The organism is Vibrio parahaemolyticus, from assembly GCF_900460535.1.
GTDB classification, from domain to species: Bacteria; Pseudomonadota; Gammaproteobacteria; order Enterobacterales; family Vibrionaceae; genus Vibrio; species Vibrio parahaemolyticus.
Genome location: NZ_UHIL01000001.1, coordinates 634,386 through 692,056 on the forward strand (window position 1 = coordinate 634,386; position 57,671 = coordinate 692,056).

Annotated in this window: 45 protein-coding genes and 1 other RNA gene (2 of these 46 cut by a window edge); 30 read left to right on the plus strand and 16 right to left on the minus strand. The window is 45.8% G+C overall.

Features of this window, described 5'->3' with window-relative positions; all coding sequences use genetic code 11:
- The 7 genes from rplM to sspB all read left to right on the plus strand — a co-directional run.
- Positions 1–242 carry the 3' portion of a 50S ribosomal protein L13 gene (gene rplM, locus DYB02_RS03330; RefSeq protein WP_005396465.1) on the plus strand. Its footprint begins 187 nt before the window's first position, so 242 of the gene's 429 nt are visible here — the last part of the coding sequence; its start codon lies off the left edge, out of view; it ends in the stop codon at positions 240–242.
- A 15-nt stretch (positions 243–257) separates the two neighbouring features.
- Positions 258–650 carry a 30S ribosomal protein S9 gene (gene rpsI, locus DYB02_RS03335; protein ID WP_005458217.1) on the plus strand — a complete coding sequence of 131 codons (393 nt, stop codon included), beginning with the start codon at positions 258–260 and terminating at the stop codon, positions 648–650.
- A 546-nt stretch (positions 651–1,196) separates the two neighbouring features.
- Complete coding sequence (gene petA, locus DYB02_RS03340; protein WP_005479718.1) at positions 1,197–1,787, plus strand: ubiquinol-cytochrome c reductase iron-sulfur subunit; 591 nt, start codon at positions 1,197–1,199, stop codon at positions 1,785–1,787.
- Complete coding sequence (locus DYB02_RS03345; protein WP_005479717.1) at positions 1,787–3,052, plus strand: cytochrome b; 1,266 nt, start codon at positions 1,787–1,789, stop codon at positions 3,050–3,052. Before petA ends, DYB02_RS03345 begins: the two co-directional genes overlap by 1 nt.
- A complete protein-coding gene (locus DYB02_RS03350) occupies positions 3,049–3,786 on the plus strand; it encodes a cytochrome c1 (RefSeq protein WP_005479715.1) in 738 nt (245 codons plus the stop codon). Before DYB02_RS03345 ends, DYB02_RS03350 begins: the two co-directional genes overlap by 4 nt.
- A 96-nt stretch (positions 3,787–3,882) precedes the next feature.
- The gene (gene sspA / locus DYB02_RS03355; RefSeq protein ID WP_005458199.1) at positions 3,883–4,518 is read left to right on the plus strand and encodes a stringent starvation protein SspA; all 636 of its coding nucleotides are present in this window, start codon (positions 3,883–3,885) and stop codon (positions 4,516–4,518) included.
- A 16-nt stretch (positions 4,519–4,534) separates the two neighbouring features.
- The gene (gene sspB / locus DYB02_RS03360) at positions 4,535–5,017 is read left to right on the plus strand and encodes a ClpXP protease specificity-enhancing factor (protein WP_005458208.1); all 483 of its coding nucleotides are present in this window, start codon (positions 4,535–4,537) and stop codon (positions 5,015–5,017) included.
- 60 nt (positions 5,018–5,077) lie between these two features.
- Here sspB and DYB02_RS03365 read toward each other — a convergent pair whose 3' ends face one another.
- From DYB02_RS03365 to DYB02_RS03380, 4 genes are read right to left on the minus strand one after another with little or no spacing between them, the layout of a single operon-like run.
- Positions 5,078–5,773, minus strand: a complete 696-nt coding sequence (locus tag DYB02_RS03365; RefSeq protein ID WP_025591765.1) for a BON domain-containing protein — start codon at positions 5,771–5,773, stop codon at positions 5,078–5,080.
- A gap of 20 nt (positions 5,774–5,793) precedes the next feature.
- Entirely contained in the window at positions 5,794–6,384 is a 591-nt protein-coding gene (locus tag DYB02_RS03370; RefSeq protein WP_005458175.1) for a phosphoheptose isomerase, read from the minus strand.
- 3 nt (positions 6,385–6,387) lie between these two features.
- The gene (locus DYB02_RS03375) at positions 6,388–6,753 is read right to left on the minus strand and encodes a YraN family protein (RefSeq protein ID WP_005479720.1); all 366 of its coding nucleotides are present in this window, start codon (positions 6,751–6,753) and stop codon (positions 6,388–6,390) included.
- Entirely contained in the window at positions 6,740–8,551 is a 1,812-nt protein-coding gene (locus DYB02_RS03380; protein ID WP_029803921.1) for a penicillin-binding protein activator, read from the minus strand. The genes DYB02_RS03375 and DYB02_RS03380 overlap by 14 nt, the downstream gene beginning before the upstream one ends.
- 68 nt (positions 8,552–8,619) lie before the next feature.
- On the opposite strand from DYB02_RS03380, the gene rsmI reads away from it, so the two are divergent.
- The 16 genes from rsmI (at position 8,620) to lpxC (ending at position 26,912) form a co-directional block, all read left to right on the plus strand.
- Positions 8,620–9,483 carry a 16S rRNA (cytidine(1402)-2'-O)-methyltransferase gene (rsmI, locus tag DYB02_RS03385; protein ID WP_005497083.1) on the plus strand — a complete coding sequence of 288 codons (864 nt, stop codon included), beginning with the start codon at positions 8,620–8,622 and terminating at the stop codon, positions 9,481–9,483.
- A gap of 166 nt (positions 9,484–9,649) precedes the next feature.
- Positions 9,650–10,079: RNase P RNA component class A (rnpB, locus tag DYB02_RS03390), an RNA gene on the plus strand.
- A 175-nt stretch (positions 10,080–10,254) separates the two neighbouring features.
- Positions 10,255–11,205, plus strand: coding sequence for a 16S rRNA (cytosine(1402)-N(4))-methyltransferase RsmH (gene rsmH / locus DYB02_RS03400; protein WP_005458168.1), 951 nt, complete (start codon positions 10,255–10,257; stop codon positions 11,203–11,205).
- A gap of 5 nt (positions 11,206–11,210) precedes the next feature.
- A complete protein-coding gene (gene ftsL, locus DYB02_RS03405) occupies positions 11,211–11,528 on the plus strand; it encodes a cell division protein FtsL (protein WP_005458197.1) in 318 nt (105 codons plus the stop codon).
- On the plus strand, positions 11,525–13,318 hold the full coding sequence (locus tag DYB02_RS03410) for a penicillin-binding transpeptidase domain-containing protein (protein ID WP_020840082.1): 1,794 nt from the start codon (positions 11,525–11,527) through the stop codon (positions 13,316–13,318). Before ftsL ends, DYB02_RS03410 begins: the two co-directional genes overlap by 4 nt.
- A 60-nt stretch (positions 13,319–13,378) precedes the next feature.
- Positions 13,379–14,860, plus strand: coding sequence for a UDP-N-acetylmuramoyl-L-alanyl-D-glutamate--2,6-diaminopimelate ligase (murE, locus tag DYB02_RS03415; protein ID WP_029803920.1), 1,482 nt, complete (start codon positions 13,379–13,381; stop codon positions 14,858–14,860).
- On the plus strand, positions 14,857–16,221 hold the full coding sequence (locus DYB02_RS03420; RefSeq protein WP_025637259.1) for a UDP-N-acetylmuramoyl-tripeptide--D-alanyl-D-alanine ligase: 1,365 nt from the start codon (positions 14,857–14,859) through the stop codon (positions 16,219–16,221). The genes murE and DYB02_RS03420 overlap by 4 nt, the downstream gene beginning before the upstream one ends.
- On the plus strand, positions 16,221–17,303 hold the full coding sequence (mraY, locus tag DYB02_RS03425) for a phospho-N-acetylmuramoyl-pentapeptide-transferase (RefSeq protein WP_005458164.1): 1,083 nt from the start codon (positions 16,221–16,223) through the stop codon (positions 17,301–17,303). Before DYB02_RS03420 ends, mraY begins: the two co-directional genes overlap by 1 nt.
- A 39-nt stretch (positions 17,304–17,342) precedes the next feature.
- On the plus strand, positions 17,343–18,656 hold the full coding sequence (gene murD / locus DYB02_RS03430) for a UDP-N-acetylmuramoyl-L-alanine--D-glutamate ligase (protein WP_029803919.1): 1,314 nt from the start codon (positions 17,343–17,345) through the stop codon (positions 18,654–18,656).
- An 18-nt stretch (positions 18,657–18,674) separates the two neighbouring features.
- Positions 18,675–19,871, plus strand: coding sequence for a cell division protein FtsW (ftsW, locus tag DYB02_RS03435; protein ID WP_005458190.1), 1,197 nt, complete (start codon positions 18,675–18,677; stop codon positions 19,869–19,871).
- Positions 19,858–20,925: an undecaprenyldiphospho-muramoylpentapeptide beta-N-acetylglucosaminyltransferase gene (murG, locus tag DYB02_RS03440; protein WP_029803916.1), complete on the plus strand. Its 1,068-nt coding sequence runs from the start codon at positions 19,858–19,860 to the stop codon at positions 20,923–20,925. Before ftsW ends, murG begins: the two co-directional genes overlap by 14 nt.
- A 22-nt stretch (positions 20,926–20,947) precedes the next feature.
- Entirely contained in the window at positions 20,948–22,405 is a 1,458-nt protein-coding gene (murC, locus tag DYB02_RS03445) for a UDP-N-acetylmuramate--L-alanine ligase (protein WP_005497094.1), read from the plus strand.
- A 190-nt stretch (positions 22,406–22,595) separates the two neighbouring features.
- The gene (locus tag DYB02_RS03450; RefSeq protein WP_005489880.1) at positions 22,596–23,378 is read left to right on the plus strand and encodes a cell division protein FtsQ/DivIB; all 783 of its coding nucleotides are present in this window, start codon (positions 22,596–22,598) and stop codon (positions 23,376–23,378) included.
- On the plus strand, positions 23,371–24,633 hold the full coding sequence (gene ftsA / locus DYB02_RS03455; RefSeq protein WP_005458184.1) for a cell division protein FtsA: 1,263 nt from the start codon (positions 23,371–23,373) through the stop codon (positions 24,631–24,633). The genes DYB02_RS03450 and ftsA overlap by 8 nt, the downstream gene beginning before the upstream one ends.
- 30 nt (positions 24,634–24,663) lie before the next feature.
- Positions 24,664–25,893, plus strand: coding sequence for a cell division protein FtsZ (ftsZ, locus tag DYB02_RS03460; RefSeq protein WP_021823249.1), 1,230 nt, complete (start codon positions 24,664–24,666; stop codon positions 25,891–25,893).
- A gap of 101 nt (positions 25,894–25,994) precedes the next feature.
- The gene (gene lpxC, locus DYB02_RS03465; protein ID WP_005461213.1) at positions 25,995–26,912 is read left to right on the plus strand and encodes a UDP-3-O-acyl-N-acetylglucosamine deacetylase; all 918 of its coding nucleotides are present in this window, start codon (positions 25,995–25,997) and stop codon (positions 26,910–26,912) included.
- Between the two features lie 82 nt (positions 26,913–26,994).
- Here lpxC and DYB02_RS03470 read toward each other — a convergent pair whose 3' ends face one another.
- Entirely contained in the window at positions 26,995–27,450 is a 456-nt protein-coding gene (locus DYB02_RS03470; protein ID WP_005497100.1) for a DUF721 domain-containing protein, read from the minus strand.
- A 412-nt stretch (positions 27,451–27,862) separates the two neighbouring features.
- Between DYB02_RS03470 and secA the strand changes: the two genes are divergently transcribed.
- The 5 genes from secA (at position 27,863) to carB (ending at position 36,853) form a co-directional block, all read left to right on the plus strand.
- Positions 27,863–30,589, plus strand: coding sequence for a preprotein translocase subunit SecA (secA, locus tag DYB02_RS03475; protein WP_029803915.1), 2,727 nt, complete (start codon positions 27,863–27,865; stop codon positions 30,587–30,589).
- Positions 30,590–30,664: 75 nt separating this feature from the next.
- Positions 30,665–31,063, plus strand: coding sequence for an 8-oxo-dGTP diphosphatase MutT (mutT, locus tag DYB02_RS03480; protein WP_005461225.1), 399 nt, complete (start codon positions 30,665–30,667; stop codon positions 31,061–31,063).
- Between the two features lie 109 nt (positions 31,064–31,172).
- On the plus strand, positions 31,173–31,982 hold the full coding sequence (gene dapB / locus DYB02_RS03485) for a 4-hydroxy-tetrahydrodipicolinate reductase (RefSeq protein ID WP_015296233.1): 810 nt from the start codon (positions 31,173–31,175) through the stop codon (positions 31,980–31,982).
- 481 nt (positions 31,983–32,463) lie between these two features.
- Positions 32,464–33,603 (plus strand): glutamine-hydrolyzing carbamoyl-phosphate synthase small subunit, encoded by a 1,140-nt coding sequence (gene carA / locus DYB02_RS03490; protein ID WP_011105665.1) that lies wholly within the window; start codon positions 32,464–32,466, stop codon positions 33,601–33,603.
- Between the two features lie 16 nt (positions 33,604–33,619).
- Entirely contained in the window at positions 33,620–36,853 is a 3,234-nt protein-coding gene (gene carB / locus DYB02_RS03495) for a carbamoyl-phosphate synthase large subunit (RefSeq protein WP_005461228.1), read from the plus strand.
- Between the two features lie 572 nt (positions 36,854–37,425).
- Here the strand turns inward: carB and DYB02_RS03505 are convergent.
- Positions 37,426–38,265 (minus strand): hypothetical protein, encoded by an 840-nt coding sequence (locus tag DYB02_RS03505; protein ID WP_005497113.1) that lies wholly within the window; start codon positions 38,263–38,265, stop codon positions 37,426–37,428.
- A gap of 636 nt (positions 38,266–38,901) precedes the next feature.
- Here DYB02_RS03505 and DYB02_RS03510 point away from each other — a divergent pair.
- Positions 38,902–39,681 (plus strand): TSUP family transporter, encoded by a 780-nt coding sequence (locus DYB02_RS03510; RefSeq protein WP_029804237.1) that lies wholly within the window; start codon positions 38,902–38,904, stop codon positions 39,679–39,681.
- Here DYB02_RS03510 and DYB02_RS03515 read toward each other — a convergent pair.
- From DYB02_RS03515 to gltB (DYB02_RS03560), 10 genes are all read right to left on the minus strand, one after another.
- The gene (locus DYB02_RS03515) at positions 39,617–40,477 is read right to left on the minus strand and encodes a LysR family transcriptional regulator (RefSeq protein ID WP_025637266.1); all 861 of its coding nucleotides are present in this window, start codon (positions 40,475–40,477) and stop codon (positions 39,617–39,619) included. The two genes, DYB02_RS03510 and DYB02_RS03515, sit on opposite strands and share 65 nt — an antisense overlap.
- A gap of 132 nt (positions 40,478–40,609) precedes the next feature.
- Positions 40,610–41,230, minus strand: a complete 621-nt coding sequence (locus tag DYB02_RS03520) for a TRIC cation channel family protein (RefSeq protein ID WP_029804239.1) — start codon at positions 41,228–41,230, stop codon at positions 40,610–40,612.
- 71 nt (positions 41,231–41,301) lie between these two features.
- Positions 41,302–42,126 (minus strand): vitamin B12 ABC transporter substrate-binding protein BtuF, encoded by an 825-nt coding sequence (gene btuF / locus DYB02_RS03525; protein ID WP_025504582.1) that lies wholly within the window; start codon positions 42,124–42,126, stop codon positions 41,302–41,304.
- Positions 42,126–43,079, minus strand: a complete 954-nt coding sequence (locus tag DYB02_RS03530) for a cobalamin biosynthesis family protein (RefSeq protein WP_029804241.1) — start codon at positions 43,077–43,079, stop codon at positions 42,126–42,128. The genes btuF and DYB02_RS03530 overlap by 1 nt, the downstream gene beginning before the upstream one ends.
- 12 nt (positions 43,080–43,091) lie before the next feature.
- Entirely contained in the window at positions 43,092–43,787 is a 696-nt protein-coding gene (mtnN, locus tag DYB02_RS03535) for a 5'-methylthioadenosine/S-adenosylhomocysteine nucleosidase (RefSeq protein WP_005461186.1), read from the minus strand.
- A gap of 62 nt (positions 43,788–43,849) precedes the next feature.
- Positions 43,850–44,278, minus strand: a complete 429-nt coding sequence (locus DYB02_RS03540) for a DUF1499 domain-containing protein (protein WP_025533283.1) — start codon at positions 44,276–44,278, stop codon at positions 43,850–43,852.
- Positions 44,279–44,369: 91 nt separating this feature from the next.
- Positions 44,370–45,782: an FAD-dependent oxidoreductase gene (locus DYB02_RS03545; protein ID WP_025540237.1), complete on the minus strand. Its 1,413-nt coding sequence runs from the start codon at positions 45,780–45,782 to the stop codon at positions 44,370–44,372.
- A gap of 21 nt (positions 45,783–45,803) precedes the next feature.
- On the minus strand, positions 45,804–50,267 hold the full coding sequence (gene gltB / locus DYB02_RS03550) for a glutamate synthase large subunit (protein WP_029804242.1): 4,464 nt from the start codon (positions 50,265–50,267) through the stop codon (positions 45,804–45,806).
- A 451-nt stretch (positions 50,268–50,718) separates the two neighbouring features.
- A complete protein-coding gene (locus DYB02_RS03555) occupies positions 50,719–52,188 on the minus strand; it encodes a glutamate synthase subunit beta (protein WP_005497129.1) in 1,470 nt (489 codons plus the stop codon).
- Entirely contained in the window at positions 52,188–56,741 is a 4,554-nt protein-coding gene (gene gltB / locus DYB02_RS03560; RefSeq protein ID WP_025503746.1) for a glutamate synthase large subunit, read from the minus strand. The genes DYB02_RS03555 and gltB (DYB02_RS03560) overlap by 1 nt, the downstream gene beginning before the upstream one ends.
- A 551-nt stretch (positions 56,742–57,292) precedes the next feature.
- Here gltB (DYB02_RS03560) and mnmL point away from each other — a divergent pair.
- A protein-coding gene (gene mnmL, locus DYB02_RS03565; protein ID WP_005480839.1) for a tRNA modification radical SAM protein MnmL/YtqA crosses the window boundary here: on the plus strand, positions 57,293–57,671 show its 5' portion. The gene runs 581 nt beyond the window's last position; 379 of the gene's 960 nt are visible here — the first part of the coding sequence; it begins with the start codon at positions 57,293–57,295; its stop codon lies off the right edge, out of view.

Below are 57,671 nucleotides of genomic sequence, written 5' to 3' on the forward strand. Positions count from 1 at the left end.
CTGTAACTGGTAACAAAGCTAAAGACAAAGTGTACTACCGTCACTCTGAGTTCCCAGGTGGTCTAAAATCTATCACTTTTGAAAAGCTGATCGATCGTAAACCTGAGATGGTTCTTGAGCTAGCAGTTAAAGGCATGCTTCCACGTGGTCCTCTAGGCCGTGCTATGTACCGTAAGCTTAAAGTTTACGCAGGCGCTGAGCACAACCATGTTGCTCAACAACCACAAGTACTAGACATCTAATTGGGGATTTCGAAAATGGCAGAGAATCAATACTACGGCACTGGCCGTCGCAAAAGCTCAGCTGCACGTGTTTTTATTAAACCAGGCAGCGGCAACATTGTAGTAAACAAGCGTAGCCTTGATGAATACTTCGGTCGTCCAACTTCTCGCATGGTTGTTAAACAACCTCTAGAGCTAGTTGAACTAACTGAGAAGCTAGACCTTTACGTTACAGTTAAAGGCGGCGGTATTTCTGGTCAAGCTGGTGCTATCCGTCACGGTATCACTCGCGCGCTTATGGAATACGATGAGTCTCTACGTCCTGCTCTACGTGCAGCTGGTTACGTTACTCGTGACGCTCGTTGCGTTGAACGTAAGAAAGTTGGTCTACGTAAAGCACGTCGTCGTCCACAGTTCTCTAAGCGTTAATTTCCTTTTACTGGAAATTATGCTTTCCAGAATTATTCTGGGACTGTGCACCAAAAGCTCGGCTATATGCCGAGCTTTTTGTTTTTTATTGTCAGATAAAACATCCGTTCTTTCTGGTTCCCTCAGAACACTCCCCTTTAATATCCACGCAACATTTTACGAAGGTTTTATCGCGATATTTACGCTTTACCTGTGCTACAAAAGTTTAAATTTACGTGTTAGTGATTTTTGTCACTTATTGAAAACTTATTCGGTGTAATTCTCTGAAAACAACCAAAATAAAAGGCATTTGAGGCTTAATTTTGTTGTTCTTCATTTCGCTTTCTTGTTACAAATCACATCAATTTTTTATAATTCTGCCGCTTTTGTGACGACGCGAGCGATTTGCCTCACAAATGTTACAAAAAGGTAGCTTTATCTTGTCAAAAAGTAGGGTTTTCTTTATCATTTCTCCCCAATAATTAGAACTAAATTCATTATTTGTTAGCCATGCTCTTATAAGCGGAATAATAACGATCCAAAGGGAGCAAATGGGAGAATGTTTGGATGAGCAACGCGCCTTTAAATAACGGTCGCAGGCGTTTTCTAACCGCTACAACGGCAGTTGTTGGTGGGTTAGGGGCAGTCGCCGTCGCCGTGCCTTTTATTAAATCATGGAATCCGAGTGCTAAAGCCAAAGCGGCGGGTGCACCGGTGGAAGTGGATATAAGTAAAATTGAACCAGGTCAGCTGGTACGTGTTGAGTGGCAGGGGAAACCTGTATGGATTGTTCGCCGTACTCAAAGCGTTCTGGATAACCTGAAAACGATCAGTGATAAGCTTCGTGATCCACAATCTGAAATGGAACAGCAGCCAGAGTACGCTCAGAATGAGTTTCGCTCGATTAAAGAAGAGTACTTTGTTGCCGTTGGTTTCTGTACTCACCTTGGTTGTTCACCTACTTACCTACCAGACTCTTTCTCAGAGCAGGTGCAGGGTGTAAGGTCCGGCTTCTTCTGCCCTTGTCATGGTTCTAAGTTCGATATGGCAGGCCGAGTATTCCAAGGGGTACCTGCTCCATTGAACCTTGTCGTTCCTAAACACATGTATTTGAGCGACACCAAGCTCATTGTGGGTGTTGATGAGGGGGATGCATAATGCAAGCACTATTAGACTGGGTAGAAAAGCGTATTCCAGCAATGAATGCTTATAAAAAGCATTTATCTGAATACCCAATGCCGAAGAACTTCAACTTTTGGTATCTTTTTGGTTCTCTGGCGATGCTGGTTCTTGTTAACCAAATCCTAACGGGTATTTGGCTAACGATGAACTACGTTCCTTCTGGTGAAGGTGCGTTTGCATCTATCGAATACATCATGCGTGACGTTGAGTACGGTTGGCTTCTGCGTTACATGCACTCAACTGGCGCATCAGCGTTTTTCGTTGTTGTATACCTGCACATGTTCCGTGGTCTGATCTACGGTTCGTACCAAAAGCCTCGTGAACTACTGTGGATCTTCGGTATGTTGATCTTCCTAGTTCTAATGGCTGAAGCATTCATGGGTTACCTACTACCATGGGGTCAGATGTCATACTGGGGCGCTCAGGTAATCATTTCTCTGTTTGGTGCAATCCCTGTTATCGGTGATGACTTAACGCTTTGGATTCGTGGTGACTACATCATCTCAGGTGCAACGTTGAACCGTTTCTTCGCACTACACGTAATCGCGCTGCCTATCGTACTACTTCTACTTATCGTGCTTCACGTGTTGGCACTGCACGAAGTGGGCTCTAACAACCCTGACGGTATCGAAACTAAGTTACCAAAAGGTTCAATGGGCGATGATTACAAAACGCAGTTCAAGTTCCACGATTACTACACGAAGAAATACGATATTATTGACTCTATTCCTTTCCATCCATATGGCACGGTTAAGGATTTGGTTGGTGTCGCTGGCTTCTTGTTCTTCTTCTGTTATGTGTTGTTCTTTAACCCAGAAATGGGTGGATACTTCCTTGAGCCGCCTAACTTTGAAGCTGCAAACCCATTAAAGACGCCTGAACACATCGCTCCGGTATGGTACTTCACTCCGTTTTACGCAATCTTGCGTGCGGTTCCAGACAAGCTATTGGGTGTAATCCTAATGGGTGCGTCTATCGCTGTACTGTTTGTTCTACCTTGGTTGGATCGCTGTAAAGTACGTTCGTACCGTTACCGTAGCAAAATCCACCTATTGAATATTGTTCAGTTCACTATCGCCTTTATCGCTCTGGGCATTTTAGGTGCGTTGCCTGCAACACCGACGTACACACTACTATCTCAGATCTTTAGCTTGTGTTACTTCATGTTCTTTGTACTGCTGTTCTTCTACAGCAAAAATGAAGCAACCAAACCATTACCAGAGAGGGTGACATTCAAATGAAGAAGTGGATTGTAATTCTATTTGCTATGTTGCCATCTCTTGCGATGGCAGCAGGTGCCAACGTTCCGCTTGATAAAGCAAACGTGGACCTAACGGATAAAGCTTCGCTACAAAATGGCGCGAAGTTGTTCATGAACTATTGTTTTGCTTGTCACTCTACGCAATACCAGCGTTATGAGCGTGTAGCAACAGACTTAGATATTCCAGCTGACCTAATGAAGGAAAATCTGATTTTCAACCCTGAAGCGAAAATCGGTGACCTCATGGTTAATGCTATGCCACCGAAGCAGGCGGCAAACTGGTTTGGTGCTCCACCACCGGATCTAACTTTGGTAGCCCGAGTGCGTGGTGCGGATTGGTTGTACACATACTTACGCTCTTTCTATGTTGATCCATCTCGTCCATTTGGCGTGAACAACATCGTATTCCCAAGTGTTGGTATGCCGCACGTTCTTGAAGAACTGCAAGGTATTCCAACGCCAGTGTACGGTACTAAGATGGTTGATGGTGAAGAAGTCAAAGTGGTTGTTGGTACGGAGACAAACGGTACTGGCGAATTAAGCGAAGGCGAATATGACAAAGCGGTTGGTGACTTGGTGAACTTCTTGGTTTACGCCGGCGACCCAGTTCAACTTGAGCGTCATGCTTTGGGTTGGTGGGTAATGGGTTTCCTAGTTCTACTAACGATTGTTGTCGTGATGCTTAAGAAAGAGTATTGGCGTGATGTGCATTAATTGTGCTATCATACCGTGCTAATTCCCAATTTTAATTGATGGATAATGGAGGCTTAGCCTCCATTATTTTTATTTGTAAGTGTACTGGAGGGCTCCATGGCTGTAGCTGCCAATAAACGTTCTGTGATGACTCTTTTCTCAAGTGCATCAGATTTGTATAGCCATCAGGTTCGCATCGTACTAGCTGAAAAAGGCGTAAGTGTTGAAGTTGAGCTTGTTGATGAAGCTAATCTTCCTGCTGAGCTTGTTGAGCTAAACCCATATAAATCAGTGCCAACTCTTGTTGACCGTGAGCTAGCTCTTTACGATTCAAAAATCATCATGGAGTACTTGGACGAGCGTTTCCCTCATCCACCTCTAATGCCGGTTTACCCAGTTGCTCGTGGTAACAGCCGTTTGATGATGTACCGTATTGAACGTAACTGGTACTCACTAGCTGAAAAAATTGTTAAAGGTAATGCAGAAGAGTCAGAAAAAGCGCGTACGAAACTTCGTAACGATCTGCTGACCCTAGCGCCAATTTTTGCTGAATACGAATACTTCATGAGTGAAGAATTCAGCCTAATCGATTGTTACCTAGCTCCACTATTGTGGCGCCTACCTCAACTTGGTATTGACCTAGTTGGCCCAGGCTCAAAAGAAATCAAGGTATACATGAACCGCGTATTTGAGCGTGATTCATTCCTTGCTTCTTTAACTGAAGCTGAACGTGAAATGCGTCTAGTTCGCTAAGCGATTTAGAGACGTTATGGATATTGCAAAAATGACTGCTCGCCGTCCGTATATGCTTCGCGCATTTTACGATTGGCTAGTAGACAATGACTTAACTCCCCACTTGGTTGTTGATGCAACTATGCCGGGTGTGCGTGTGCCTGTTGAGTTTGTTCAAGATGGTCAGATTATCTTGAATATTGCTCCTCGTGCCGTTGGTAACTTAGAGTTGGGTAATGATGCGATTACCTTCCATGCTCGTTTTAGTGGCCGACCACACTCAGTGATCGTGCCAGTGTATGCAGTTCAAGCTATTTATGCTCGTGAAAACGGTGCTGGAACAATGTTTGAACCAGAAGAAGCGTACACGCACATCGAAGAAGAAACGATTGAAGAAGAAGATTTGTCACCATCTTTTAAGGCGGTGACGGAAGAAACTTCTGAGGAGATTGGTGCAGAATCCCAAGAGGAAGAAGCTCCTCGTCCTAAAGGTCGACCAAGCTTAAGAGTGATTAAGTAAATAAAAAGCAGCGTTAACGCTGCTTTTTTTATACTTCAGTTTCAAGTTTTTCAATATCGTTTAGTCACTGATGGTAAACGTCTCGACATCTGGATCACTATCATCTTGTGTCTGTGTCTGTGTCTGTGTCTGTGTCTGTGTCTGTGTCTGTGTTGTCACACCGTCGCTAGGTAAATCGACTTTAACTGGTTCTGCGTCTCCGTATTGGAACCCTTTGATCACCTGTTTTACGCCAGAGATATTGCGCGAAATCTCCGTCGCGCGTTCACCTTGCTGAGCGGTTACATAGCCAAACAAAAATACGTCACCATCCTCTGTAATGACTTTGACTTTAACGCCATTGAGGTCCGAGTCGGTTAATAGAGCCGATTTTACCTTGGTTGTGATCCAGCTGTCGTTGCTGATTTGCGTCACGCTCAATGGCTCTTTAGCCTTAATTTGATTATGAATGGTTTTGACGCCATCAATAGCTCTAGCTCGTTGCTCAATTTGATTAATCAAATCTTGAGTTGGAGCTTGGCCCATTAAAACAACCGTACCATTGTACGAGCTCGCAACAACTCGAACATGCCCTTTAAACGGTTCTTTATTACCGATCGCTGCGACTTCAAATTCAATATTGTTGTCTTGCCAGATCTGCTTCGTGGTGCGAGTATCTGTCACAATATTTGCCGTGGTGGCAGCTCCAGCAATGAACAGTCCCGCACATCCGCTCAAGCTTAAGATGGTACATAAAATGATAAGGCTACGTATCATAATGCTGATTCTCAAATCTGTTATTCTTCGTGAGCAGGGAAAAGTACTTGGTCAATTAAATCGCATAAGCAGTGAAGAGTGACCATATGCACTTCGTGAATGCGAGCCGTGCGATGGGATGGAATACGAATTTCTACATCGTTTTCGCCCAGTAATCCTGCCATCTCACCACCATCTTTACCTGTTAGGGCGATAATGGTCATGTCGCGAGTTACAGCCGCCTCCATCGCTTTGATGATGTTTTTGCTGTTGCCACTGGTAGAAAGCGCCAGAAGAATATCGCCTGGTTGGCCAAATGCACGAACTTGCTTAGAGAAAATCTCTTGATAGTGGTAGTCGTTTGCAACTGCCGTTAGTGTGGTGTTGTCCGCAGTCAGCGCCATAGCGGGAAGGCTAGGGCGTTCGGTCTCAAAGCGATTTAAAAGACAAGAAACAAACTGTTGTGCATTTGAGGCGCTGCCACCGTTGCCGCAGCAAAGAATTTTGTTGCCATTCAGCAAGCTCGAAACCATGGCTTGAGCGGCGTGCGTGATCGCATCAGGCAGAGCTTCTGCGGCTGCGATTTGAATTTGAATACTTTCTGTAAAGCTATCTTTAATGCTGTCTAGCATCGCTTATCCTTCAGATATTGCATTTTGTATCCAGTTGATGTCGCGACCACTGTCATGAATGGCGATGACATCGAACCGATAATCTATGGTGTTCATTGTGCGTTGTTGGCTGAGCCAAACTTGTGCTGTTTTGATCAGTTTGCGCATTTTAGCGTTTGTGACCATTTCAGCCGCTGAGCCAAAATGATCGTTCTTACGATATTTGACTTCAACAAAGACGATAGTTTCATCTTGTTGGAAGATTAAATCAATTTCGCCGAACTTTGTCAGATAATTTTGATCTAAAAAACGCAAACCCTGACGCTGCAGATACTGCTTCGCCAGGGTCTCGTACTGATTACCTATTTGACGCTTACTAAAGAGCCCCACGCTCAGCCCAGCTCAATTCGCGTTGTACAACACAGTTGTTGTCAATGCTTAACGTACCAGTTTGGCCGCTTACTGAGTAACCTGGTACCACTTTCATTTGCGGCAATTCACCGATCAGTTTGTAGGCATCCATCCCTAGAGCTTTTAAGCGTTTTTCCATGTTGGATTGATCTGCCCATAGCTCGTTCATTTCAGCGGTCACAATTGGGTCTGGGTTTACTAACAGCGGAATGTCACTGTAGATAATGCCTGTTAGGTCTTCGTACGTCGCACCACCGCTGTTGCTACGAGAGTTCGAGAACAGTTTTGGTGGCTTCGCATCTGGGTTAATTGCGACCTCAATGAATGGTTTGATAAGTGTTAGTTCAGAGCTACGAGCGACAATGTAAACTGCGTCCACATCACGACGACTGCGTGGCTGTGTTTCCAACTTAATGCGCATGAGCGATTGCATCTGTGCGATACGCTGTTTGCTCTCTTGTAATCCAAAGACGTCGTTAATGTCTTTTTGTAGCTGGCGCTTATCACCAAAGTAGCTTGTTGCGACTTTGTGTGAGCTGTACTTGCTCCATTCTTCATTGAAAGCTTGCACAACACGCTCACCGTAGCTGCCTTTTGGCGCTAGGATCAGCGGGAAGCTATAGCCTTCGCTAAACAAGTATTTTGCAGCTTGAGCCACTTCTTGCTCTGGTGACAACGCTAGGTAGCAAATGTCGGTACCTGGCTGAACATCTTCAGGAATATTCAACGCCAGTGCGGGAATGGCTGGACTGTTTGCTGAACCATCCATTGTGGTTTGCAATAGTTCGACATTTTCTTTTTGCAGCGGGCCGACAACAAAATCGATGTTTTCGTTGATAAGACGTTGTTTCACTTCATCAGCGCTGTACGCATTCGTATCAATGACGGTAAGCGTTGCGCTTGGATCGCGGTTTCTATCATTCATCATCGCGAATACAAAACCATCGCGGATCAATTGTGCCTGAGGCGCAAACTTACCTGTTAATGGTAACAACAATGCTGTGTTATTTGGTTTTACGATATCAAGTGACAGAATGTTTTGAATTTCTTCTGGTGTATAGATTGCCGCTGGGTGTGACGGGTTCTCGTTCAACCAACGCTCAAGGGTATTTTTTAACTGAGACAGATTGCCGGAGAGCGTTTTTGCGTAAACTGCTAATTGCAACCATCCGTCTAACACGTCTTCGCTGGGTTCAGTTTGTAGCGAAGTCAGTTCATATTCAGAGTAACTGCCAAAGTTCATCCAAATTCGACTTGAGATTTCGCGTTGCTCTGCTGATGACGCGTATTGACTAAACGCTACCAGTTGGCGGTTGGCTTCAAACGGCTGATTTAGGCTTTGGTAAGCATCGGCACGTAGAGAGTAGTAATCTTTCCACTGCTCATTTGGTAGCTTCCACCAAGGCTTAAAGTTGAGAAGTTGCAACAACTGAGAGTAATCGCCTTGCTTTTGCTGTATGGTCGCACGCGCCAGTTGCCACTCCGCCTGTTGAACTTCCGTCAATTGTTGGCGAGCCAGACGTTTTATCAGAAGGTCTGCTTGATCCAATTGGTTCGCTTGGATTGCGGCTTTGGTTGCCATGATCAACCAGTCGTTTTGTAAGCTGCCTTCCGTGCTATCAGCTTGAATCATGTAGTTCTGTACCGACTGGGTAGGCTCAAGTGTGACATCTACGCCATCAGGCTGTCTCGGGCCTGAAGAACAGGCGGCGAGCGTAATTGCTAGTGCAACAGGAGTGAGTATGCGTGGTACACTGAGTCTCTTATGGTTAATCATTGCCGTGAGTTCTCTATAATTTTGTACAAAATTGTCTCTATATTAATCGTTGAAGTGATGGTAAACAAATGACAGATAAAAATAAGTTGCCGAATGAGGGGCCAACTCTCTACATCGTACCGACTCCAATCGGAAATTTAGCGGATATCACACAACGTGCTATCGAAGTTCTGTCGAACGTGGACATCATCGCAGCAGAGGATACCCGACATACGGGTAAATTACTGTCTCACTTCAATATCCAAACCAAAACTTTTGCGTTGCATGATCACAATGAGCAACAAAAAGCACAGGTTTTGGTCGAAAAGCTATTGTCAGGTCAGTCTATCGCCTTAGTGTCTGACGCTGGTACGCCACTAATCAGCGATCCAGGATACCATCTGGTGACAAAATGTCGTCAAGCGGGCGTAAGAGTTGTGCCTCTTCCTGGTGCGTGTGCAGTTATCACTGCGTTAAGCGCGTCGGGATTGCCGTCAGATCGCTTTAGTTTTGAAGGCTTTCTACCGCCCAAAAGTAAAGGTCGTAAAGATAAATTCTTAGAGATTGCATCGGTAGAGCGCACATGCATTTTTTACGAGTCACCACACCGAATTTTAGACTCGTTACAAGATATGTTAGACGTTCTTGGCCCTGAGCGAGAAGTCGTTCTAGCAAGAGAGCTCACTAAAACATTTGAAACCATCCAAGGCATGCCTTTGGGTGAACTCATTGAGTGGGTGAAAAGTGACGATAACCAGCAACGTGGTGAAATGGTGCTTTTGATCCATGGTCATCGTGAAACATCGGATGAGGCATTGCCCGATGAGGCTTTGCGTACTTTGGGTATTCTGACGAAAGAACTGCCTTTGAAGAAAGCGGCAGCGTTGGTGGCAGAAATCCACAATCTGAAGAAGAACGCTCTATACAAATGGGGTTTAGAAAACTTAGATTAAGGGCTGTTTAGATTGAATATTGCAAAGGGTTGATGTGAAAGCATCGACCCTTTTTTATTGTTTACCTTTTGCGTTTTGACTAAAAACTCATCACTCGGTGCATTCATTTCATCATATCTGTGATCTAACTAGACTCTGAAGTGAGAACTCTATACAATCCGCCCTCGGAGCTGACTGGGTAGTCGCTGCTTTGTTGATGTCCTTCGGGAGACTGACGTTGAGGTCCTTCGGGAAACTGACGTTGACGTCCTTCGGGAGACTGACAAAGGGGAGGAAAGTCCGGGCTTCATAGAGCAAGGTGCCAGGTAACGCCTGGGGGGCGCAAGCCTACGACAAGTGCAGCAGAGAGAAGACCGCCGATGGCCCGCAAGGGAACAGGTAAGGGTGAAAGGGTGCGGTAAGAGCGCACCGGACGACTAGTAATAGTTCGTAGCAGGGTAAACTCCACCTGAAGCAAGACCAAATAGGCCTCCACATTGCGTTGCTCGCGTAAGGAGGCGGGTAGGTTGCTCGAGCCAGTGAGTGATTGCTGGCCTAGACGAATGGCTACCGCCGCGCAAGCGGAACAGAACCCGGCTTATGTGTCGGCTCCACCTATTCGAGACCCATCTCTACTTCGGTAGCGATGGGTTTTTTGCATTTAATTGACGCAAACTATGTCATTACCAATAAACTTGGCGTAAATCACGTCTAACTTTAGACTTGTGGTGGCGATGATGTAGGAAATCAGTACACTAAAGAATCGCTTCAAGATCATTCAACGAGAAAGCTATGACCGAAACCTTCCAACATATTTCCGTGTTATTAAATGAATCCATTGATGGCTTGGCTATCAAACCAGATGGTATCTACATTGATGGAACATTTGGCCGAGGCGGTCACAGCCGTACAATTTTATCCAAACTTGGCCCAAATGGCCGACTGTACAGTATTGACCGTGACCCTCAAGCTATTGCGGAAGCAGGCAAAATTGACGACCCTCGTTTTACCATCATTCATGGCCCGTTTTCTGGCATGGCTCAATACGCAGAAGAGTATGACCTAGTTGGTAAAGTAGACGGTGTACTATTGGATCTTGGTGTGTCTTCGCCTCAGCTGGATGACGCAGAGCGTGGCTTCAGCTTTATGAAAGATGGCCCGCTAGATATGCGCATGGATCCAACTTCAGGCATCCCGGTTTCTCAATGGTTGATGGAAGCGGATCTGGATGACATCACTTGGGTGATTCGTGAATTCGGTGAAGACAAACACGCTCGTCGTATCGCTCGTGCGATTGTGGAATACCGTGAAAACGAAGAGAACGAGCCAATGGTTCGTACTGGTCAGTTGGCAAAACTGATCTCTGAAGCAGCACCAAAAAGTTTTAAAGAGAAAAAGCACCCAGCGACGCGTGCTTTCCAAGCGTTCCGTATTTACATCAACAGTGAGCTAGAAGAAATTGATACTGCACTGAAAGGTGCGGCTCGTATTTTAGCTCCTGAAGGTCGTTTATCTGTCATCAGTTTCCATTCGTTGGAAGACCGCATGGTAAAACGCTTTATCCGCAAAGAAAGTAAAGGTCCTGAGGTTCCACATGGGATTCCTTTGACGGAAGCGCAAATCAAAGAGCTTGGCAGCGCAAACATGAAAACTGTTGGCAAAGCGATAAAACCGAGCAAACAAGAAATTGACATGAACCCTCGTTCGCGCAGTTCTGTGCTAAGAATTGCTGAAAAGCTTTAATTATTATGACGAAACCCACTCCCAACCTTGCTAAGTTGATCGCCACGGATTTAATTACCGTTGGTCGCTGGTCATTACTATTGTTGCTATTGATCATGGCATCAGCAATGGGAGTGGTATTTGCTACCCACCATGCGCGTCAAGCGATCACTGAAAAAGATCACACTCTGGTTGAGCGCGAGCGATTAGATAGCGAATGGCGCAACCTGATGTTGGAAGAAACCGCCTTAGCAGAACACAGTCGAGTGCAAGATCTTGCGAAAAAGGATCTTGAAATGAAACGACCTGACGGCGATAAAGAAGTGGTTATCACGCTAAAATGATAAGAAAGAAAACCAACGCTAAACAAGGAAATAAGCGTAAGTCTTCTGCGAAACCCAAAGCCGCAGTAAACGACACCAAAACCGCACCGAAAGCAGCGAAAGTAGAAGTAGAGCCATCATTTTTGATTCGCTGGCGCTTCCATTTATTGCTGTTTTTTGTTTTCTGCGCCTTTGCGCTTCTTGTCGCTCGTGTGGCCTATATTCAAATCATCGAGCCGGATAATCTCATTAAGCAGGGCGATCTACGTTCGATCCGTGTTAAGTCTATCCCGTCTGCACGAGGCATTATTTCTGATCGCAATGGTGAACCTTTAGCGGTGAGTGTGCCTGTTGAAGCGGTTTGGGCCGATCCAGCCACCATTTTTAAAGAAAATGCGCTAAGTCAGAAACAAAACTGGTATGCCTTAGCAGACGTGTTAGGTGTGGATCGCCAAGGCCTGATTGACAAAATCAAGCGCAACGAAAAGCGTCGCTTTATTTACCTGCAGCGCCAGGTGAGCCCAGCAATGGCAAACTACATTCGCGAACTGAAGCTACCAGGTATTGGTCTTAAGTCGGAGTCTCGTCGTTATTACCCGGCTGGCGAAGTCAGTGCGCACCTTGTCGGTGTGACAGGCATTGACGGTCATGGCCTAGAGGGGGTTGAGCGCAGCTATGATGAATGGTTAACCGGTGAAGAAGGTAAAAAGACCATTCGTAAAGACCGCTATGGCCGTGTCGTTGAAAACATCGCTTGGCAAGACAAACAAGAAGGCAAGTCGTTGCAGCTGACCATTGACCAGCGTTTGCAGGCTATCGCTTACCGTGCCATCAAACAGGCGGTTGCCGATCACCGTGCAACCTCTGGCTCCGTGGTGATGCTGGATGTAAAAACGGGTGCCGTTTTGGCGATGGTTAATGCTCCGTCATACAACCCAAATAACCGCACGGATTGGCAAAGTTATAAGATGCGTAACCGTGTGATCACGGACTCAATGGAGCCCGGCTCGACCATTAAGCCTTTCGTTATTTTAGCCGCCTTAGAAAATGGAGTGGCGGATAAAGATACTATCGTTGATACCGGTAATGGCGTGCTTCGATTGGGCGGTAGCCGAGTCAGGGACGTTTCGTGGGTAGGCAAAGCTAGTCTGTCTATGATTCTGAAAAAATCGAGTAACATCGGTGTGACCAAACTTGCGATGCAAATGCCTGTTGAGGCGCTGCTTGGCTTGTACAGTTCGGTGGGTTTTGGGGAACTTTCTGGTTTGAACTTAGTTGGCGAAGTGACTGGTATCTTCCCAACTCGAACGCGTTGGTCTCCCATTGAACGTGCAACCATTGCGTTTGGTTATGGTCTGTCTATCACGCCGATTCAGCTTGCACATGCGTATGCAACGTTAGGGAACCTTGGCAAGTACGAGCCGATTCATATTATCGAGAGTAATGACCGTGATATGTCACGTCAGGTAGTAAGCAAGGAAAATGCGCGTCTTGTGCTTGATATGCTTGAGACCGTAACTCAAAAAGGCGGTTCTGCTCGTCGTGCAGCCGTTCCGGGGTATCGAGTCGGTGCTAAAACGGGTACGTCTCGAAAAGCATCGGCGGGTGGCTATAGTGATGAATACATCACTTATACCGCAGGTCTAGCACCTGTGAGCGACCCACGAATTGCGTTGGTGGTGATTGTGAATGAGCCGCAAGGTGATGATTACTACGGTGGTTCGGTCGCGTCTCCTGTCTTTTCTGAAATTATGAAAGGTGCACTGCAAATCCTGAACGTCGCACCTGATGAAAACAAATTCCAGCAGTAGGCGATGTAGCCTGCTGCAAAGCACTTTAAGAAAACCTGAGCCAAAGCTCGGAGAACAATTATGACTAAAGCCATCAGTATGGACGCGCTGCTTTCCCCTTGGGTGGATTGCCCTAGTTTGGCGTCCGTTCTCGTTTCAGAACTAGAACTTGATAGTCGCAAAGTTCAACCAGGTACAACCTTTGTCGCTATTGTCGGCCATGTGGTAGATGGACGTAAGTTCATTGCCTCTGCGATTGAAAAAGGCGCCAATGCGGTGATTGCCCAGGCTTGTGATGTGAAAGCGCATGGCACAATCGACATCATCGATGATATTCCGGTGGTTTATCTCGATGCGCTTGATAAATGTTTATCTGAAATTGCCGGCCAGTTGTACACCTATCCTGATATGAAGTTGATTGGTGTGACAGGCACAAACGGTAAAACCACCATCACCCAGCTTATCGCGCAGTGGATTGGGTTAGTTGGTTCAAAAGCAGCAGTGATGGGCACCACAGGTAATGGTTTCTTAGATGATTTAAAAGAAGCGGCGAACACCACAGGAAACGCGGTGGAAATCCAGCATACGCTGGCTTCTTTGGCCGAACAACAAGCGCAATATACGGCGTTAGAAGTGTCTTCTCATGGCTTGATCCAAGGCCGCGTTAAATCCCTTTCCTTTGCTGCTGGCGTATTTACCAACTTGAGCCGAGACCATCTTGATTATCACGGTACGATGGAAGAGTACGCCAACGCCAAACTAACGCTGTTTACCCAGCATCAATGTGCTCAAGCAATCATCAATGTTGATGACGAAGTTGGCGCTGCGTGGGCGAAACAACTGAGGAATGCGATTGCCGTTTCTCTTGCTCCTACAACTGAGTTTGAACACGCGCTGTGGGCGAGCCAAGTGGCTTATGCTGAATCCGGTATTACGATTCGTTTTGATGGTCAGTTTGGCGAAGGTACGCTGCATGCGCCGTTGATTGGTGAATTCAACGCAGCCAACTTAATGCTGGCATTTGCGACCTTATTGAGCCTTGGTTTTGATAAGAGCGATTTGCTAGCGACGGCTGCTCAATTGCAGCCGGTGTTAGGCCGAATGGAGCTATTCCAAGCTGAGCATCGCGCCAAAGTTGTGGTCGATTACGCTCACACGCCTGATGCGCTTGAAAAAGCATTACAAGCACTGCGCGTGCATTGTGACGGACAGCTTTGGGCTATTTTCGGTTGTGGTGGCGATCGCGATGCGGGTAAGCGTCCAATGATGGCAGAAATCGCTGAGCGTTTGGGTGACAAAGTCGTCTTGACCGATGATAACCCGCGCAGTGAAGACCCTGTATTAATCGTCAAAGATATGCTTGCTGGCCTATCCAAACCAGCAGAAGCGATTGTTCAGCATGATCGCTTTAAAGCGCTTTCTTACGCGTTGGAAAACGCTGCGTCTCAAGACATTATCTTGCTGGCAGGTAAGGGCCACGAAGACTACCAAATTCGTAACGGCGAAACGATTCATTATTCCGACCGCGAATCCGCAATGCAGCTTTTAGGATTGTCCTCATGATCAAGGTTACTTTATCTCAAATTGCTGAAATCACTGGCGGAGCGTTATTTGGTAACGATCTGACTATCGACGCAGTGTCCACTGACACGCGAACGATCGACAATGGTGCGCTGTTTGTTGCGCTTGTCGGTGAACGATTCGATGCTCATAATTTTTGTCAGCAAGCATTTGAAGCGGGGGCTGGTGCCTTATTGGTTGAAAAGCGTCTTGATGTGAATGCGCCGCAAGTCGTGGTATCGGATACCAAAATCGCACTGGGCGAGTTAGCTTCTTGGGTGCACCATTCTTGCCAAACGCCTACCGTTGCGATAACTGGCAGTTGTGGAAAGACCACGGTGAAAGAGATGGTTGCCAGCATTCTTCAGCAAAAAGGCAACGTGTTGTTCACGGCTGGTAACTTCAATAATGATATTGGTGTTCCGCTGACCTTGCTGCGTTCTCAGCAAGATGACGATTACGCGGTGATTGAGCTAGGCGCAAACCATATTGGTGAAATTGCTTACACTACCCAGCTTGTGAAACCGGATATCGCGCTGGTAAACAATGTTGCGGCGGCGCATTTGGAAGGCTTTGGTTCTATTGAGGGTGTAAAGCAAGCCAAAGGTGAAATCTATCAAGGGTTACAGGCTGGTGGCATTGCCATCGTCAATCTCGATAGTAACGGTGACGCGCTGTGGCAATCGGTTCTTGCAGATAAAAAAGTGATCACTTTCTCGCATAATAATTCGCAAGCGGACTTTTACGCATCGAACGTGACAATGAATGAGGAAGGTAAAGCGAGCTTTACTTTGCATATTTCATCAGATTCGCGAGAAATTGAACTGTCACTTGGTATTATTGGTCAACATAACGTTGCAAATGCTATTGCGGCCTCAATCATTGCGCTACACATGGGGGCAACCGTTGAAGAGATTCAGTTTGGTCTTTTAAACCTTAACAAAGTAAAAGGCCGAGTGGATGTAGAGCAACTTAGCTCGACGATCAAGTTGATCGATGACAGCTACAATGCAAGCGTACCTGCGATGAAAGCGGCGGTTGATTTGCTTGGGGCGTTTCACGGTCAGCGCTGGTTGATTTTAGGCAATATGGCGGAATTGGGTGAGGAAAGTCTTGCACTTCACCGTCAAGTCGGGGAACATGCTGCCCCACAAAAATTTGAACATGTTCTCACATATGGTGCAGACGCAAAGATCATTAGCGAGCTTTGCCATGGCATTCACTTTGAGACACATCAAGAGATGATTGACTACATCAAGCAGCATCTAGACCAAACCGTTTCTGACCAACACACTATTTTGGTTAAAGGCGCGAACGGTGCACGTATGTTTGAAGTCGCTGCTGCTTTGAAGGAGTATTTTTAATGATTATTTGGCTTGCCGAGCTGCTACAGCCATACCTGTCTTTTTTCCGATTGTTTGAATACCTGTCTTTTCGAGCAATTCTCAGTGTACTTACTGCCCTAGGTCTTTCTCTTTGGATGGGACCTATCATGATCAAGCGTTTGCAAATGCTTCAAATTGGTCAGGTCGTACGTAACGAAGGCCCTGAATCTCACTTTAGCAAGCGTGGTACTCCTACTATGGGCGGTATCATGATTTTGGCGGCTATTTCGATCACGATTCTATTGTGGACTGATTTATCCAACCCTTATGTTTGGGCGGTACTGACGGTGTTGCTAGGTTATGGCGCCGTTGGCTTTGTCGATGATTATCGTAAAGTGGTGCGTAAAAACACCGATGGTTTGATCGCGCGTTGGAAGTATTTCTGGCAGTCTTTGATCGCATTTGTTGTGGCATTTGCTCTATACGCTTATGGTAAAGACACAGCAGCGACGCAGCTTGTCGTGCCATTCTTTAAAGACGTGATGCCACAGCTTGGTCTGATGTACATCATTCTGACTTACTTCGTTATTGTTGGCACCAGTAATGCGGTAAACCTCACCGATGGCTTAGATGGTTTGGCTATCATGCCGACGGTACTGGTTGCTGCAGGCTTTGCCGTTATCGCTTGGGCGACTGGTAACGTTAACTTTTCTGAATATCTGCACATCCCATATCTACCACACGCCTCTGAGCTTGTTGTGGTATGTACGGCGATTGTGGGCGCGGGTCTTGGGTTCTTATGGTTCAACACCTATCCAGCACAAGTATTTATGGGTGACGTAGGCTCTCTTGCGCTAGGTGGTGCACTAGGCACTATCGCTGTTTTGGTTCGTCAAGAATTGGTGCTGGTTATCATGGGCGGTGTGTTTGTTATGGAAACACTGTCTGTAATCCTCCAAGTCGGTTCATACAAGCTGCGCGGTCAACGCATTTTCCGCATGGCACCAATTCATCATCACTACGAATTAAAAGGTTGGCCAGAACCTCGTGTAATCGTGCGATTCTGGATAATTTCTATGGTTCTTGTTCTGATTGGTCTTGCGACATTGAAAGTGCGTTAAACGCACTTTCCAAGAACAAGCAATACAGTGTGATCACATATGGAACGTTGGCAAAACATACATAACGTTGTCGTCGTAGGGCTCGGTATTACCGGGCTCTCTGTCGTTAAACACCTCCGAAAAACTCAGCCGCAATTGACGGTTAAAGTTATTGATACGCGTGACAATCCGCCAGGCGCCGAGCGTCTGCCTGAACAGGTTGAACTACACCGTGGTGGTTGGAACACTCAGTGGCTTGCAGAAGCTGACTTGGTGGTGACCAACCCTGGTATTGCGTTAGCTACACCAGAGATACAAACGGTGCTAGCGAAAGGCACGCCTGTCGTGGGGGACATCGAGTTGTTTGCTTGGGCTGTGAATAAGCCAGTGGTGGCCATCACGGGTTCAAACGGCAAGAGCACGGTGACAGATTTAACTGGTGTGATGGCGAAAGCGGCAGGATTGACGGTGGGTGTCGGCGGTAACATTGGCGTGCCTGCACTGGAGCTGCTTGAGCAAGATGCGGATTTGTATGTACTGGAACTTTCAAGTTTTCAGTTGGAAACGACGTCGAGTTTGAAACTCAAAGCGGCGGCATTTCTTAACCTTTCCGAAGATCATATGGATCGCTACGAAGGTATGGCAGATTATCGCGCTGCTAAGTTGCGTATTTTTGATCATGCAGAGTTAGCCGTGGTTAACCGTGATGACCAAGAGACCTACCCAGAGGTTGAGATGCCCGTGGTTACGTTTGGCAGCGATGAGCAAGCTTACGGCCTTGAAGTCGATGGTTCTCGCACATGGTTACTTGATCATGGTCAGCGCGTCATCGCCAGCGATGAATTGAAACTTGTCGGCAAACATAACTTAGCGAACGCTCTCGTCGTGTTGGCTCTGCTCAAAGCTGCAGGTGTTGATTACCACAACGCTTTGAATGCACTTAAAAATTACACTGGACTGACACATCGATGCCAGGTGGTTGCGGATAATCGTGGCGTAAAATGGGTGAATGACTCTAAAGCAACTAATATCGCAAGCACTATGGCTGCGCTATCAGGATTAGAGTCGACCGGTAAACTTTATCTGCTCGTTGGTGGTGTCGGTAAAGGCGCGGACTTCACGCCATTAAAACCGATCTTTGCAACGCTTAACCTACAACTGTGCTGTTTTGGCCTAGATGGCGATGAATTTATGCCACTACATGAGTCAGCAATCCGTTTCAACACCATGGAAGATGTGATTCAACAAATATCTTCGCAGTTAAAATCTGGTGATATGGTGATGCTGTCTCCCGCATGTGCTAGCTTTGATCAATTCGACAATTTTATGGCAAGAGGCGATGCATTTGCTGTTCTTGCTCAGAAATATGCATAACTAAAGGTTACTCGTTTCGTGGGTTTAAGTAACGTTAAACACAACATTGGTAATTGGCTTAAGCATCCTGCGCCAGAAGCGCTGTTTGATCGCCAGTTGGTGTGGATTGCGTTGGGTTTGATGTTGACTGGTTTGATTATGGTGACCTCTGCGTCTTTCCCAATCAGCTCACGATTGACCGATCAGCCGTTCCACTTCATGTTCCGTCATGCCACCTTCTTAGTGTTGGCGATCGGGACCTCTGCGGTGATACTTCAAGTACCTTTAGAGCAATGGTTTAAGAAAAGTCATTACTTGCTTTGGGTCTCATTCGGCTTGCTGATTGTTGTACTTCTTGCAGGTAAGTCAGTAAACGGCGCCTCTCGTTGGATTCCGCTTGGTCTGTTCAACTTACAGCCTGCCGAAGTTGCGAAGCTATCGCTGTTCATCTTCATGTCCGGTTATTTAGTCCGTAAGCAAGATGAAGTGCGCCAGACCTTCTTTGGCGGCTTTATGAAGCCAATCATGGTGTTTGCTTTCTTCGCCGTCTTGTTACTTGGTCAGCCGGATTTGGGTACCGTCGTTGTAATGCTGGTTACTCTGTTTGGCATGTTATTTATCGCGGGCGCGAAGCTAACCCAGTTCCTGGCCCTGATGATTGCAGGTATTGGCGCTGTCGTCGGTTTGATCTTGGTAGAACCGTACCGTATGCGCCGTGTTACTTCGTTTCTTGACCCATGGGAAGATCCGTTCGGTAGCGGCTATCAGTTGACTCAATCTTTGATGGCGTTTGGGCGCGGAGAATGGTTTGGTCAAGGGTTAGGGAACTCAATTCAAAAACTAGAATACCTACCAGAAGCGCACACCGACTTTGTATTTGCGGTATTGGCTGAAGAGCTTGGTTTCGTCGGTGTTGTTTTAGTGCTGATGTTGATTTTTAGCTTGGTACTTAAAGCTGTGTATATCGGCAAACGCGCTTTTGAAGAAGGCGAGATGTTTGGTGGTTACTTAGCGTTTGGTATTGGTATTTGGTTTGCGTTTCAAACCATGGTCAATGTGGGCGCAGCCGCTGGTATTGTTCCAACCAAAGGTTTGACGCTTCCACTAATCAGTTATGGTGGTTCCAGTCTGATTATTATGTCCGTTGCAGTGTCCATATTGCTGCGTATCGATCACGAATGCCGCTTGAAACGCGCGCAACAACAATCAGAACAACAGACGAATGAAACAGAATAAACGTTTGATGGTGATGGCTGGTGGTACCGGCGGTCACGTATTCCCAGGTTTGGCGGTGGCAAAGCAGCTTCAAGAACAGGGTTGGGAGATCCGTTGGTTAGGCACAGCGGATCGAATGGAAGCCGATTTGGTGCCAAAGCATGGTATTGAGATCGACTTTATCAAAGTAAAAGGTCTGCGAGGCCAAGGCGTTAAACGTCTTTTAGCTGCCCCTTTTCAAATTATTAATGCCATCATGCAAGCGCGAGCGCACCTGAAGCGCTGGCAGCCGGATGCCGTTTTAGGTATGGGCGGCTATGTGAGTGGTCCGGGTGGTATCGCGGCTTGGTTAAGCGGTATCCCGGTTGTTCTACACGAACAAAACGCGGTTGCAGGTTTAACAAATCAATGGCTATCAAAGATCGCTAAGAAAGTCTTTCAAGCGTTTCCCGGCGCATTTCCTTCTGCGGCGGTTGTCGGTAACCCAGTACGTGAAGATGTGACTCAACTTGAAGAGCCGTCAGTACGTATGCAAGATCGCCAGGATCCTATTCGAATCTTGGTGATGGGCGGAAGCCAGGGTGCGCGTATTCTTAATCAGACTCTTCCCGCGGTAATGGCAAATCTTGGTGAAACGTACTGCATTCGTCATCAGGCAGGTAAGGGCGCAGCTCAAGAAGTACAGGCGGCTTATCAGGAGCACAAGGTGAGCAATGCTGAAGTAACCGAATTTATCGATGATGTGGCCGAAGCCTATGCATGGGCTGATTTACTGGTGTGCCGTTCAGGCGCACTGACGGTATCCGAAGTGTCTGCTGCTGGTGTCGGCGCTATTTTTGTTCCGTTTATGCATAAAGACCGTCAACAGGCACTGAATGCCGACCACTTAGTGGAATGCGGTGCTGCGAAGATGATTGAACAACCTGATTTAACCGTGGAGTCTTTGACTCAACAGATCCAACAATTGGATCGCCAAGCTTTACTTTCAATGGCTCAAAAGGCACGCAGTGCCGCAAAATTAGATGCTGACAAAGTTGTCGCACAAGCCATTGTCGCTTTGACCGAAAAGCGTTAACGAATTATTGAGAATCGAATTAATGACTATCCAACATACACAAGACTTAGCTCAGATTCGCGCGATGGTACCAGAAATGCGTCGCGTGAAATGCATCCACTTCATCGGTATCGGTGGTGCGGGCATGAGCGGCATTGCTGAAGTTCTTCTAAACGAAGGTTATGAAATCACGGGTTCAGACTTGTCTGAAAACCCAGTAACCGAGCGCTTAGTGTCGAAAGGGGCAACCGTATTTATTGGTCACCAAGCAAGTAATGTCGAAAAGGCTAGTGTGGTAGTCGTTTCCACCGCGATTAACGAAGAAAACCCTGAAGTCATGGCGGCTCGTGAATTGCGTATTCCTATTGTTCGCCGAGCAGAAATGCTGGCTGAACTGATGCGATTCCGTCATGGTATCGCTGTTGCGGGTACACATGGTAAAACCACCACCACAGCACTAGTCACACAAATCTATTCCGAAGCAGGCCTTGATCCTACGTTTGTAAACGGCGGTCTAGTAAAGAGCGCGGGCACCAATGCGCGCTTGGGCTCTAGCCGTATTCTGATTGCAGAAGCGGATGAGAGCGACGCCTCTTTCTTGCACCTGCAACCTATGGTGAGCATCGTTACCAACATCGAAGCTGACCACATGGATACCTACGGTGGTGACTTCGAAACATTGAAACAAACCTTCATTGATTTTCTTCACAACCTGCCGTTTTATGGCCAAGCCATTGTCTGTATCGATGATCCAGTGATTCGTGAGCTGATTCCGCGTATTAGCCGTCAAGTGATCACCTACGGCTTTTCTGACGATGCGGACGTACGTATCGAAAATTATCATCAAGAAGGTCAGCAAGGTAAATTTACAGTAGTACGTAAAGGTCGAGCTAACCTCGATATCACGCTAAACATTCCAGGCCGTCACAATGCGTTGAACGCATCAGCAGCAATAGCGGTCGCAACGGAAGACGACATTGAAGATGACGCGATTCTAAAAGCGATGGCGGGTACTCAAGGTACTGGTCGCCGTTTTGATCACCTTGGTGAGTTTGATACAGGTAACGGTCATGCGATGTTAGTCGATGATTACGGTCATCACCCAACGGAAGTTGACGTCACCATTAATGCAGCTCGCAGTGGTTGGCAAGATAAGCGATTGGTTATGATTTTCCAACCACATCGTTACAGTCGCACTCGTGACCTTTACGATGATTTTGCAAACGTGCTTGAGCAGGTTGATGTATTGATCATGCTTGACGTGTATGCCGCGGGTGAAAAACCGATTGCCGGCGCGGATGGACGCTCTTTGTGCCGTACGATTCGCAGCCGAGGTAAAGTAGATCCGATTTTTGTTCCAGAAATCGAGCAATTACCATCAGTTTTGGCTAACGTTATACAAGACGGCGACCTAATTTTAACGCAAGGTGCTGGTGATGTTGGTAAAGTTGCCAAACAGCTGGCTAATCTTGAGTTAAATATAAACAAGATGCTTGGATAAGTCAGAGTGATGACGCAAAGAACAGATAAGACTCAGATCTCGATTTTGCGTCAAGATCGTTGTGATTTATTGTTATCAGTGTTTGATAGTTTACAAGAGCTCAGTATAATCCCAAGGTTAAAGTCAATACTTTTGCCGATACGATATTATGCGGTGAAAAGTACACGACAAAAGTCAGGAAACGAAGACGTTGTTGAATATTGCACTTAATGAAGAGCGACTAAACACGGACAATAACCGTGGTCGCCAAGATAAAATCTTGGGTGCGCTATTTTTCGTTGTGGTTGTGACCTTAATTAGTTCTGTTTTGTACTCGGCGATTAGTTGGATGTGGGATGACCAAAGGTTACCTCTCTCCAAAATAGTGCTTCAAGGTAAATTGGAGTACGTCAAAGCTGACGATGTTCAGGCTGCATTTAGTCGAATAGATCACATCGGTACATTCATGTCTCAGGATATTGATGTATTACAGCAAAGTGTTGAAGCATTGCCGTGGGTTGCTCATGCAGCGATTCGCAAGCAGTGGCCCGATACAGTAAAAGTTTTCTTAACAGAGCATCAACCCGAAGCCATTTGGAATGGCAACGAACTATTAGATAAAAACGGTTTGGTTTTCGATGGTGATGTTGCTTTGTTAAAGGACGAGAAAGTTAAGTTGTATGGACCCAAAGACACTGGCCCGGAAGTGTTACAAACTTACCGCGAACTGAGTCCTAAGTTTCAACAATTGGGTTTAGCGATATCGTCTCTGGTGTTAAACGAGCGACGAGCTTGGCAAATCATCCTAGATAACGGTATTCGATTAGAGCTTGGTAAAGAGTCTCTTCTTGAGCGTATAGAGCGCTTTTTTTCGCTCTATAACAAGCTTGGCAGTGACACGCAACGAATCAGTTATATCGATCTCAGGTACGATACAGGAGCCGCAGTCGGTTGGTTTCCTGAAGAAGAGTTAGAAGAGAGTACAGATGACTAAGGCCGCAGATGACAACATTATTGTTGGTCTTGATATAGGCACTGCAACCGTATCAGCTCTAGTGGGTGAGATTCTACCTGATGGCCAAATTAATATTATTGGTGCGGGTAGTAGCCCTTCGCGTGGCATGGATAAAGGTGGCGTGAATGACTTGGAGTCGGTTGTAAAATCAGTACAACGTGCAATTGATCAAGCTGAGCTAATGGCCGAGTGCCAAATCAGCCGAGTCTTCATTTCGTTGTCTGGTAAGCATATCGCAAGCCGAATTGAAAAAGGCATGGGCACCATATCAGACGAGGAAGTTTCTCAAGAAGATATGGACAGAGCGATCCATACCGCGAAATCAATTAAAATCGGTGATGAACAGCGAATCCTTCACGTGATTCCTCAAGAGTTCACCATCGACTATCAAGAAGGGATCAAAAACCCTCTTGGTTTATCAGGGGTAAGAATGGAAGTCAGTGTCCATCTTATCTCGTGTCATAATGACATGGCACGCAATATTATTAAGGCAGTAGAGCGCTGCGGCCTTAAAGTAGAGCAACTTGTGTTTTCAGGGCTTGCTGCAAGTAATGCGGTAATCACCGAGGATGAAAGAGAGCTCGGAGTTTGTGTGGTAGATATTGGCGCCGGCACGATGGATGTGGCTATCTGGACTGGTGGTGCGTTACGTCACACAGAAGTATTTTCGTACGCAGGAAATGCTGTAACGAGCGATATTGCTTTTGCTTTTGGTACGCCAGTGAGCGATGCTGAAGAAATAAAAGTCAAATATGGCTGTGCTTTGAGTGAACTGGTCAGTAAGGATGACACGGTTAATGTCCCAAGCGTAGGAGGACGTCCTTCACGTAGTCTACAGCGTCAGACTTTATCTGAAGTGATTGAGCCACGATACTCTGAGCTTATGGGATTAGTTAACCAAACTATCGACTCTGTACAAGCGAAACTGCGCGAAGAGGGCATTAAGCACCATCTTGCTGCGGGTGTAGTTCTAACCGGCGGTGCTGCGCAAATTGACGGAGTAGTAGAATGTGCGGAGCGCGTATTCCGCAATCAAGTAAGGGTCGGCAAACCGCTCGAAGTCAGCGGGCTAACTGACTATGTAAAAGAGCCGTACCATTCTACGGCAGTTGGATTACTTCATTACGCAAGAGACATGCAGTCTAGCGACGATAGCGATTACAATGAACCTAAACGCTCATCTGTTACTGGCTTTTTCGATAAATTGCGTAATTGGATACAAAAAGAGTTTTAACCTGAGTTGCAGGATAAACGGAGACAACACATGTTTGAACCGATGATGGAAATGTCTGACGATGCAGTAATCAAGGTCGTTGGAGTTGGTGGCGGCGGTGGTAACGCCGTTGAACACATGGTGCGTGAATCCATCGAAGGTGTGGAATTCATCAGCGTCAACACTGATGCGCAAGCACTTCGTAAGACAAGCGTTGGCAATGTCATTCAGATTGGTGGTGATATCACTAAAGGTCTGGGTGCAGGTGCGAATCCACAAGTTGGCCGTGAGGCAGCTCTCGAAGACAGAGATAGAATTAAAGATTCCCTAACTGGTGCCGATATGGTGTTTATCGCAGCTGGTATGGGCGGTGGTACAGGTACTGGTGCAGCACCTGTTATTGCTGAAGTGGCGAAAGAGCTAGGTATTCTGACGGTAGCGGTTGTAACAAAACCGTTCAGCTTTGAAGGCAAAAAGCGTTTAGCGTTTGCTGAGCAAGGCATCGATGAGTTATCTAAGCACGTTGACTCGTTAATTACGATTCCAAACGAGAAGCTACTTAAAGTTCTTGGTCGTGGCGTAACATTGCTTGAAGCATTTGCGAGTGCGAATGACGTTCTTAAGAATGCAGTTCAAGGTATCGCCGAGCTAATCACTCGCCCTGGTATGATCAACGTCGACTTTGCAGACGTACGTACAGTGATGTCTGAAATGGGTCACGCGATGATGGGTAGTGGTATTGCGAAAGGTGAAGACCGAGCTGAAGAAGCGGCTGAGATGGCAATTTCTAGCCCACTTCTAGAAGATATCGATCTTGCTGGTGCTCGCGGTGTTCTTGTTAACATCACTGCTGGTCTGGACATGCGTCTTGATGAGTTTGAGACAGTTGGTAACACAGTGAAGGCATTTGCATCTGACAATGCAACCGTGGTTATCGGTACTTCTCTAGACCCAGATATGACAGATGAAATCCGTGTGACTGTAGTTGCGACAGGTATTGGCAATGAAAGAAAGCCAGATATCACGCTAGTCGCTGGTGGTAAAGCAAAAGTAGCTTCGGCTCCTCAAGCTCAGCCACAACAAGTTGCGGCAACGCAAGCTGAAGAAAAGCCGGCACAAACTTTGCAAAATCAAGTGCAAGATAAGCCACAGGTAACTCCTCAGCCGACAAACACAGTTTCTTCTTCTCCTGCCGCGGGCCAAAGCTCAGCAGCACCAAAGCAAGAGAAAGAAAGCGGTTACTTAGATATCCCGGCATTTTTACGTCGTCAGGCTGATTAATCTTTAACCCATAAATTTGACATGGCTCAAAATTATGGTAGCATTCACGGTCGACGTTACAGACGACCGTGTTTTGTAGCATATTTTAGAGAGGCAAGCAGATGATCAGACAACGTACTCTGAAAGAAATAGTGAAAACTACTGGTGTGGGTCTCCACTCTGGTCGTAAAGTCACGCTTACTCTGCGCCCGGCTGCTGCAAACACAGGTATTATTTACCGTCGTACAGATGTAAATCCACCTGTAGATTTTCCAGCTGATCCAGCTTCTGTTCGTGACACTATGCTTTGTACTGCATTAGTGAACGACGAAGGTGTGCGTATTTCAACGGTTGAACACTTGAACGCTGCACTTGCAGGTATGGGCATCGACAACATTATTGTTGAAGTTGACGCTCCTGAAATCCCAATTATGGATGGTAGCGCAAGTCCGTTCGTTTACCTGCTTCAGCAAGCGGGTATCGAAATGCAAAACGTTCCTAAGCGTTTTATCCGCATTAAAAAGCCAGTTCGTTTTGAAGATGGCGATAAGTGGGCAGAATTTGTTCCATTTAACGGCTTCCGTATGGACTTCGAAATTGACTTTAACCACCCTGCGATTGAATCAGACGAGCAGCGCCTGCTGTTTGATTTCTCATCTCAAGGTTTCGTTCGCGAAATTTCTCGTGCACGTACGTTTGGCTTTATGCGTGATATCGAGTACCTACAATCTCAAAACCTAGTTTTGGGTGGTAGTTTCGACAATGCTATCGTATTGGACGATTACCGAATTCTGAACGAAGAAGGTCTGCGCTTTGAGAACGAGTTTGTTACTCACAAGGTGTTAGATGCAATTGGTGACCTTTACATGTGTGGTCATCCAATTATTGGTGAATTCCGTGCTTATAAATCAGGTCACGGTTTAAACAACCAACTTCTACGCGCAGTTTTGGCGGATCAAGAAGCATGGGAATGGACAACTTTCGAAGAAGAAGTCGGTTCTCCAGTCGCTTTTGCAGAACCAAACATGGTGCTAGCATAAGTTAGTCAAAGAATATTAAAAACCAGGTTTCGACCTGGTTTTTTTCTATCTAAATTTTACCGCACTTGATGATGGTTGATGGTTATTGGCCAGATTTTTCTGCCATATCTGCGAGCCTTTTTAGTCGCTCTTGGATTTTTGGTGGGGCCATATCAGCGATGGTCATCAGTGATTGAGCTGCTGACTCAGTGAGTGGCGGGCGTTTTGGCCTATCGTCTTTCTCGTATCGATTACGATAAAGTGAAGGGTTGATCCGAACGTCGACACTTATCAATTTTGCATAACCTTGTGTGCGCAGTTTGTTTAAGATCATTAGACGATCGTAGTCGATCTTCATTTTGATGGCCGCGCTAGATACGTCTATCAGAAGATGGCCATTGCGAATATTTGCAACTCGGCAATGATCTGCCGTCCCTTTTGGTAAAATTGTTTGTAGAGCTTGGTTAAGCTGCAAGATTTCTCCGGCATGTTCTTGAATTTGCTTAAATTGAGACTCAGCAATTACATCCTCTGTCGAGGTTGGTCGATGATCACGCATAGGTAAAATCTAATTTTGTTGAGATATGACTATTCTAGAGCAGCTTTCTCACTAGGTATAGTTTACATTAACGTCTTTAGCCTCAGTTTTACAATGGAGATGGATTGAACGTGGTAAAGTCCTGTTTTTGCCAAGTTTCGTCGTGTAGCAGCTAATAATATTGGCTAATCCATCACCACTTTAACTAAAAATTTCAGAGTGCTTCAAACAAATACGTCTATTTATGGTTGTATCGATGAAAAATCCTTACACTAAGCCACATTGTTTCGAAACTTAGCCTTGAAATATGAATGTTTGAACTCAATATCTTTGATAAATGATTTATCTCAGTATTCTTAGTTCCAAACTGGCAGAGACTGAAGGCATTACGAGTAGATCGGGAACGGTCTGATTAAAGAGAGATTCACGAAAAATGATAACTAAGCTACTGACAAAAGTAATTGGCAGTCGCAACGACCGAACACTGCGCCGCCTTAGAAAAATTGTAAAAGAGATCAATAACTACGAACCAACATTTGAAGCACTTTCAGATGAAGAGCTTAAAGCGAAAACTGTTGAGTTCCGTGAGCGCCTAGAGCAAGGCGAAACTCTTGATAAGCTACTTCCAGAAGCTTTTGCTACTGTTCGTGAAGCGTCTAAACGTGTATACGGTATGCGTCACTTCGACGTGCAGCTCATCGGCGGTATGGTTCTAAATGCAGGCCAAATCGCAGAGATGCGCACGGGTGAAGGTAAAACTCTAACGGCAACTCTTCCTGCTTACCTAAATGCACTTCCTGGTAAAGGCGTACACGTTGTTACGGTCAACGACTACCTCGCTAAACGTGATGCGGAGACAAACCGTCCGCTATTTGAATTCTTAGGTATGACGGTGGGTGTTAACGTGCCGAACATGCCTCCTCAAGCGAAAAAAGAAGCGTACCAAGCTGATATTCTATACGGAACAAACAACGAGTTTGGTTTCGATTACTTGCGCGACAACATGGCTTTCCGCAATGAAGACCGTGTTCAGCGCGAACGTTTCTTTGCTGTGGTAGATGAGGTGGACTCAATCCTTATCGATGAAGCTCGTACTCCTTTGATCATCTCTGGTCCAGCAGAAGACAGTTCAGAACTTTACACTCGAATCAACCTGCTTATCCCACACCTACAGAAGCAAGATAAAGAAGATTCTGAAGAATATCGTGGCGATGGTCACTACACTGTTGATGAAAAATCAAAACAAGTTCACTTGACTGAAACGGGTCAAGAATACGTAGAAGAGCTATTGGTTAAAAATGGTTTGATGGAAGAAGGTGATACATTGTACTCACCAGCGAACATCAGCTTGCTTCACCACGTAAATGCTGCTCTACGAGCACATGTGCTGTTTGAGCGTAATGTGGATTACATCGTTAACGATGACGGCGAAGTTGTGATCGTTGATGAACACACTGGTCGTACAATGCCAGGTCGTCGTTGGTCAGAAGGTCTTCACCAAGCTGTCGAAGCGAAAGAAGGCGTTAAGATCCAAAACGAAAACCAAACGCTAGCCTCTATCACATTCCAGAATTACTTCCGTCTATACGAGAAACTGTCTGGTATGACTGGTACAGCGGATACTGAAGCGTTTGAGTTCCAATCTATTTATGGCTTGGAAACTGTTGTTATTCCAACCAACAAACCAATGATTCGTAACGATATGCCGGATGTGGTGTACCGTACCGAAGCGGAGAAGTTTGCTGCAATCATTGAAGATATCAAAGAGCGCGTTGCGAAAGGTCAGCCAACATTGGTTGGTACAGTATCGATTGAAAAATCAGAACTACTCTCCAACGCCTTGAAGAAAGCGAAGATCAAACACAACGTTTTGAACGCTAAGTTCCATGAGAAAGAAGCGGAAATCGTTGCTGAAGCGGGTATGCCAGGTGCGGTAACTATCGCAACAAACATGGCGGGTCGTGGTACAGATATCGTGCTAGGTGGTAGCTGGCAAGCAAAAGTTGAATCACTACAAGATCCAACGAAAGAGCAAATCGACGCAATCAAAGCTGAGTGGAAAAAAGTTCACGATCAAGTTTTAGATGCTGGTGGTCTGCACATCATCGGTACTGAGCGTCATGAATCTCGTCGTATCGATAACCAGTTACGTGGCCGTTCTGGTCGTCAAGGTGATGCGGGTTCATCTCGTTTCTACCTATCAATGGAAGACTCACTGCTGCGTATCTTCACTTCAGATCGTATGGCAAGCTTGATTCAAAGCGGTATGGAAGAAGGCGAAGCAATCGAATCTAAGATGTTGTCTCGTTCTATTGAAAAAGCACAACGCAAAGTGGAAGGTCGCAACTTCGACATCCGTAAACAGCTTCTTGAATACGATGACGTGGCGAACGATCAACGTAAAGTGGTTTACGAACTGCGTGATGAGCTCATGAACGTTGACGATATCAGCGACATGATTGAACAAAACCGTGAAGATGTGCTCACAGCGATCATCGACGAATACATTCCACCACAATCTCTAGAAGACATGTGGGATGTGGAAGGTCTTCAAGAACGTTTGAAAGCAGATTTCGATCTAGACGCGCCAATCAAGCAATGGCTTGAGGAAGACGACAAACTGTACGAAGAAGCGCTGCGCGAGAAGATTATCAACCTAGCCGTTGAAGTATACAAAGCGAAAGAAGAAGTTGTGGGTGCACAAGTGCTTCGTAACTTCGAAAAATCAGTGATGCTTCAAACACTCGATACGCTTTGGAAAGAGCATCTGGCGGCGATGGATCATCTGCGTCAAGGTATCCACCTACGTGGCTACGCACAAAAGAACCCGAAACAAGAGTACAAACGTGAATCGTTTGAATTGTTTGAAGGTTTACTTGAAGCGCTAAAGACTGACGTTATTACTGTTCTGTCTCGTGTCCGCGTTCAACAGCAAGAAGAAGTTGAGCGTATGGAAGAGCAACGTCGTGCACAAGCAGAAGAAGCTGCTCGTCGTGCGCAGGCTCAGCATGCAGCTGCGGAAAATCAGTTGGCTGATGGTGAAGAGTCTGAGGGCTCAAATCAACCTGTTGTTCGTGATGAGCGTAAAGTAGGTCGAAACGAACCTTGTCCATGTGGTAGTGGCAAGAAATACAAGCAGTGTCACGGTCAGATCAATTAATCTAACTTGATAACTTAATAAGAAAGAGTCGCTTAGGCGGCTCTTTTTGTATCGATAGATCCTAGGTAAATATCCATGAAAAGAATTCACATTGTTGCAGCGATCATTTTCAATCAAGATAAGTCGCAAATCTTTATTACTAAACGTCCTGATGATAAACACAAAGGTGGTTTTTGGGAGTTTCCGGGCGGTAAAGTCGAGCTAGGAGAAACAGTTGAACAAGCGATGGTTCGTGAGCTTGAAGAGGAAGTGGGGATTCGAGTGATTGAACAAGCACCGTTTGAACACCTTGAATACGATTACCCAGATAAGTCACTAAAATTTGATTTTATTACCGTCTCTCAGTTCGAGAACGAACCTTATGGTAGAGAAGGCCAAGAAGGGCGCTGGGTCGCAGTTGGTGAATTAGGGGATTACACCTTCCCTGAAGCGAACGTGCCGATCTTACAACGTGTCGTAAAAGAGTTCGCTTAAGCCTAATGAACGTGCTTGTGGTTAACACAGTATGTTGTTAGTTTAAAAAGATTCAGCGAAACGAAAGAGAACGAGAAACCTCGTTATCCAGAGAAGGAGAGAAAGCGCAATGGTTCGTATTGCAATCGCAGGAGCTGCTGGCCGTATGGGTCGCAACCTAGTCAAAGCCTCGCACATAAACCCAGATGCATCTGTAACGGCAGGTTCAGAACGTCCAGAATCTTCGCTCGTCGGTGTTGATATCGGTGAACTTTGTGGTGAAGGAAAGTTCGATGTTTTCCTGACCGATGACCTAGAGAAAGAGGTCGACAATTTTGATGTTGTTATCGACTTTACCGCTCCAGTAAGTACGTTAGCGAACTTAGAGTTATGTAAACAGCATGGGAAGTCTATCGTAATTGGTACCACTGGCTTTAGTGAAGAAGAGCGAGCACTGATTGATGCAGTTGCGAAGCACGTACCTGTTGTGATGGCGCCTAACTACTCTGTTGGTGTGAACCTAGTATTTAAGTTGCTTGAGAAAGCTGCAAAAGTAATGGGTGATTACTGCGATGTCGAGATTGTCGAAGCTCATCACCGCCATAAAGTTGATGCTCCGTCAGGTACTGCGATTGGTATGGGTGAGGCGATTGCTGGCGCTATGGGCAACAAGTTAAGTGATGTTGCGGTGTATGCGCGTGAAGGCATTACTGGTGAGCGTACTAAAGATGAAATCGGTTTTGCAACCATTCGTGCAGGTGACATTGTCGGCGAGCACACAGCAATGTTTGCTGATATTGGTGAGCGAGTCGAAATAACGCACAAAGCGACGGACCGCATGACTTTTGCTAATGGTGCCGTGAAGGCTGCTGTGTGGCTACATTCCAAGCCGGCGGGCTTTTATACCATGACCGATGTGCTTGGTTTGAATGAGCTTTAAATACATAATTATTCGCCGGCGTAAGCCGGCTTTTTTGTATTTGAAGAAAGTTATGTAAATAAAATGAGTATTGTAGAGCGTCAGTTTTGAACTTATTTGTGTGTGTTTTTGCTAGCTTGGTTGCTTTATTTGTCTTAACTGCTTAAAAGTTGATGCTGTTTTGTTGTGATTAACGTTTGCGTGAAAATCTCATAAAAATTTGTGATCTATAAAAAGTTCAAATTTGTAAAATCTAAAAAAAGAACCATCTTCAAAGTTTGCAGGTGGTGGAAACTTATGTTTTTGGGGCTTATTGCTAGTAAATGCTATTACTCTTTAGAAAAGGATAATTTATTTTTCATTGTGTGTTGACAGGTTTGCAGTCCATCTTTAGAATACCGCCAATTTGTCTGAAATACCTATTTATGTAGATTTTATAGGTAAAGGAAGGCATGATTGCAGTTTGATTTATTTTTTTTGCATTTTTATTCTGGAGGTTGTCTTGAGTAAATTAGCACTGTTAGTCCTAGAAGATGGGACAGTGTTCCGCGGAGTGTCCATTGGGGCAGATGGCGTTTCCGTCGGTGAAGTCGTTTTCAATACCTCGATGACGGGGTATCAAGAAATCCTCACTGATCCTTCCTATTCTCAGCAAATCGTTACTCTTACTTACCCTCACATTGGCAATACCGGAACCAATTCCGAAGACGAAGAATCCTCTTCCATTCATGCACAAGGCCTTGTGATTCGCGATCTCCCTCTTATCGCTTCTAACTTCCGTAATGAACAATCCCTTTCTGATTATCTTAAGTCGCAAAACATCGTCGGCATCGCAGACATCGACACGCGTAAGTTAACTCGTATCCTGCGTGAAAAAGGTGCTCAAAACGGTTGTATCGTAGCTGGTAACAATCTAGACGAAGCTTTGGCGCTAGCGAAAGCAAAAGAATTTCCTGGTTTGAAAGGTATGGATCTTGCGAAAGAGGTTACAACAAAAGAAGCGTATCAATGGAAACAAGGTTCGTGGACGCTTGAGAGTGGACTTCCAGAAGCGAAAGACGACAGCGAGTTGCCATACCATGTTGTTGCTTACGACTTCGGCGCAAAACGCAACATCTTACGAATGTTGGTTGACCGCGGCTGCCGCCTAACGGTTGTTCCTGCAGAAACTTCTGCTGAAGAAGTTCTGGCTCTGAATCCAGATGGCGTGTTCCTATCGAACGGTCCTGGTGACCCAGAGCCTTGTACTTACGCGATTGAAGCGACCAAAGTGTTCCTAGAAAAAGGCCTACCAATTTTTGGTATCTGTCTAGGTCACCAAATTCTGGCGCTTGCGTCGGGTGCGCAAACGGTGAAAATGAAGTTTGGTCACCACGGTGCGAACCACCCAGTAAAAGATTTAGAGCGTAACGTTGTGATGATCACTTCGCAAAACCACGGCTTTGCGGCAGATGAAGCAACATTACCGGAAAACTTACGTGCGACTCACGTATCACTATTTGACGGTTCTCTACAAGGTATTCACCGCACAGACAAGCCAGCATTTAGTTTCCAAGGTCACCCAGAAGCAAGCCCAGGTCCACACGACGCGGCACCGCTATTTGACCACTTTATCGAACTCATCAAAAAACACAGCGCTTAATTCGGAGTAGTAGATAATGCCAAAACGTACTGACATTCAAAGTATTCTAATTCTTGGTGCTGGTCCGATTGTTATCGGTCAGGCATGTGAGTTTGACTACTCTGGCGCACAAGCGTGTAAAGCTCTTCGTGAAGAAGGCTACCGAGTTATTCTAGTTAACTCTAACCCAGCAACCATCATGACAGACCCTGAAATGGCAGATGCAACATACATCGAGCCGATTCAATGGGAAGTTGTTCGCAAGATCATTGAGAAAGAACGCCCAGATGCAGTATTGCCAACAATGGGTGGTCAGACGGCGCTTAACTGTGCGCTAGATCTAGAGAAGCACGGCGTTCTTGCTGAATTCGGCGTAGAGATGATTGGCGCTACCGCTGATGCGATTGATAAAGCAGAAGACCGTTCTCGCTTCGATAAAGCAATGAAGTCTATCGGCCTTGAGTGTCCTCGTGCTGATACAGCGAAGACGATGGAAGAAGCTTACAAAGTTTTAGACATGGTTGGCTTCCCTTGTATCATCCGTCCATCATTTACGATGGGTGGTACTGGCGGTGGTATCGCATACAACAAAGAAGAGTTCGAAGAAATCTGTCGTCGTGGTCTGGATCTTTCTCCGACCAACGAACTTCTTATCGATGAATCTCTAATCGGCTGGAAAGAGTACGAAATGGAAGTAGTTCGCGACAAAGCGGACAACTGTATCATCGTATGTTCAATCGAAAACTTCGACCCAATGGGCATCCACACTGGTGACTCAATCACAGTAGCACCAGCACAGACACTGACTGACAAAGAATACCAGCTAATGCGTAACGCATCGCTAGCGGTTCTGCGTGAAATCGGTGTTGAGACAGGTGGTTCAAACGTACAGTTTGGTATCAACCCGAAAGATGGCCGTATGGTTATCATCGAGATGAACCCTCGTGTATCCCGTTCTTCTGCTCTGGCATCAAAAGCAACAGGTTTCCCAATCGCGAAGATTGCAGCGAAACTGGCTGTTGGCTTTACTCTGGACGAGCTGCAAAACGACATTACAGGTGGTGCAACTCCGGCATCATTCGAACCTACTATCGACTACGTAGTGACCAAGATTCCTCGTTTTAACTTCGAGAAATTTGCTGGCGCTAACGATCGCCTGACGACTCAGATGAAGTCAGTTGGTGAGGTAATGGCGATTGGTCGTAACCAACAAGAATCTCTTCACAAAGCATTACGTGGCCTAGAGGTTGGCGCGACTGGCTTTGATGAGATGGTTGACCTAGATGCACCTGACGCATTAACTAAGATTCGTCACGAACTAAAAGAAGCTGGCGCAGAGCGTATCTGGTATATCGCAGATGCATTCCGTGCGGGCATGTCAGTGGATGGCGTGTTTAATCTGACGAACATTGATCGCTGGTTCCTAGTTCAAATTGAAGAGCTAGTTAAACTAGAAGAGCAAGTGAAAGCCGGTGGCTTTGCTGGTCTAACAGAAGAAGTTCTACGCCAGATGAAACGTAAAGGTTTCTCTGATGCGCGCCTATCTAAACTGTTAGGTGTGGCTGAAAGCGAAATCCGTCGTCTACGTGACCAGTTTGACATCCACCCTGTCTACAAGCGTGTGGATACGTGTGCGGCAGAGTTCTCTTCTGATACGGCTTACATGTACTCATCTTACGATGAAGAGTGTGAAGCAAACCCAACAGATAAAGACAAGATCATGGTACTGGGCGGTGGTCCAAACCGTATCGGTCAAGGTATCGAATTCGACTACTGTTGTGTACATGCATCACTAGCACTTCGTGAAGATGGCTACGAAACCATTATGGTGAACTGTAACCCAGAAACAGTATCGACAGACTACGATACATCTGACCGTCTTTACTTCGAACCAGTAACTCTTGAAGATGTGTTGTCTATCGCCCGCGTTGAAAAGCCAAAAGGTGTGATTGTTCAATACGGTGGTCAAACGCCACTTAAACTGGCTCGCGCACTAGAAGCTGCAGGCGTGCCAATCATCGGTACAAGCCCGGATGCGATTGACCGCGCAGAAGACCGTGAGCGTTTCCAGGCTGCAGTTGAGCGTTTAGGTCTTCTACAACCACAAAACGCAACAGTAACGGCGATGGAGCAAGCTGTTGAGAAATCTCGTGAAATCGGCTTCCCACTCGTTGTTCGTCCATCTTACGTTTTGGGTGGTCGTGCGATGGAAATCGTCTACGATGAACAAGACTTGCGTCGTTACTTCAACGAAGCAGTAAGCGTATCGAATGAATCTCCAGTTCTACTAGACCGATTCCTAGATGATGCAACAGAAGTGGATATCGACGCTATCTGTGACGGTGAGCGCGTGGTTATCGGCGGCATCATGGAGCACATTGAGCAAGCGGGCGTTCACTCTGGTGACTCTGCATGTTCGCTTCCTGCCTACACACTAAGCCAAGAAATCCAAGACAAGATGCGTGAGCAAGTTGAGAAGCTGGCGTTCGAACTTGGTGTTCGTGGTCTGATGAACACGCAGTTCGCAGTAAAAGACAACGAAGTTTACCTAATTGAAGTAAACCCTCGTGCTGCGCGTACGGTACCATTCGTATCGAAAGCGACAGGTGCACCACTGGCGAAAATCGCTGCACGTGTAATGGCGGGTCAATCTCTGGAATCACAAGGTTTCACTAAAGAGATTATTCCTCCTTACTACTCAGTCAAAGAAGTCGTTCTACCTTTCAATAAGTTCCCTGGCGTTGACCCTCTATTGGGTCCTGAAATGCGCTCAACAGGTGAAGTGATGGGTGTTGGTGCAACGTTTGCAGAAGCTTACGCAAAAGCAGAGCTTGGCTGTGGCAGTGTGTACCCTGAAGGTGGTCGTGCGCTACTTTCTGTTCGTGAAGGTGATAAGCAGCGTGTTGTTGACCTTGCGTCTAAGCTAGTAAAATTGGGTTACCAATTGGATGCGACTCACGGTACTGCTGTAATCTTGGGTGAAGCGGGTATTAACCCTCGCCTGGTAAACAAAGTACATGAAGGTCGTCCACACATTCTTGACCGCATCAAGAACAACGAATACACCTACATTGTGAACACGGCTGCAGGTCGTCAAGCTATTGAAGATTCGAAAGTTCTACGCCGCGGTGCTCTAGCAGAAAAAGTGAACTACACAACAACGCTAAACGCTGCGTTTGCAACGTGTATGTCTCACACTGCTGATGCAAAAGCGTCAGTAACCTCTGTTCAAGAGCTACACGCTAAAGTAAAAGCGAGTCTGGAAGCGTAATAGATAAAAATCAATAAGCCCGGTAACTAGGGCTTATATGACAACCTCATTGCCCGCTCATTTGAGCGGGCTTTTTTATTTAATTATGGGTGTTTTTGTTAGTATTGGTAGTGTTTATACAGCGTATGAATATAACTAGGGTTATTCTTTATGGAGTTTGTAGATTCTAGTTTCAAGCAGTAAGTTATAGCTGGACTCTGACTTGTCAAATTGAAACCCGTGATTTTTAGCAAATACGTCTATTAATAACAAAGACGGATATGGACTAATAATAGTTAGTAAAGATGTAATTATTAAAAGTCGATTAATGAAATTTCTTTCTTTAGCTTTTGCTGCTCTGCCAACTATAAATGAGAATATGCCCATGAAAGAGAAAATGAGGAAAACACCACTTCCAAAAAAAGATAAAATGTAAATTTGATTAAATATGACTTCAGGCCTAGATTCCATTATGAAATTGGCGAAGTTATAACTTTTGCTAATACCAATATAGAATAAAGTTACTGATAATAACAAAAAAAATACGCCTAAAAAAAATGCAGTGTATCTGTCTTTTTTCGTCATTTCTTTCATTAGAGGTTACTTCCATTTAAACGACCTAAAGCTACAGAGCTATGTATTTTTAGAGATAGCTTTTCGTATTCATTTTTAGCTATATTGTCCATATGAGTATCGATTGCATTAGTAAGTTTATTTGTTAATGAGAACTCTTGGTCTATATAATTTAGGCTTTGCCCCACTAATACACCAACTACAATTATTCCCAATATCGGTCCTGCTGATAAAAATACAGCACTTCCTAGGTAAAGTGTTGCTAGCTTTGTCGACCCCGCAGCTATTGCGGAAGACAATCCGATTTTTATAATATCGCTAGCAACACTCCCATAAAGTTTAGAGAGAGTTTGCTTATCTCCTAAGAAATAATTGGCGACATGATAAGCGGTTACAAGTACTACTGTAATTATGCCTCCGCTTTTTATAGATTTCATCACGCTTTCTGAACCAACTGCAAATTTTATGACAGTTGGGTTAGGGAGGCTACTACCTATATTGGTTAGTCGTAGTTGTAATGCGGAGGACCCTGATACAACAATATGTGGAACCCCAGCATAGCTTTTTATGTAAAATACACTGTTTTTCCCTGTAACTTTCTGACAAAGTTGAGCTACAAAAGCAAAATCACTTCCAGTTACATAGTAATTAGCTGTGTTTTCAAATAGACCTTTAATTCGCTCCCAGCGAGTAAGTGTTAGTTTATCTCTGATTGAGTTATTTATTAAAATGTCAAAAGATTCCACTGAAAATAAGAATGTCTTTTTATTGCCTTGGCTAGGTTTTTTTACTGGATAAGGCGCTGTAGTTTTATTATCTTTTGGAAATTTTTGACCTGCTATTGGATATGTGGTTGACATGTCAGTTATACCTAGTTTTATTTTATTTTATGTAAATGTAACTTTAAATCTATTTTTTCTATAGTTTGCCTTTCGATTTCTTATTAATAAGAAAATATTTGCGACTTAACTCTAATTATTATTTTTATATTGTTAATATGTTGTTTTTTTGAGTTTCATTCTTAAGTCTGGTTTTTATGAAAATTGCGCTAGCGCAAAGAAATAATTTATCAGTGCTTATATGGCAACTGAATGGAATGACCAATTTGACGATTTGTTGTTAGGTGCGTCTATGTCTATTTTTGGTATTGTCGAAAATATGGCGGCGGATTTAATGATGTTATTATAAATGTAGTAATAGAGTATGATAGTCGTACTTTAACAATACCCTTGGAAATTTATCCAAATTGGAAATGTCTCTGTATAGACATAATTATACAGTGTTGCATTTTTAAAATAAGCCACTATAAACGTTATAAATTATCTTTTTTCAATATAAGTTAGCTTTTATCTGTAGATCTTTAGGTTAGAGCTTCTCAATACTTACTTAAATCAATGAAAATATGGAATAGGTTCATATCTCGACTTTCCTTTTTAGTTTGAGGTGTTAAGTGCTACCGTTTAGTTCTTTTCGTATTTTTGAACAAGGAAGTGTAAGTGGAGCTTACTTTAGAAGTATTAACCGCGTTGTTTTTGGTTGCATCTGTGGCTGGTTTTATTGATGCAATGGCTGGTGGGGGAGGGCTCCTTACGCTCCCTGCGCTTTTGGCTGCGGGGTTGAGTCCGACTCAAGCTCTAGCAACCAACAAGTTACAAAGTTCGTTTGGTAGCTTCTCGGCTAGCTGGTATTTCGTGCGTAACGGTATTGTTAGCCTAAAGGAAATGCGTTTCGCGATACTCTGTACTTTTATTGGTGCTGCAATCGGTGCCGAGGCTGTACAGTTTATTGATGCTAGCGTACTCACCAGTTTGATTCCTGTTCTTCTAATTGCGATTTCTCTTTATTTTTTACTCGCACCAAGCTCTCGAAAAATCGATGGCGAACCAAAACTTGCCGAAGCGATGTTTGCATTGTGTATCGGTGGTGGAGTTGGTTTCTACGATGGTTTCTTTGGCCCCGGTACGGGCTCGGTTTTTACTGTGTGCTTTGTTGCTCTTGGCCACTTCTCCCTCGTGGATGCAACAGCACGAACTAAGATTTTGAATTTCACTTCAAACATCGCTGCATTGTTGTTTTTCGTTCTAGCAGGGTTACCTGTATGGGAAATTGGTTTGACGATGGCGGTCGGTGGCTTTATTGGCGCTCAACTTGGCGCAAAAGTGGTGGTTACCAAAGGTCAAAAGTGGATTCGACCTCTAGTGATTACCATGTCTATGCTGATGGCAACAAAACTTCTTTGGCAACAACATCAGCAATGGCTTCTAACACTGTTTTAATTCGCTGATTGCGGTATGTGTTGTGGCGAAGACAGATGTGTATTGGGCGAATTAGAGGCTCTAGTTCTTCGAATTCAAAACAGAAATTTGATGCGATGTTGAGTGTTTTGATGATGGATTTAGGTATCAGTGCTGGTGCCATACCTTTTAAAGCTAATTGCGCTGCCGCAGTGTAGGAGTCCATCTCCATCAAAGGTTGGATCTCGTACTTGGACAAAATGGCTTGCTGATATGTATTGGCTGGGTTATTCAAATCGTTAGTTAAAATCGCTTTTGGTAATTGAGTTAGCGGGTACTTACTTATTATAGAGAAAGGCTCATCGGCGAGATGAACGCTCATCAAACCGTGATGAGAAGGTAAGTAACCAGCGCAGAATCCTAGGGTTGCTCGCCCTGATTTTACGTTTTCAACGATTCTCGGAGTGTGATTGGTAGAGATTCTGAGATAAGGATCGCGTGCTAGTTGCTCTTCCATAATCATACTCAGATAACCTGCGACGAGAGTTTCTGAGCAATCCATTTTTATTAATGACGTATCTTCGAGCTCTTGCTGATCGTAAATCTGTCCTCGTAACTCATTGAATGTGGGCTCTATCGTATTGATAAGGGCCAGAGCATCCGAGGTTAGTTTAATGTGTCTGCCGTTTGGCTCGATCAGTTTCTTTCCTAACTTTTTTTCTAAATTGGCGATACGTTTACTCACCGCAGATTGGCTGATGTACAGCTGACTACCAGTGCGGCTCATGGTTTTTTCTTTACTTAGTACAAGTAACGTTTCAATGCCTTCTAATAACATAGCAATTAATGAAAATTAGGAATGAGACGGATAATTTAACGAATTGCTGAGGGATAAGCGAATCGTGTTAATTAAAATGCGAAGAGCCGAGATAAAGTCGGCTCTTTAGATTGAAATCTGTACTTGAATTGCTTAGCGGTTGATGGCGAAAGTAGGTAAAGATAAGTGCCAACGAATCGCACCAAGGCGAATCACCAGTGTTGAGATAACACCTGCGAGCAGGGCTGTGGAATGATCGTAACTCATACTCACAGCCATCGTGTGGAAGATGCCACCAATGATACAGGCTGTGGCGTAGACTTCGCTTCTTAGCACCATAGGTACCTCTCGGGCTAAGACATCTCGGATTATGCCGCCCCCGCAACCGGTGATTACACCCATGATCACGGCAACCATGCCGGAGGCGTTGTAGGCGAGCGCTTTTTCTACCCCAATTCCCACAAATACGGCCAGACCGATGGCGTCACACACGGGTAAAACCCACCAATATAACCGTTTTGGTCTGCGAACCAAGATCATAGTTAACAAACAGGTGATGAAGATAACCCAAAGATAAGTGGTATCGGTAATCCAAAAGACGGGGGTCGCACCAAGTGCCATATCACGAATAGTGCCACCGCCGATGGCAGTCACGCTGCCTAGGACGATAACACCGAAGGGATCCATTTTTAATCGGCCAGCGAGTAAAACACCAGACACAGCGAAGATTGCTGTACCGAATAAATCGATCATATAAAGCAGCATGGAATCCATGTTACTTGGTACCTATAAAAAGTGTGAGAACAAAAATGGGCGGAAATTGTACGGTATTTCCAACGAAAACGTTAGCGTTTTCGTCTAACGCTTTCAAAGTGTTCACACACTTCAATGATCGCATTGAGTGTGCGTGGTGTTGGGCGATTTATCCAATCAGAATTGAGTGACCAAACATGATTGTTGCGCAGAGCTGGCAGTTCATTTTTCCATTGAGCCCACATACCATCATCACTCATAGCATGACGAGAGGTGAAGAGTACTTCAGGTTGACGTGTGATCACTTGCTCGATACTGACTTGAGGATAGGGTGCTGCTGTATTGGCAAATACATTTTCACCACCACAGAAGTTAAATACTTCGCTCGGCCAGTTTTTACCTGCCACAGTAATGATCGGCTTTTCGCTGAGTTGATAAAAATAGCGGACTTTCTCTGTGGTGTTGTATGTCGCTTTGAGAGCAGTTAGCCCCTCTCTAAAGTCCCGCGCTGCTTTTTGACCCTTTGATGGATCATCACTGTATTGACTCAGCTGCTCAATATTATTTGCGATGTCTTCTAAAGTACCCGTGGTTGAGTAGTAGATAGGTACGCCAAATTGTTTTAACTTTTCGAGCTCTTTGGCGGGGTTACCCGCAGGCCAAGCAATGACGAGATCGGGCTGAAGGGCAATAATGCGTTCCAACTTTATGCCTTGGTAATTGGATACTTTCTCCAGTTCACCAGCTTCCTTCGGATAATCACTCATCTCACTCACAGCGATCAGTTTGTCACCTAAGCCAGCAGCATAAGCTATCTCTGTGGCGTGAGGCGCTAAACTGATCACTCGTTCAACGGGTTCGTTCGCCATCGTAAGAGAGGAGAAGAAAAGGGGGAGGGATAGGCAAATTTTGTTCATCATAATCCTTGATAAATCAGTGCTAGAATAAAGCTTTGAATCACAATCCAAGCAAAGATGCGCCAAACCAGCAAAATTTGGATTTGTGCAAGATGAATAGCAGAAGGCACAATGCGTCCACCAATCTTGGTGCGTTCTGCTCTGACGCCTTGGTATAGAGCAGGGCCTCCTAACGAAAGCTGGAACTTATTGCCGATAGTACACAGTAACCAAGCTGGTCCTGGCAATGGCCAAGATTTCGCTTGTTGTTTGAGTCCATTAAGCACTGCGGACATATTGTGACCAGCAAGCAACAGTAGGGCAAATAATCTTAATGGAATGAATTCTAAAACGGCAACGATTTGAATGGCTGGTTTCCCAAATGGCGCATACTGACGACGGCTAGGAGACCAAGCTCGTGCTAGCTCCATGGTTAAACGGTACATGAGCGCCCCAATCCCACCTGCGATGGCATACCAAAACAGGACACACACTACATTGCGACCAAAGCCCATAATGATGGTTTCAGATCCGGCTTTACTTATACCGACAAGCGATAACGTTTCGGTATCACGATTCACAAAAGGCTTGAGTAGCTCGCGACAGCGCGTTTTATCCTCACGCGACAAGGCGAGGGCAAGTTGTTTGGTGAGGGTTTCGCAACTTCGCCAATCTAACGCTAATAGTAACAGAGCAAGTTCGTACAGAGGCTCTTGCCAAACTAAGGGCTTTAGAGCGATTAAGAGCACCAAACACGGCAATGTCATCAAAATAAGAGCGAGGCTTCCTGAGAGAATGCTTTGTGAATAGCTATGGTGGTTATTTACTTTCTCTGCTAATTGTTCGGCTACCTTGCGCCATAAAGTCGCAGGGTGAGCGGAATGAGGAATAGGGAGGATCAGGTGAAACAGTAATGCGCCCCACATCACGAGGAGCGCACCGTTAGCATAGAATTGCTGAAAAATTTCTTCCATGAATGACTTGGATTACTTAACCAGTTCCAGCATCTTGAATACCATTTCTGAAGAGCTTTTTGCTGCTAGAGGCAGGAATTCTTCAAAGCTCATTGGTGATTCTTTATCAGCAACGTCAGAGATAGCACGTACAACAACAAATGGTGTGTTGAACTGGTGGCAAGTCTGAGCAATAGCTGATGCTTCCATTTCAACCGCAATAACGGATGGGAAGTTTTCACGAATGAACGCTTGGCGCTCAGCCGTGCAAACAAACGCATCGCCCGTACAGATCAAACCGCGAACAGCATGTGTATTTGCCATTTGCTCGAGTGCTTTTTCCGCTAGGTCCATCAGTTTTTCATCCGCTTTGAATGCTGCTGGTTGACCTGCCATTTGACCAATTTCATAGCCAAAAGCAGTCACGTCTGCATCATGGTGGCGCACTTCTGTAGAAATCACTACGTCACCTAGATTTAGGCTTGAATCGAAACCACCAGCAGAACCTGTGTTGATAACCACATCTGGTTGGTATTCATCAAGAAGAATTGTTGTACCAACTGCCGCAGCAACTTTACCGATACCAGATTGTAGTAGCACTACATCTACATCGTTAATTTGACCAGAGAAAAACGTACAACCTGCTTTGTTTACGGTTTGGCAGTTTGTCATAGCTTCTTTCAGGATGGTCACTTCTTGTTCCATCGCCCCGATGATACCAACTTTCATAGCACTCTCTTTAGGTAAAATATTTAATCGGCGAGAGTATAGCACTCCCTGTCAGCAGTTTTCTATTTGATGAGTTCTGCTTTAGAAAGTTCGGTTCGTAATTGCTCGGCCCGTTTTCGATTGACGCCAAAGTCGGAATACCCTACGCGTGATTCTGAACGCACGATCAGAGTATGCCCGTCGATCTTTAATTCGAGATCATCCACGAAGCGCATGATTTTAGATGTGCATTCAATGCGCAGATAATTGCCATCTTTCTCTGCTGTTTTAGCCCCCGATAGTTGCAGTGCTGCTTGCTCAATTGCATCCAATGTGGCGGATTCGGTGAGAGTAAAAGGTTCGAGGTGGTGTTCTTCTCGTTGGTCTTGTGTTGAAACGCAGTTAGGTTTGTTTCCACATGGGGTTTGAGTTCTATCTGGCATCGAAGTGACTCCTTGGCTGCATGCGGTTAAGCCGAGAAAAGTGATGAGCATCAGAGCGGCTTTTTTCATGAGTTCTATTCCTTAACAGAGGAATTTAATTATATGTAATAAAAGAAAAAAGGATCCAATCTTTGGATCCTTTTTGAGTGTTGGGACGAGGCTACACGTCTAAGTAATCAAGAATGCCTTCTGCTGCTTTTCGTCCTTCATCAATGGCGGTTACCACTAAATCAGAACCGCGAACCGCGTCTCCCCCAGCGAAGATCTTTTCATTGCTGGTTTGATATTGAAACTCTTGGTTGTTGGGTGCTTTGATTCGCCCCCATTGATCAAGTTCAACATTGAACGGAGTCAGCCAGTCCATTTGATGAGGTTGGAAACCAAATGCCATGATGACAGCATCGGCAGGCAGTACGTGTTCACTTCCTTCTACAGGTTCTGGGCGACGGCGACCTGCGTCATCAGGCTCGCCTAAAGCAGTTTTGACCACTTTCACGCCTGAAACTTTGCCATACGCATCAACCTCAATACCTAAAGGCTGAAGGTTAAACATGAACTTCACGCCCTCTTCTTTGGCATTTTTCACTTCTCGACGGGAGCCTGGCATGTTTTCTTCATCACGACGGTAGGCACAAATCACGTTAGATGCGCCTTGACGGATCGAAGTTCGCACGCAGTCCATCGCGGTATCACCACCACCAAGCACTACGACTTTTTTGCCAGCCATATCGATAAACGGTTGGTTATGTTCTAGCTCCATAACCTTATAGGTATTGGAAATCAAAAATGGTAGGGCGTCATAAACGCCCGGCGCGTCTTCATTTTCCAAACCGGCGCGCATGTATTTGTATGTGCCCACACCTAAGAAAACCGCATCGTATTCATCAAGCAGTTCTTGCATCTGCACATCTTGGCCGACTTCCACATTCATGCGGAACTCAACGCCCATTTCGGTAAATACCCGACGACGATTTTCCATGACTCCTTTTTCCAATTTGAAAGAAGGAATACCAAAGGTAAGTAGGCCACCAATCTCTGGGTAACGGTCAAACACCACCGGTTTTACACCGTTGCGAACTAAGATGTCTGCTGCTGCCAGACCAGCAGGGCCGGCACCGATGATTGCCACCTTTTTATCCGTCCACTCCACTTTGGACATGTCAGGCTTCCAGCCCATTTCAAAGGCTTTGTCGGTGATGTACTTTTCAATGTTACCTATCGTGACTGCACCAAAATCATCATTTAGTGTGCACGAACCCTCACACAAACGGTCTTGCGGACACACACGGCCACACACTTCAGGCAAGCTGTTGGTTTGGTGTGAAAGTTCCACGGCTTCTAAAATTCGGCCTTCATTCGCCAGTTTTAGCCACTGGGGAATGTAGTTATGGACTGGGCACTTCCATTCACAATATGGGTTACCGCAATCCAAACAGCGATCGGCTTGCGCCGTTGCTTGTTGTTTCGTGAACGGCTCGTAGATTTCAACAAACTCAATCTTACGAATCTTAATTGGTTTTTTCGCCGGATCTACGCGTTGAACATCGATAAATTGGTAAACGTTCTGACTCATGATTCAAACATCCTCCATGATTTATTGGGCTTGAACGCGCAGTTCAGCAGCGCTGCGGCTTTGGTGACCAAGTAGCGTGTTTAAGTCAGCCGCTTGAGGTTTCACCAAATAGAACTTCGGAATCCATTCGTCAAAGTTCGCCAAAATATGTTCTGCATGGCTAGAGCCAGTTTCTTCGAGATGCTCCGCAATTAGGCCGCGCAAGTGCTCTTGGTGGATGTATAGATCCGACAGTGAAATGGCTTCCACCGATTCGTTGTTTACACGACCTTGGAAGTCTTGATTTTCATCCAACACGTAAGCAAAACCGCCCGTCATACCAGCGCCGAAGTTCACACCTGTGGCGCCAAGAATTGCCACAATGCCGCCAGTCATGTATTCACAAGCGTTATCACCCGCGCCTTCGATTACCGCGATGGTGCCAGAGTTACGAACACCAAAACGCTCTCCCGCTTTACCCGCAGCAAACAGTTTGCCTCCTGTCGCGCCGTACAAACATGTGTTACCGATAATGGTAGCTTCGTTACATTTAAATGCAGTGCCTAGGTGAGGTTTAATCGCGATCTTACCGCCTGCCATGCCTTTGCCTACGTAGTCGTTCGCATCACCAGTGAGGTAAAGCTCTACGCCGCCCGCATTCCAAACGCCAAACGACTGGCCAGCCGTACCATCTAGATAGATTTTGATTGGCGAAGCTGCCAAACCTTGGTTGCCATAGCGTTTTGCTATCTCACCAGATAAACGTGCGCCAACAGAACGGTCGGTGTTGATGATGTTGTAGAAGAAACTTGCTGATTGACTGTTTTCGACAGTATTCAAGGCATCATCAACGATTTTTTGGTTGAGTTCGGCTTTATCAAACGGTTTGTTTGGCTCCGTCCAAAACAGTGGATGACCTTCGGCTGAAATAGGAGCTTCTAAGATGTTCGATAGATCCAACTTGGTTTGCTTCGCTGTGAACCCCTCGACGGCTTCAAGTAAATCAGTACGACCAATTAAGTCTGTTAGCTTCTCTACGCCAAGTTCTGCGAGTAACTCACGTACTTCATCGGCAAGGCCAGTAAAATAGTTCATTACCATTTCAGGTAAGCCTTTAAAGTACTCTTTACGAAGGGTTTCATCTTGAGTTGCCACACCCGTTGCACAGTTGTTCAAGTGGCAAATACGTAAGAATTTACAACCCATAGCAACCATTGGTGCGGTACCAAATCCGAAGCTTTCCGCACCAAGAATCGCGGCCTTAACAACATCTAGCCCTGTTTTTAACCCGCCATCTACTTGAAGACGAATCTTATGGCGAAGGCCATTTGCAACCAGTGCTTGTTGGGTTTCTGCGAGGCCAAGTTCCCAAGGACTACCTGCGTATTTCACCGAAGTCAGTGGACTTGCGGCCGTACCGCCATCGTAACCTGAGATAGTGATGAGGTCGGCGTAAGCTTTTGCGACCCCTGTGGCTATGGTGCCGACACCCGGCTCGGAGACGAGTTTCACCGAAACCAGGGCATTCGGGTTTACTTGTTTTAGGTCGAAGATCAGCTGAGCTAAATCCTCAATCGAATAAATATCGTGATGTGGAGGAGGGGAGATTAACGTCACCCCTTGCACCGAGTAACGCAGCTTGGCGATTTCTGCCGTGACTTTGTGCCCTGGTAGCTGACCACCTTCACCAGGTTTAGCTCCTTGCGCAACCTTGATTTGCAGTACGTCTGCATTGGTTAAGTAATGAGGCGTAACCCCAAAACGGCCTGATGCGATCTGCTTGATTCGCGAGTTACGCTCGGTGCCAAAACGACGAGGATCTTCACCACCTTCGCCAGAGTTAGAGTAACCACCAAGACGGTTCATCGCCGTTGCAAGTGCTTCGTGTGCCTCTGGGCTCAACGCTCCGATAGACATGGCGGCAGAATCAAAACGTTTGAACAATTCTGTTTTAGGTTCGATTCGTTCAAGTGGCAATGGCGAGTCAGATTTTTTCAGTGCCATTAGGTCACGCAACATCGCGACAGGGCGCTCGTTTACTTGTTTGGCAAAACTTTTATAATCGTTACTTTCACCAGATTTTACCGCTTTTTGCAGTGTGCCTACCACATCAGGGTTGTAGGCATGGTACTCACCGCCATGTACGTATTTGAGTAATCCACCATGTTCAATCGATTTACGTTTTGCCCACGCCTTGCGGGACAAGTTGGTTAAATCTTGTTGGAAATCATCAAAGTTTGCGCCTTCGATGCGAGTGGTTACGCCTTTAAAGCACAAGTCGACCACTTCTCGGCTCAACCCAACAGCTTCGAACAATTGTGAGCAACGGTAGGAGGCGATGGTCGAAATACCCATCTTCGACATGATTTTGTACAAGCCTTTGTTGATGCCGTACTGATAGTTTTGCATAACATCACGGTAGTCTTTATCTAGGGCACCATCGTCAATCAATTTGCCTAACGCTTCATAAGCTAGATACGGATAAACCGCCGTAGCGCCAAAACCTAGCAATACGGCAAATTGATGAGGGTCACGTGCGGTTGCGGTTTCCGCGACGATGTTGGCATCACAGCGAAGGTTGGCTGTAACTAAGCGAGTTTGCACGGCGCCGACAGCCATGGCGGCTGGAATTGGCAATTTGCCTTTAACTAATGCGCGGTCGGAAAGAACCACTAAGACGGTACCTTCTCGCACCACTTGTTCAGCTTGATCACATAAGTCATCGATCGCTTGTTTGAGATCTTTCTCTTGTGGATCGTAGTTTATGTCGAGAATGGTATTGCGGTAGTGATCGTCACCCAGCTCAAGCAACTGCTGCATGTCAGAGTAAAGTAGCACTGGAGAATCAAATGTCACTCGATGCGCGTGGCCGTCGGTTTCACAGAAGACGTTCATCTCCTGACCTATACTGGTAGCTAACGACATAACATGCTTTTCACGTAGTGGATCGATAGGCGGGTTGGTGACCTGAGCAAACTTCTGGCGGAAGTAATCGGTAACCAAACGCTCTTTCGAAGACAGTACTGCCATCGGCGTGTCATCGCCCATAGAGCCTACGGCTTCTTGACCCATATCGCCAAGTACGCGCAGAACCTGATCCACTTCTTCATTGGTCATGGCGAACTGCTTTTGATAGGTCTTAAGCAAATCTTCATCGAAGCTTCGCTCACCCACTTGATCTTCAGGTAGCTGAGAGAATGGCGTTAGTTTGCGAACGTTGTTTTCCATCCATTCGCGGTATGGGTGACGAGATTTGAGATCGTTATCGATCTCGCTTGATTGCCACAGTTTACCTTTACGAGTATCGACAACTAACAACTCACCAGGGCCAACACGACCTTTTTTCGCAACTTCGTCTGGTGCGTAATCCCAAATACCGATTTCAGAAGCCAGCGTGATCAACTTGTCTTTTGTGATCACGTAGCGAGCTGGGCGCAGACCGTTTCGGTCGAGGTTACATGCTGCGTAGCGGCCATCGGAAAGTACGATCCCTGCTGGGCCATCCCAAGGCTCCATGTGTTTGGAGTTGAAATCGTAGAAGGCTCGTAGATCGGGATCCATATCTGGGTGATTTTGCCATGCTGGTGGAACAAGCATTCGCATGGCTCGGAAGATATCCATGCCGCCGGCCAAGAATAGATCCAACATGTTATCCAGACTTGAAGAATCCGAACCAGTCTCATTTACAAACGGAGCTGCGGTTTGTAAATCGGGCAGCAATGGGGAAGAGAATTTATAAGCACGCGCTCGGGCCCATTGGCGGTTGCCTTCAATGGTATTGATCTCACCGTTGTGAGCAAGATAACGGAACGGCTGCGCCAGTGGCCAGCGAGGTTGAGTGTTGGTTGAAAAACGCTGGTGGAACAGACAGATAGCGGATTCCATGCGTAGATCAGCAAGATCAAGGTAGAAGCGAGGCAAATCCGCAGGCATGCACAAACCTTTGTACACCAGCACTTGCGTCGATAAGCTACAGATGTAGAAATCAGGATCTTCGGTGATCTGTTTTTCAATACGGCGACGGGCAATATAGAGACGGCGTTCAATGTCGCGCTCACGCCAGCCCGCTGGAGCTGAGATAAAGACTTGCTGAATATTGGGCAGTGAGTTGGCCGCAATCGGGCCGAGTACTGCAGAATTTGTTGGAACTTCGCGCCAACCCGCAACCGTTAAGGTTTCTTGAGCGAGTTCTTTATTGACGATGTCTTTAGATAATTGAGCTTTAACCGGATCTTGGCTGAAGAAAAGCATCCCTACGGCATATTGTTTGCCTAGGTTGAAACCATTCTCTTCGGCGATAAGGCGTAAATAGGAATCGGGCTTTTGTAAAAGAAGACCACAACCATCACCTGTTTTACCATCGGCGGCAATACCACCACGGTGGGTCATTCGGTCAAGTGCAGAAATTGCTGTACGAACCAGCTTATGGCTTTGCTCGCCTTCCATATGTGCGATCAAGCCAAATCCACAGTTGTCTTTCTCAAGACTTGGATCATAAAGAGCCATTGCAATTCTCCCTTTGCTTATCTGTCATCCCGACAGATACATCAACACTGCTTACGTTGATAGTGATGACTAACTATGCGTCACTTTTATATTTTTGTGTGTATTTATTCAGTTAATTCAGAAAAATATTTAACAAAGTTTGTGTGTTTTATTTTCATCAACTTCACAAGCTATAGCTTATTGTAAAAAAGGTCAAGTTATTAGTGGATAATCACGTGAATATGCGATTTACCGTTTAATTGCCTAAAATAGTGTAATAATTTCAATTAGATAGAAAATTGATTGTTACAAAAAAGTAACATTTGATGCTGGGGGGAATAAAAAAGACCAGCATAAAATGCTGGTCAAAAGATAAAGATTGGAAGGAATTGTTTTCTTTCTTGGTCTTTAGCCATCGATATCGCTGATGGCTAAGTGATGACTTTGAAAGAAGGAAGCGTAAATGCCCCCTTTATGCTGAAAGCATTAGCGAATTTGCTTTTGCTTCAAGGTTAGTGCCACCCATCAGGTATTCATCAATAGCACGAGCACATTCGCGACCTTCGTTGATACAACGAACCACCAAAGATTGGCCAGTACGCATATCACCTGCGGCGAATACGCCTTCTTGATTCGTCGCAAAACCTTGCGTTGCAACGTTGCCGCGATCATCGAGTGCGATATCCAGTTGAGCAAGCACGCCAGTTGGTTCTGGGTGCAGGAAGCCCATCGCTAGGAAAGCCATGTCACATGGGATCACGCGTTCGCTGCCTTCTACTTCTTTAAAGCTTGGGCGCTCGCCTGATTTCGCATCTTCCCAAACGATATCTGCAAGACGAAGACCTGTAACTTCACCTTTGTCGTTACCGATGAACTCTTTGGTCAAGATGTTCCAGTGACGATCGACACCTTCTTCATGAGAAGTCGAAGTGCGTAGGATCATTGGGTATTGAGGCCAAGGCATATTGGCTGGGCGCTTCTCTGGTGGAATCGGCATGATTTCAACTTGAGTTATGCTTGCTGCGCCGTGACGGTTTGATGTACCCACACAGTCTGAACCGGTATCACCACCACCGATTACGACAACATGTTTTCCTGCTGCGTGAATTTCTTCACCTTTTAGATCCATGTTGTTTGCTCGTCGATTGTTTTGTCCGAGGAACTGCATTGCAAAGTACACGCCTTTTAGATCGCGTCCCGGAACAGGAAGATCGCGAGGAACGGTTGAGCCACCAGTCAGCAGTACCACATCGTACTCTTGACGCAGTTGTTGCGCGTTTACATCGACACCAACGTGTTGATTTACTCTAAACTCAACGCCAGCTTCTGCCATTAGATTGATCTTACGATCAATGACTTCCATGCTCAGTTTGAAATCTGGAATACCGAAACGCAGCAGACCACCCACTTTCTCGTCACGCTCGAATACGGTCACGGTATGGCCTGCGCTGTTTAGCTGCTCGGCAGCCGCAAGACCCGCAGGGCCAGAACCAATAATAGCGACTGTTTTACCAGTGCGAGAACGCGGAGTTTTTGGTTTGGCGTATCCTTCACGGTACGCCGTTTCCACGATGGTTTTCTCGATATTACAGATAGTGATTGGGTCTTGGTTAATGCCAAGCACACATGCACTTTCACAAGGAGCGGGACAAACTCGACCAGTAAACTCCGGGAAGTTGTTGGTTGAACTTAGAATGTTCCATGCTTCTTCCCAGCTATCACGATAAACCGCATCGTTAAATTCTGGGATGATGTTGCCGATAGGGCAGCCGTTATGACAAAACGGCACACCACAATCCATACAACGAGAAGCCTGAGTATTGATTTTGCTACCAAACTCCTCGTTCAGAACGAACTCTTTGTTGTTCTTGATACGTTCAGCTGGGTCGATCTTCTGTGGTAGTTCACGACCATGCTCTAAAAATCCAGTAGGCTTACCCATTACACTGCCTCCGCTTGAGTTTCATTTCCTTGAGACTGAGCCTCCTCAGCTTTACGCTTTTGAAGAACCGCTTTGTAGTCACGCGGCATCACCTTAACCATAGAGGCTAGGCTTGCTTCAAAGTTATCTAGGAAAGACTGAGCGACTTCACTTCCTGTGAATTGAACATGCTTGGTTAGCATGTCGAGTAATAGATCTTTGTCTTCTTGCTCGATTGGGTCTAGGTCAACCAGCTCTGGGTTTAGTTTCGACTCAAAGTCACCTGATTTATCCCATACGTAAGCCACGCCGCCACTCATACCTGCAGCAAAGTTACGACCTGTTGAACCAAGGATGATGGCTGCACCGCCCGTCATGTATTCACAACCGTGGTCACCGACACCTTCTACAACCACTTTCGCGCCTGAGTTACGAACACAGAAACGCTCACCTGCCATACCGCGAATGAAAGACTCACCCGAAGTTGCACCGTAGAAACATACGTTACCAACTACGATGTTGTCTTCAGCGACAATACTGGATTTCGCGTCAGGGTAGAGCACTAAAGTACCGCCAGATAAGCCTTTACCCCAGTAGTCGTTTGCATCACCTTCCACTTCGAACTTCACGCCCTTAGCGAGGAACGCGCCGAAAGATTGGCCCGCAGAGCCTTTGAATTTGACATTCATTGGTTGAGGTAGACCTTGGTCTTTGTACACTTTCGAAATTTCGTTAGACAGCATGGTTCCGACAGAGCGGTCTGTGTTAACGATAGGGAAGTCAGCATTTACTGCTTCACCTTTTTCTAGAGCTGGAATTGCGGCTTGAATCAGCTTACGGTCTAGTACTGCTTCAAGGTTGTGGTTCTGCTGCGCTTGGTTAAACACGCCATCAGCTTCGCGAGGCTGTTCAACATGAAGTACAGGAGATAGATCCAGGTTCTTGTATTTCCAATGAGAAACGTCTTGGCGAACTTTCAGTTTTTGACCTTGCCCTACCATCTCATCGATAGTGCGGAAGCCAAGTTCAGCCATGATTTCTCGCAGACCTTGAGCCATGTATTGGAAGAAGGTTACGACGTCTTCTACGCGACCATCAAAGCGCTCGCGAAGTGTTTTGTTTTGAGTCGCGATACCAACAGGACAGGTGTTCTTATGACACTTACGCATCATGATACAGCCTTCAACCACCAATGCGGCGGTTGCTACGCCCCATTCTTCTGCACCTAGTAGTGTTGCGACTGCAAGGTCACGAGGTGTCTTCATCTGACCATCTGCTTGAACAACGATACGGTTACGTAGGCCGTTCTTCAGTAGCGTTTGGTGGGTTTCTGCCAAACCTAGCTCCCAAGGAAGGCCGGTGTGACGAATAGAAGACATTGGTGAAGCACCGGTACCGCCATCGAAACCAGCGATCAGTACTACGTCCGCTTTCGCTTTCGCTACACCAGATGCGATCGTACCTACGCCCGCTTCCGATACCAGTTTCACGTTTACACGACCAGCGCGGTTGGCGTTTTTCAAATCGTAGATCAGCTGAGCCAAATCTTCGATTGAGTAGATATCGTGGTGTGGCGGTGGTGAGATCAGACCGACGCCTGGAGTCGAGTGACGAGTGGCACCGATCCAGTCATCCACTTTATCACCTGGTAGCTGACCACCTTCACCCGGCTTCGCGCCTTGAGCCATTTTGATTTGCAGCTCTTCAGCGTTAGTTAGGTAGTAAGAGGTTACGCCGAAACGGCCAGAAGCCACCTGTTTGATTGCAGAGCGTTCCCAATCACCATTTTCTTTGCGCTCAAAGCGCATTGGGTCTTCACCACCTTCACCAGAGTTCGATTTCGCGCCAAGACGGTTCATCGCAACAGCCAGTGTGGAGTGAGCTTCGTAAGAAATAGAACCGAATGACATTGCACCTGTCGCGAAGCGTTTCACGATGCTTTCGATTGGTTCTACTTCATCGATAGAGATAGAGCCCGCAGGGTTCTTGATGAATTCCAGTTGGCTACGTAGCGTTACCGCGTTGTCACCTTGTTTATCGACGGCACTCGCATACTGCTTGAACTGCTCGTAATCTTTGTTGCGAGTTGATTGCTGGAGTAGAGAGATCGTTTCTGGGTTGAATAGGTGTTTCTCACCACGTTGTTTCCACTGGTAAACACCTCCCACATCCAGCATTTGAATTGGGATTTCGCGTTGTGGGTAACCGATGCGGTGGCGGATCAACACTTCTTTCGCGATGTCATCCAGAGTCAAACCTTGGATGCGAGAAACCGTACCAGTGAAGTATTTGTCTACCACTGACTTGTGGATACCCAATGCTTCGAAGATTTGCGCGCCATGGTACGACTGCAGGGTTGAGATACCCATCTTCGAGAAGATCTTCAGAAGACCGCCATTGATCGCTTTACGGTAGTTGTTGAACAGATCGCGAGGGTTCGCTTCTGGATCCAACTTCTTAGTGCGTTGAAGTTCAATGATGGTTTCAATCACTAGGTAAGGGTTAACCGCATTTGCACCGTAACCAAGTAGCGTTGCAAAGTGGTGCGTTTCACGCGCGTCACCTGTTTCAACCACGATGTCACACTTCGCTCGTAGACCTTTACGGATCAAATGGTGATGTACTGCACCAACTGCCAGCATTGCTGGGATCGCTGCGTGGTTTGAGTTCACTGCACGGTCAGTTAGAAGGATGATTGAGTAACCATCGATAACCGCATCTTCGGCGTATTGGCAGATACGTTTTAGTGCGCGCTCAAGCTTGCCTTGGTCTTCACTGGCTTGGAATACGATATCCAGCGTTTTGGCTTGCAGGTGCTCATTGTCGATTGCACGCAGCTTCTCAAGCTCAGAGTTAGCCAGAACTGGCGATTCCAATTCCACTTTCTGACAGTGAAGTGGCGTTTCAGTCAGAAGGTTTTGGTCTTTACCCAAGTAAGTATTCAGCGACATTACCATACGCTCACGGATCGGGTCGATCGGTGGGTTGGTTACCTGCGCAAACAACTGCTTGAAGTAGTTTGAAAGATGTTGCGACTGGTGTGACAGCACGGCCAGCGGCCAGTCAGCCCCCATTGCAGATAGTGGTTCTTTACCTTCATTTGCCATTGGAACGATGATTTCGTTCACTTCTTCAGTACTTACGCCAAACGCTTGTTGACGGTGTAGAAGATGTTCTGGCTTAGGTTGGCTGAACTGGTTGCTCGCATCAGGCAGCTTCTTCAAGCTCAGTAGGTTTTCTTCTACCCACTTCTCGTAAGGTTGTGCCGTTGCGATGGTGTCTTTCACTTCTTCATCAGAAATGATGCGACCTTGCTCTAGATCCGCAACGAAGATACGACCTGGTTGCAGACGACCACGGAACTCTACGTTCTCTGGTGCAATATCCACTACGCCAGATTCTGATGCCATGACTAGGAAGTTATCTTTGGTCACTGTGTAGCGAGAAGGGCGTAGACCGTTGCGGTCGAGCGTAGCACCTACTTGAACACCATCGGTAAAGCAGACAGATGCCGGGCCATCCCACGGTTCCATGATGTTTGCGTGGTACTGGTAAAACGCGCGACGCTTAGGATCCATGTTTTTATTTTCTTGCCATGCTTCAGGGATCATCATCATTAAGGCATGTGGCAGGCTACGACCAGAAAGAACTAGGAGCTCAAGTGCCATATCAAAGTTTGATGAATCCGAGCTGCCTTCCTGACAGATAGGAAGAAGCATGTCGATTTCAGCCTGAGTAAACAGGTCTGATTCTAGGATCGCTTCACGGGCTTTCATCCAGTTCAAGTTACCGCGAACTGTGTTGATTTCACCGTTGTGAGCGATGTAACGGAAAGGCTGTGCAAGACGCCATTTCGGGAAGGTATTGGTAGAGAAACGAGAGTGTACCAGTGCCAGAGCGGTCACCATGGTCGGGTTTTGCAGATCAAGGAAGTACTGAGGCACTTGCTCGGTCGTTAACTGACCTTTGTACACCAATGTCTTGTAAGACATTGAGTTAATGTAGAAGTCGTCACCAATGTTCGAAACGCTTTCTAGGCAAACGCGTACGGTGTAATTACGAAGTACGTAAAGTTTGCGTTCTAGCTCTTCAGGTGTGATGCCAGGACCGCCGGAGATAAACACGTGCTCAAATTGAGGCTCTGTGCTTAGAGGGTCGGCACCAATCATGGAGTTGTCGGTTGGTAATACGCGGTAGCCGATGACTTCGAGATCTAAGCGTTTGGCATTACGCTCTAAAATGTCACGGCATTGTTCGCGTTTGTATTCGTCTTTTGGGAAAAGAACGACACCAACGCCATACTTTTCAAACGAAGGCAGTTTAATGCCTAGTTTAACGGCCTCTTCTAATAGGAATTCATGAGGTTTTTGCAACAAAATACCCGCACCGTCACCGCTGCATGGGTCACAACCTTGACCGCCACGGTGTTCCATGCGAGCCAGCATATCCAATGCTTGAGTCACTACTTCATGAGATTTACGGTTTTTAAGGTGAGCAACAAAACCGATACCACAAGCGTCATGCTCCAATTCCGGAGTGTATAGACCCTGTGAATTTTGCTCTCTATCTACCATAGATACATCCTTCCAGTTCAATGCGACGCAAAGGTACGAGGCAGACCGAAGTTGCCTTGTGACACATGATGCGTCTTGTCCTTTATATTTATTATCGCCACCAGTCGAGGTTGACTGGTCTTGATTCCTTTCCGTATCTCGCAGGAAAAGTATTGCGAGAAAAACAATCCTTGGTGATATCCCTTTATTTATTCTCACTATTTAGTGATTTATATAGGTGGGAGTGGGATAACACCGACAATTCCCGCTGTGCGTGCTGTAATAAAAGTCACAAAAAATGCGGGGTTGTGTAAGTATCCTACAATTTTGTTACTTCGGATTGCAATGAAAAGTCGCCTCTGTGACCCAATTTTTTCGTTTAAATATGCACTTTTAGTTTAACATTTACGCAACATGACGCTTTTTTATCTGTATTTATGCAAGTTTATTGATTTCACACCGATTGGGCGTTGTTTGAATTGAGTAATATTGTTTGTTTTTTCTTGCAGGGATGTAATTTAGTTACATAAATCGTAGTGAGATTTATTACGGTTTACTATTGGTGAGAATCTATGCAGTTACATGAGTTGGTCAATACACTAGGCCAAGATCTTCAGCGTCGTTACGGCGAAAAAGTCCATAAGCTGACTTTACATGGTGGCTTTAGTTGCCCAAACCGCGACGGCACGATTGGCCGAGGTGGTTGTACATTTTGTAATGTGGCTTCGTTTGCTGACGAAGAAGTACAAATCAAAAGTATTCATGAACAGTTGAAAGATCGTGCTGGGGAAATCCATCGAGCGAAGAAATATCTGGCGTATTTTCAGGCTTACACCAGTACTTATGCAGAAGTACAAGTACTGAAAAATATGTATGAAGAAGCGCTCAAAGCTGCTGATATTGTGGGTTTGTGTGTGGGAACTCGCCCAGACTGTGTGCCTGACTCGGTAT

What these genes read in the sequence shown, in the direction of transcription:
- murD (WP_029803919.1), top strand. Translation starts at nt 17,343, where the DNA reads ATGGAACGTTGGCAAAACATACATAACGTTGTCGTCGTAGGGCTCGGT.
- sspB (WP_005458208.1), top strand. Translation starts at nt 4,535, where the DNA reads ATGGATATTGCAAAAATGACTGCTCGCCGTCCGTATATGCTTCGCGCA.
- DYB02_RS03420 (WP_025637259.1), top strand. Translation starts at nt 14,857, where the DNA reads ATGATCAAGGTTACTTTATCTCAAATTGCTGAAATCACTGGCGGAGCG.
- btuF (WP_025504582.1), bottom strand. Translation starts at nt 42,126, where the DNA reads ATGAACAAAATTTGCCTATCCCTCCCCCTTTTCTTCTCCTCTCTTACG.
- DYB02_RS03530 (WP_029804241.1), bottom strand. Translation starts at nt 43,079, where the DNA reads ATGGAAGAAATTTTTCAGCAATTCTATGCTAACGGTGCGCTCCTCGTG.
- DYB02_RS03520 (WP_029804239.1), bottom strand. Translation starts at nt 41,230, where the DNA reads ATGGATTCCATGCTGCTTTATATGATCGATTTATTCGGTACAGCAATC.
- rsmI (WP_005497083.1), top strand. Translation starts at nt 8,620, where the DNA reads ATGACAGATAAAAATAAGTTGCCGAATGAGGGGCCAACTCTCTACATC.
- rsmH (WP_005458168.1), top strand. Translation starts at nt 10,255, where the DNA reads ATGACCGAAACCTTCCAACATATTTCCGTGTTATTAAATGAATCCATT.
- petA (WP_005479718.1), top strand. Translation starts at nt 1,197, where the DNA reads ATGAGCAACGCGCCTTTAAATAACGGTCGCAGGCGTTTTCTAACCGCT.
- mtnN (WP_005461186.1), bottom strand. Translation starts at nt 43,787, where the DNA reads ATGAAAGTTGGTATCATCGGGGCGATGGAACAAGAAGTGACCATCCTG.
- DYB02_RS03380 (WP_029803921.1), bottom strand. Translation starts at nt 8,551, where the DNA reads ATGATTAACCATAAGAGACTCAGTGTACCACGCATACTCACTCCTGTT.
- ftsA (WP_005458184.1), top strand. Translation starts at nt 23,371, where the DNA reads ATGACTAAGGCCGCAGATGACAACATTATTGTTGGTCTTGATATAGGC.
- DYB02_RS03365 (WP_025591765.1), bottom strand. Translation starts at nt 5,773, where the DNA reads ATGATACGTAGCCTTATCATTTTATGTACCATCTTAAGCTTGAGCGGA.
- DYB02_RS03470 (WP_005497100.1), bottom strand. Translation starts at nt 27,450, where the DNA reads ATGCGTGATCATCGACCAACCTCGACAGAGGATGTAATTGCTGAGTCT.
- DYB02_RS03505 (WP_005497113.1), bottom strand. Translation starts at nt 38,265, where the DNA reads ATGTCAACCACATATCCAATAGCAGGTCAAAAATTTCCAAAAGATAAT.
- murG (WP_029803916.1), top strand. Translation starts at nt 19,858, where the DNA reads ATGAAACAGAATAAACGTTTGATGGTGATGGCTGGTGGTACCGGCGGT.
- lpxC (WP_005461213.1), top strand. Translation starts at nt 25,995, where the DNA reads ATGATCAGACAACGTACTCTGAAAGAAATAGTGAAAACTACTGGTGTG.
- DYB02_RS03410 (WP_020840082.1), top strand. Translation starts at nt 11,525, where the DNA reads ATGATAAGAAAGAAAACCAACGCTAAACAAGGAAATAAGCGTAAGTCT.
- carB (WP_005461228.1), top strand. Translation starts at nt 33,620, where the DNA reads ATGCCAAAACGTACTGACATTCAAAGTATTCTAATTCTTGGTGCTGGT.
- DYB02_RS03545 (WP_025540237.1), bottom strand. Translation starts at nt 45,782, where the DNA reads ATGAGTCAGAACGTTTACCAATTTATCGATGTTCAACGCGTAGATCCG.
- murE (WP_029803920.1), top strand. Translation starts at nt 13,379, where the DNA reads ATGACTAAAGCCATCAGTATGGACGCGCTGCTTTCCCCTTGGGTGGAT.
- DYB02_RS03350 (WP_005479715.1), top strand. Translation starts at nt 3,049, where the DNA reads ATGAAGAAGTGGATTGTAATTCTATTTGCTATGTTGCCATCTCTTGCG.
- DYB02_RS03515 (WP_025637266.1), bottom strand. Translation starts at nt 40,477, where the DNA reads ATGTTATTAGAAGGCATTGAAACGTTACTTGTACTAAGTAAAGAAAAA.
- rpsI (WP_005458217.1), top strand. Translation starts at nt 258, where the DNA reads ATGGCAGAGAATCAATACTACGGCACTGGCCGTCGCAAAAGCTCAGCT.
- mraY (WP_005458164.1), top strand. Translation starts at nt 16,221, where the DNA reads ATGATTATTTGGCTTGCCGAGCTGCTACAGCCATACCTGTCTTTTTTC.
- gltB (WP_025503746.1), bottom strand. Translation starts at nt 56,741, where the DNA reads ATGGTAGATAGAGAGCAAAATTCACAGGGTCTATACACTCCGGAATTG.
- mutT (WP_005461225.1), top strand. Translation starts at nt 30,665, where the DNA reads ATGAAAAGAATTCACATTGTTGCAGCGATCATTTTCAATCAAGATAAG.
- gltB (WP_029804242.1), bottom strand. Translation starts at nt 50,267, where the DNA reads ATGGCTCTTTATGATCCAAGTCTTGAGAAAGACAACTGTGGATTTGGC.
- sspA (WP_005458199.1), top strand. Translation starts at nt 3,883, where the DNA reads ATGGCTGTAGCTGCCAATAAACGTTCTGTGATGACTCTTTTCTCAAGT.
- DYB02_RS03345 (WP_005479717.1), top strand. Translation starts at nt 1,787, where the DNA reads ATGCAAGCACTATTAGACTGGGTAGAAAAGCGTATTCCAGCAATGAAT.
- DYB02_RS03370 (WP_005458175.1), bottom strand. Translation starts at nt 6,384, where the DNA reads ATGCTAGACAGCATTAAAGATAGCTTTACAGAAAGTATTCAAATTCAA.
- dapB (WP_015296233.1), top strand. Translation starts at nt 31,173, where the DNA reads ATGGTTCGTATTGCAATCGCAGGAGCTGCTGGCCGTATGGGTCGCAAC.
- DYB02_RS03540 (WP_025533283.1), bottom strand. Translation starts at nt 44,278, where the DNA reads ATGAAAAAAGCCGCTCTGATGCTCATCACTTTTCTCGGCTTAACCGCA.
- secA (WP_029803915.1), top strand. Translation starts at nt 27,863, where the DNA reads ATGATAACTAAGCTACTGACAAAAGTAATTGGCAGTCGCAACGACCGA.
- ftsL (WP_005458197.1), top strand. Translation starts at nt 11,211, where the DNA reads ATGACGAAACCCACTCCCAACCTTGCTAAGTTGATCGCCACGGATTTA.
- ftsZ (WP_021823249.1), top strand. Translation starts at nt 24,664, where the DNA reads ATGTTTGAACCGATGATGGAAATGTCTGACGATGCAGTAATCAAGGTC.
- DYB02_RS03555 (WP_005497129.1), bottom strand. Translation starts at nt 52,188, where the DNA reads ATGGGTAAGCCTACTGGATTTTTAGAGCATGGTCGTGAACTACCACAG.
- murC (WP_005497094.1), top strand. Translation starts at nt 20,948, where the DNA reads ATGACTATCCAACATACACAAGACTTAGCTCAGATTCGCGCGATGGTA.